The following is a 55,038-nucleotide window of genomic DNA, read 5'->3' as shown; positions in this document are numbered from 1 at the left end:
GACGGTGCGGGTCAGCCCTTCCGGATCGTGATCTGCCAGGTGGCGTCACCGGTGGTGTGGAAGTCGGTGACGTCGTGGCCGTTGTCGGCGGCCCACTGCGGGATTGTCTCGGTGCCCTGGGTGCAGTCGAAGTCGATGACCAGTTCCTCACCAGGCTCCAGGGTGGCGATGACGTCCTTGGCCTCGATGAGCGGGAAGGGGCAGACGGCCCCCATCTGGTCGAGTGCCCAGCGGCCCTCGCCGAGGGGGCGGGCCTTCTTCACGCGCGGGGCGGTCCTGAGGGTGACGGCACCGGTGGCGACGGCGAAGCCCGGGCTGAGGACCTTGTCCTCCGCGGAGACCGGGGTGATGGACTCCTCGGTGGTGTAGGTCTGCGGGGCGGCGGGGGTGGCGGCCGGCTTGAGCCACAGCTTCGCACCGACGCCGACGCCGAGGGCGATGAACAGCAGGGCGATCCAGCCCTGGTAGCTGAACAGGGCGGTCTGGACCATGCCGTTGCCGACGGTGCAGCCGCCGGCCAGGGCCGCGCCGACACCCATCATGCTGCCGCCGCCGACCGCGCGGGTGGCGGTCTTCGCGTCCGGGACGCGCAGACGGAACTCGCCGGTGGCCTTGGCGGCGGCGAAGGCGCCGATGAGCAGGCCGAGGACGAGCATGACTCCCCAGTCGACGCGCTCGAGGTCACCGGTGACGGTGAAGTTGACCAGACCACCGGTCGGGCCGGTGATGCCCAGGCCGGAGTTGCGGCCCGCGGCGGCGGACAGCGGCCAGGCGATGACGCCGATCAGGCCGATGAGCGCGCCGGCGGTGTAGAGGTGCAGGGGGCGCTTCCAGAACGGGACGTTGAGGCGGACGGGCTTCTTCTCGGTGGCCAGGAAGTGGCGGGTGGCCAGGGCGGTGCCGATGGCCAGCGGGACGGCGAAGAACCAGGCGGAGACCCCGAAGGTGGCGGGCAGGGTGGTCAGCGGGGTGTCGTAGGACTTCAGGCCGACGTTGAGCCAGTTGAGCGCACCGGTCTGCATCGCGGCGGCGGACAGAGCGTAGAAGATGAGCGCGATCCAGGAACCGATCAGCCCCTCCGCGGAGCGGAACCAGGTGCCGGAGGCGCAGCCGCCGGCGAGGATGATGCCCAGGCCGAAGAGGAAGCCGCCGCCGATGACGGCGATCGGGGCGAAGTTGCTGTACGTCGGAGAGATGATGCCGAGGCTGGTCAGGGCGGCGATGCCCACGGCGTGGACCGAGATGACGATGAACAGCGCGACGAGGCTGCGCCAGGTCTTCTGCAGGAAGATGTCGCGGAGCATGCCCGTGACGCAGAACCGTCCGCGCTGCATGACGATGCCGAGGACTGCGCCGACAGCCAGGCCGGTGAGGATCATTGATCCGCCTTTCAGGGAAGGTTCGTTGACAACCCGCACCGTACCCCATTAAATACCGTTCTGTCTAGGTTTTAAGACCGAGTGGTCTACACCTCACCGGGCGGATCCGCCACTCCGGGTCCTAGACTCAGGGGCATGACGCACTCCGAACCGTTGCCCGCCCGCCCCGGTTTCTGGGAACTGCTCACCGCCTTCCACAGCCCCGGCCGCCGCTGGCCCGGCGCGCTGCGCGCCGCCCTGGCGCTGGCAATCCCCGGCGCCATCGCCCTGCTGCTGGGCTACGACAACGAGATGCTGCTCATCGCGGCCGGTGGCTTCGCCGTCATCTACGGTGAGGGGCTGCCCTTCCGCACCCGCTGGCGGGTCATGGCCACCGCCGGCGCCCTGCTCGCCGGCAGTGCCATGGCCGGGGCCTTCGTCGGCTCGGTGGTCTTCTCCCACGAGAGCCACTGGTGGCTGCTGCTGGCTGCGCTGTTCACCACGGTCGTGGCCACCATCGGTGCCTTCGTGCAGAATGCCCTGCGTCTGCCGCCGCCGGGCTCCTTCTTCATCGTCATGGTCGCCGGCGGTTCGACGATGGTCGCCCGTCTGGGCCTCAACCCGGTGGAGGTCGGCGCCTGGGCGCTGGTGGGGGCGGCATCGGGCATCACCCTCGGGATGCTGCCGGCCCTGTGGAACCGCCACGGCCCGGAGACGTCCGCGGTGAAGACCCTGGAGAAGGCGGTGGCGGATTTCCTGCGCAGTGACCGCAGCGTGGCGAAGCTGCACCAGGCGCACAGCGCCCTGTCGAGCGCCTGGTACTCGCTTGCCGACGCCGGCGTCATCGGCGCCGGCCGCATCCTCGACGAGTCCCGCCGCGACCTGGTCGAACGCACCATGCGCGGGCACATCACCCTCGCCACCGCCGGGGACCGGGAACAGGAGGCGGAGGACCTCACCGACACCCCCGTCTACATGGACCTGTCGCGCCGGGCGATCCCGCACAGCCGCCCCTCGGCCAGCTACCGGCTCTACCGTTCCATGCACCGCTACAGTCATGCGACGCTGACGGCGGCGAAGGTGTTTCTCGCCGCCCTGTTGTGCGGTGTGGTGGGCATCCTGTTCGGTCTGGACCGTCCGGACTGGGCGATCGTCTCGGCGCTGCTGATCCTGCAGTGGGGGCCGGACCGGCTGCCGGGCACCATCCGCGGCCTGCACCGGCTGCTCGGTTCGGTCGTCGGCATCGGGCTCTTCGCCGCCTTCTACGCATTTGACCTGGGGGTGTGGGGGCTGCTCCTGGCGTTGGCGGTCTGCCAGTTCTATGCGGAGATCTTCGTGGTGCGCAACTACATCTTCACCGTCATCTTCACTACCCCGCTGGCGCTGATGATGGGCAACGCCCTGGCTCTGCCGCTCGGGGAGACGCTCGTCTCCCGGACGGCGGAGGTGCTGCTGTCGGTCATCTTCGCCGTGGCCGTGCTGTGGCTGTGGCCGCGGGACGCCAAGCCCCGCCACCACGAGCGTCTGGCTGAGCTCTGCAACAGGGCGATGGGTTCGCTGCTGGGTGCCCTGCTGACGAAGACGCCGGATGGTTCCCTCCCCGAGCGTCGCGACCTGCAGTTCGAGCTCATCAGTGAACGCCGCGCCGCCCAGTCGCTGGCCCAGGAATTCCCTGAGGTCGCCGCCGAGCGGTGGGGGCGCCACCTGGAGCTGCAGTACGCGGGCTATGAGATTCTCGACCACTGCAACGCCCACCCGGACCGGGAGCTCAGTCTCGGGGAGATCGCGGACCTGTCCGCGCGCGTGCGCGATCAGGCCTGAAACAGCTCCCGTTCCACCTCACCCTGATGGGCGGGCCGCATGCCCCAGGCCTCCTGGCCGACGTCGACCATGCCGTAGCCGGTGCGCGGCTGCGGCGAGTGGAGGTGGCCGTGGACGAGGAGGTCGACGTCGAGACGCACCTCGTCGTGACGTGATTCCATGTCGGCATGGTCCATGCCGGGGCGCGGGAAGTGGGAGAGGTAGACGCTCCTGCCCCGCCAGCGCAGCTTCTGGAAGGGCTGCACCGAGGCGAAGACCTCGAGGAAATAAGGCTGCATCCGGAAGGCGGAGCGGTGCAGCGGGTGACAGGAGTCGTGGTTGCCGGGCACGAGGTGCATCTCCAGATGCCCGCCGTGCTCTTTGAGCAGCCGCAGGGCACGCTGTTCGTCCTCGGCCGCTCCCCGGGAGAGGTCGCCGAGGATCCACAGGCGGTCGCCCGCGGGCAGTTCCCGGATGCCGCGGAGCACGCGGTCGTCGTGCTGGTCCACCTCCATCCCGCGGAGCCGGGCCACCGACTTGTGGCCGAGATGCAGGTCAGAGGTGAACCAGACGTCCATACCCTGGAAGGCTACCGCTCCCAGACGCGGTGCTGTCGCATCAGCGGGGTGAGCGCGTCGAGGGCGTCGGCGAGCTTATCGACACCCACCACCCCCGGCGCCCCCGCATCCACGGCCGGGGTGTCCACGCCGCTGCCCAACGCGATGGCCTTCTTGTGGCGGAAGGCCTCGGCCAGCAGGATGTCGGCCTCGGGCTGGTCCGACTTCTCGGCCACCACGACGGCGTCGAACTCCACGGAGCGGGCGGTGTCGTAGGTCCGCGAGATGGGCAGATCACCGAGTTTCCCGCCGTGCTCGCTGACGACGAGCGGCACCATACCCGCGCCGTCCACGGCCGTGACCAGCTCCCGCACTTCCTCGGGAGAGGTGTTCTTCGTGGTGAGGATGCCGATCTGGCGGCCGTCCAGCGGCCACTCCTCCCCCACCTGCGACAGCGCCGGGCTGGGGACCACATCCGGCAGGTCCGTGCTGGCGGTGGCGGTCAGGCCGAGCTTGGCGGCGACGGTGGCGGCCAGGCCGGCGTCGATACGCGCGAGCAGCTCCACCTGCCGGGCCTTGATGTTCTCCTCGTAGCATTTGCCCAGCTCGAAGGCGTAGGCATCCGCCGTGTGCTGCTGTTCGACGGCGCTGAGCGAAAGCCAGAACAGCCGCGCCTGCGAGAAGTGGTCCTCGAAGCTGACGGGCTGCTCCCGACCGATGGTGGTGGCGGGGACGGGCACGGGGACGTCGATGCGCGCGCCCTCGGTGGTGGGCGTCGGGTTTCCGCCGTCCAGCGAGTTCGGGTGGTACGGGGCCACGCCCACGTGGTTGCCCTGCTGGTGGAAACCGTCGCGGAACATGTCGTTGACCGGCGCGTGCGGGCGGTTGATGGGGATCTGGTTGAAGTTCGGCCCCGCCAGACGCGTCAGCTGCGTGTCCAGGTAGGAGAACAGCCGGCCCTGCAGCAGCGGGTCGGCGGTGACGTCGATGCCCGGCGGCAGGTGCCCCGGGTGGAAGGCCACCTGCTCGGTCTGCTCGAAGAAGTTGGTCGGGTTGCCGTTGAGCGTCATCGTGCCGATGATGCGCACGGGTGCCAGCTCCTCGGGGACGATCTTCGTCGGGTCGAGCAGGTCGATGCCCTCGAACATCTCCTCCTCGGTGTCGGGGAAGACCTGCACGCCGAGGTCCCACTGGGGGTGGGCGCCGGCCTCGATGGCATCAGCCAGGTCGCGGCGGTGGAAATCCGGGTCCACACCTGAGGTGATCTGCGCCTCCTCCCAGACCAGGGAGTGCACGCCCAGGCGCGGCTTCCAGTGGAACTTCACCAGGGTGGTCTCACCGGCGTCGTTGGTGAGACGGAAGGTGTGGATGCCGAAGCCCTCCATCATCCGGTAGGAACGCGGGATGGCGCGGTCGGACATCTGCCAGATGACGTGGTGCTGGGCCTCGGTGTGCAGGGAGACGAAGTCCCAGAACGTGTCGTGCGCGCTCTGGGCCTGCGGGATCTCCCGGTCCGGGTGCGGCTTGGCGGCATGGACCACGTCGGGGAACTTGATGCCGTCCTGGATGAAGAAGACGGGGATGTTGTTGCCCACCAGATCCCAGGTGCCCTCGTCGGTGTAGAACTTCGTGGCGAAGCCGCGGGTGTCGCGCACGGTGTCTGCGGAGCCGCGGGAACCGACCACGGTGGAGAAACGCACGAAGACGTCCGTCTCCTTGCCTTCCTGGAATACCCCGGCGCTGCTGATCTCACTGGCGGCGCCGTTGGCGACGAACACCCCGTGCGCGCCGGCGCCGCGAGCGTGGACGACACGCTCCGGGATGCGCTCATGGTCGAAGTGCATGATCTTCTCGCGCAGGTGGTGGTCCTGCAGCAGCACCGGACCACGGGGGCCTGCCTTGAGCGATTTATCCGTCTCCGGCACCCGCGTGCCGGTCGACGTGGTCAGGTACTCCCCCTGCTGGGCACGCGGATCGGGATGGTCCGGTGCGCCCGGCATGAACGGGCAGCCGGTGGCCGTGACCCGTGCGATGGGTTCCTGGTCCGCCTTCGGCGGCAGGGGTTCCACCGGCGTGCTCGGTTCCTCCAGGCTCGGCGGCTGGGAGGCCGGGGCGCCGGGGATCACCGGTTGGGAATCATCAGACGGGCGGTCTTCAGGCTTCATGGGATGGTCCTTGTCAGTCGTGCGGTCAGCGTGAGCGGATGGCCCCACGCGTACCGGCTCACTGCCGGTGGCACCACGCTACGCAGCAGGACATAACTACACAGTTATACCAGCTGGCAGGGCTCTTTTAAGCCGCAAGGACCGGAGAGCATGTCGCCGGAAAGGTGTCGCCGGTCACTCCCCCGCGGCGATCTGCTCCAGTGCCCGGGCGAAGACCTCCACCGGCTGCGCACCGGAGACCGCCAGCTTCCCGTCGAAGACGAAGAAGGGCACACCCTGCACGCCGATCTGGCGGGCCAGGGCGATGTCGGCCGTGACCTCCTGGGAGTAGGCCGATTCGTCGGCGAGGGCGGAGTCGACGTCCGCGCGGCGCAGGCCGACCTGCTCGGCGAAGGCGCGGAGCTGGTCGTGGTCGGCGATGTTCTTCCCCTCCGTGAAGTAGCCGCGCTTGACCAGCTCATCCCATTCCACACCCTTGTCGTCCAGGCGGGCGAGCTGGCCGATCCGGTGGGCGTCCATGGTGTTGACCATGTGGGATTCTCGCCAGTTGAACTCCAGACCGACCTCAGCGGCGCGGGCGGCGAGCCCGTCGTTCATGGCGACGACCTGCTCCTCACCCATACCCTTGATGCGCACGAGGTAGTCCAGGGCGGTGCCGGTCGACTCCTTCGGGAGCTCCGGGTCAAGCTGGAAGCTGCGCCAGACGACCTCCACGTCATCCTTCCCCTCGAAATTGTCAAGGGCTAGGTTGAGGTGGCGCTCACCGACGGTGCAGAAGGGGCAGATGTAGTCGGACCAGATATCGATTCTCATGACTGGTGCAACCAACCCCGGAACCGCTCTGTTCCCCGGATCACCCACCCGCACCCCCTGCAGGTATCAATGCTGCAACATTCTTTAACGTGGAACATATCATGGATAAACTGTGATCCACACCACTGTTTCGACGGTGAAAGGAAGGAGCAGTCGTGGATCTCAAACAAGGTGCCCGTACCCAACAGTTCACGGTCGAACTCGTCCGTGCCATGCCGCATCTCCCGGTTCCGCAGGCGGTGTCGGCGGCGATGCAGCTCGCCCACTCGATGGAGCTGCCCCGATTCGAGGATTTCGGGTCGATGATCAACCTGGTCAACAGTCTCCAGCTCCGCCCCGCCGACGAGTGGGCGGCCTTCGGCTACGAACCGACGGACAAGGCCGTCCCCGTCCGCCTGGAGGTGCCCCACGAGCCGGCAGTGCCGGCGAAGGGCAAAGAACATCTCCCGGAGCGGGGCTGGGACGGTCGCATCCGCTTCGAGGATCATTTCCTCTCCGTCCACACCCGGCGCGTCCATTCCTCCTCGACGCATCTGATCAACTACCGGGATGCCGTCGGTGCCTGGCGCAAGCGTCTGGGCTATGCCACCGACCCTTCGCTGGCCTACGCGGAGTTCACTTCGGCGGCCGTCGGGCGGCAGATCCCGATGCGCCGGGTGGAGATGCTGGGCAACCTGTGGAAGATCGGCGCCGTGGCCACCTGGGAGACCGACTGGGAGGGGGAGACCTCCTGGTGCTACGTCGACCAGCGTCCGCTGCCCGGGGAGAGCCCCGACCCGATGGTCAACGAGACTGACGCGTGGTACCGGATCCGGATTCACCCGGATGTCGGCCGTGATGTCATCGTCGAGATCGCCCGCTGCCTGGCGGAGATCTACCTGGGCTATGTGGAGAAGCTCTGGGGCCCGGAGGTCGAGGGCGGCGCGCAGCGCGGGCCGGAATCGGAGGCCGCAGCCTATATCGCGCTGGAGCGCCTGTGGATCCCGCAGCGCAGCCGCCGCACGAACTGGTACCACCGCTACGTGGCGGGCGAGCCGATGCCTGCCGAGTTCCGCTGGGACGCGGTACTCCGTGCGGCAGAGTCCGTGGAGGATCTGTTGCGGGGTGATACTGCACCCGTGACCGCGTGAGACACCCTAAACTGGAGGTTGACCAGACCGTAACAACCAGTTTTAGGAGCGGTGTCCTAAGTTGCAGAGTCACACCGCCGGTGAACAGAATCTGGCGGTGAGCTTCGCCTTCATCGCGGGCTTCGTCGATTCCATCGGCTTCCTCTTCCTCGGGGGTGTGTTCCTGTCCTTCATGTCAGGAAACACCACCCGTATCGCCACGGCCGTCGTCGACGGCAACGGCGAGCTCGCGCTGCTGGCGGGTTCCGCCGTGCTGTTCTTCCTTCTCGGGGTGATGGAGGGGGCTGTGGTACGCCGCGTGGCCAAGCGCCGCCTGCGGCCGGACCGGGTCCGCGAGGCGGTAATGGTCAACATGTGCATCCTCTTCACCGTCGCCGCGCTGCTCGTGCTTCTCGACGCCCCCCGTATCGCAATCATCGCCGCCTCCCTGGGCATCGGCGCCATGAACTCCATCTTCGAACGTGAGGGTGAGGTCGCCATCCCACTGACGTACATGACGGGCACCCTGGTGAAGATGGGGCAGCGCTTCGTCGACTCCTTCTTCGGCGGTTCCCACGCCGCCTGGCTGGGACATCTGCGGATGTGGGCGGGGCTGACCTTCGGGGCTTTCGCCGGCGCGCTCGTCTACCGCTTCCTGGGCATGCACTCCCTGATCCCCGTGACGCTGCTGACCTGGGCGGTCACGGGCATCGCGCTGCTGGCACGCATATACGGCCGCCGCCATGGTTCGGCGGTCAAGGTCCGCGTGGACCCGAACTGAGCCTGAGGTAAATTTCTCCTGCGCGAAACCCACATACCTCCGCACCTTCGCCACCATCATCACAGCACGGCCGGGGTCGTCGACAAACAGATCGACGAACACAACCCGCGCCTGGAGCGGTGGACGGTGGCCTCCCCCGCCATGCAGCGCCACGTCTCCATCCGGATCATGCGCAGCGCCGACCCGAACGGGCTGGCGGACATGGTCGTCTATGCATCCGCAGCAGACGGTCAGATCACCGGGGCCGACCGCGAGTTCTACGGCGATGATCTGGCCGCGCTAACCGCCGGGATGGAGCACCAGGTGGTCAACTACAAGAGTGCCGGTATCCACGCACGGAACAATTTCCGTGAGGAACTCGCCCCCGCCTGGAAGACAGTCCGCCCCAACCTGTCCTGACCCGGCCTAAAATCGGCGGCATGAGACCCCTGATCATTCTCACCGCCCTGCTGCTGGCCGGATGCGCCGGGGAGGACCTACCACCGGAGCAGACCACCGTGACGGTGACCACCACACCGCCTGCAGCGCCACCGCCGACGAGCACGACGGTGACGGCGGAGGCGGAGGCATGCGGGGTAAGTACGCAGGCCGCGGCCATCCACGAGAACATCAGACAGGTCCCGGCCCCGACGGCAGCCGGCGAGTGGTGGGAGTACTACGGACAGTCGAACTACAACCCGTGTGCGGACCTGTCCTATGCCCTGGTGTGGGTCACGGGTTCCGACCGTCCGCTCAAGCAGAGCCAGCTCATGCTCTTCCACCGGGGCAGCTACATCGGGGTCGGGGCGTTGGCACCGCAGCACCTGTCCGTGGTGGATGCCGATGACACCTCGGTGCACACCCGCATGCTCGATTTCGAGGCGAAGGAACGCGACCAGGCCCCGGATGTCGTCGCCGAGCGGTATCAGGTGGACGTGACCTTCTGGTGGAACGGTGAGCGGGTGGAACCGATCGGGGAGATTCCCAATCAATCGCTGGCTGTACCTCTGCCTCATTGAGGCTGCCTTGGATTATGTCGCGTATTTCCAAACTGTCACTTTCCATAACAGCTGCCACGGCCATCAGTCTCGGTCCCACCTCCCCTGCCGCTGCCCAGTAACTGACCGGCAGCGCCCTGGAGGAGGCCGTGATCAGTTCGAACGCCGATCCCCAGTCTCCGGCAACGCCATCAACAACACCCTCTCCCTGCTCGAGAGTTTCGGCTCCTCCGAGGTCCCCGTCAGCAACGTCCCGGGCAGCAGCCACGGCGGTGTCAACCTGCCGCTCGACCACTCCATAACCCAGGTCCGGGTCGTCAGCAGGCAGGTCGAGGACGCCGGACGCCGTCAGGAACGCTGGACCATCGCCTCCCCGGCCATGAAACGCAACGTCGAGGTGCAGATCGTGCGCCCGGCCGACGCGGGCGCCCGCGCCCCCATGCTCTACCTCCTCGACGGTGTCGGTGCCCCGCGCGACAACTGGTGGCTCGGCACCGGAGACGCCCACACCATCTTCGACGACGAGAACGTCACCCTCGTCCTGCCCACCCAGGCCCAGGCCTCCATGTACGCCGACTGGCTGCAGGACGACCCGGCCCTGGGCCGCCACCAGTGGGAGACCTTCATCACGAAGGAACTCGCGCCTCTGCTCCAAGCCGACCGCAGCCTCAACCACAACGGCCGCAGTGGCATCGGCGGGCTGTCCATGGGTGCCTCCGGCGCGGTGCACCTGGCCAAGGGCCCTTCGGCGCTGTCTTCGCCCTCTCCGGCGGCTACTCCCCCATGGACCCCATCGGCCGCCAGAGCGCTGGCACTACCACGACACCGTCGGCGACCCCGAGGGCCTGCGCGACCAGCGCGTCTACCTCTCCGCCGCCTCCGGCGCCTTCGGCCCCGAGGACATCACCAACTACGCCAACAACAACTGGTTCGACATGTCCTCCGGCGCGGTCCTCAAGCGCAGCTCCCTGGAGTGCACCAGACTTCTCGACGACGCCATGACCTCCCGCGGCTTCACCGGCCACAAGGTCGACTACGCCGAGACCGGCACCCACGACTGGCACACCTTCCGCGAGCAGCTGCCCGCCGCCTGGGCTCACATCAAGCCCGCACTGTCCTAACTCCCCGACAGGCGACAGAGAGAAATCAGGCCACCAGCCCGCACCGGGCTGGTGGCCTGATTTCTGCGGGGCCGGGAACTTATCCCTCGTCCGTGGACAGCGCCGCGACGAATGCCTCCTGGGGCACCTCGACGGAACCGATGTTCTTCATGCGCTTCTTACCGGCCTTCTGCTTCTCCAGCAGTTTGCGCTTACGGGAGATGTCGCCGCCGTAGCACTTGGCCAGCACGTCCTTGCGCAGGGCGCGGATGTTCTCGCGGGCGATGATCTTCGCGCCGATGGCCGCCTGGATGGGCACCTCGAACTGCTGACGGGGGATGAGCTCCTTGAGCTTGACCGTCATCTTGTTGCCGTACCACTGGGCGTTGTCCCTGTGCACGATGGCGGAGAACGCGTCCACCGGCTCACCCTGCAGCAGGATGTCGACCTTGACCAGGTCGGCCTCCTGCTCACCGGACTCCTCGTAGTTCATGGAGGCGTAGCCCTTGGTGCGGGACTTGAGCATGTCGAAGAAGTCGAAGATGATCTCGCCGAGCGGGATGCTGTAGCGCAGCTCCACCCGGTCCTCGGAGAGGTAGTCCATGTTCTTCATCACGCCGCGCTTGGTCTGGCACAGCTCCATCGTCGGGCCGACGAACTCGCTGGGCACGATGAGGGTGAGGTTGACCACCGGCTCGTAGATCTCCCGCAGCTTGCCGCCCGGCCAGTCGGAGGGGTTGTGCACGCGGTGCTCGGAACCGTCCTCGGCGACGACGCGGTAGTCCACAGACGGGGCCGTGGAGATCAGGTCGAGGTCGAATTCGCGCTCCAGGCGGTCGCGGGTGATCTCCATGTGCAGCAGGCCGAGGAAGCCGCAGCGGAAACCGAAGCCCAGGGCGACGGAGGTCTCCGGCTCATAGGACAGGGAGGCGTCGTTGAGCTGGAGCTTCTCCAGGGCCTCCCGCAGGGCCGGGAAATCGGCCTGGGAGACGGGGAACAGGCCGGAGTAGACCATGGGCTTGGGCTCTGCGTAACCCTTGAGGGGCTGCTCCGCCCCACCCTGGGCCCAGGTGACGGTGTCGCCGACCTTGGACTGGCGCACATCCTTGACGCCGGTGATGAGGTAGCCCACCTCACCGGGGCCCAGGCCGTCGCACTTCTTCGGCGTCGGCGAGACGATGCCTATCTCCAGGAGCTCGTGGTTGGTCCCGGTGGACATCATCTTCAGGCGTTGGCGCGGGGTCAGCCTGCCGTCCATCACGCGGATGTAGGTGACCACGCCGCGGTAGGTGTCGTAGACGGAGTCGAAGATCATGGCGCGGGCGGGGGCGTCCGCACCGTATTCGGAGGTCGGCGCCGGGATGAGCTCGGCGACCTTGTCCAGCAGCGCCGGCACCCCCTCGCCGGTCTTGCCGGAGACCCGCAGGACGTCCTCCGGCTCGCAGCCGATGATGTTGGCGATCTCCAGGGAGTACTTCTCCGGATCAGCGGCCGGCAGGTCGATCTTGTTCAGGACCGGGATGATCTCCAGGTCGTTCTCCATCGCGAGATAGAGGTTGGCCAGGGTCTGGGCCTCGATGCCCTGCGCGGCGTCGACAAGCAGGATCGCACCCTCGCAGGCCTCGAGGGCGCGGGAGACCTCATAGGTGAAGTCGACGTGGCCCGGCGTGTCGATCATCTGCATGACGATCTCCTCACCCGTGTGCGGTCCCGACTGGGGCACCCACGGCAACCGGACGTTCTGCGCCTTGATGGTGATGCCGCGCTCACGCTCGATATCCATGTTGTCCAGGTACTGGTCACGCATGTCCCGCGCCTCAACGACATTCGACAGCTGCAGGATACGGTCGGCGAGCGTCGATTTACCGTGGTCGATGTGCGCAATGATGCAGAAGTTCCGGATCCTGGACGGATCGGTGAACGTCTTCTCCGCAAAATTCTTCGGCATGGTGTGGTGGCAGTTCCCTTCGTATATGACCTCCCCACCCTACCGGAGTCCAGCCCGATACTTAAGTGACCTAGCAGAGTCCCGCATTCCTCTACTACACTGGAACAATACAGTTGAGGCGCATGAGGAGGCGGGGAACACCGATGAGTAGCCACGGCAGCGGCCCCAGGGGGATACACCGCCCTGCGCTGCCCGCCCAGGAGCGGCCGGCACTCGGGGAGATCATCCGCGCCTTCTTCGGCACCAACGGCTCCCCACTGGACCAGGGACTTGCGCGCATCAACCAGCGCCTCGGACTGCACAACGACCCGAAGCCGGAGATCGCCCGCGCCGCAGCCGCCCACATCCGCGTTGAGGCCACCGAGCGGATGAGCCGCAACATCTACTACGCGCCCGACATGGACGGCCAGGCCGAACCCGGTGAGGTCGTGTGGATCTGGGCCCCCTCCGACGGACCCGAGGCACCACCCCGGGAACGCGCCATGCTGGTCATCGGCCGCGACCGCCACACCATCCTCGGCCTGCTCATCTCCCCCAACCCGAAGCATGCCGGCGCGGAGAGCTGGCTCGACATCGGCGCCGGTGAATGGGATGCCGCCGGCCGCCAGTGCTGGATCCGACTCGACCGGGTGCTGGAGGTCTCTGAGCAGGGTGTACGCCGCCAGGGTGCATTGTTCCCGCCGCGCCGTTTCGACCGCATCGCCACCCGCCTGCGCAACAACTACCACTGGGGCTGACACCGGCTTTTTGGGTTCCCGCTGGTCGGACTGCTAGAATTTCTTCGTTATTCACTTCCGGGCGCGCCGGCCGGGGCGGACAGGACCTTGGGTCCGCTCATTGAACACCGGTGCCGCGTGGCCGCAGGGCCGCAGGACATGTCCGCTGGTGGGTTACCGACACCGAATCCTTACAACTCCAAGAGGTACCTTCATGGCAAACATCAAGTCCCAGATCAAGCGCAACCTCACCAACGAGAAGGCGCGCGTCCGCAACCAGATCGTCCGCTCCTCCGTCCGCACCGAGCTGCGCAAGTTCCGCGCCGCCGTCGACGCCGGCGACAAGGGTGCCGCTGAGACCCAGCTGCGCATCGCCTCCCGCGCGCTGGACAAGGCCGTGACCAAGGGCGTGTTCCACCGCAACAACGCCGCCAACAAGAAGTCCGCCATGGCCCTGGCCTTCAACAAGCTCGGCTAAGCCGCTTCTTCCAGCCGGAAAACCCGGCCTCCTGTTTCAGGAGGCCGGGTTTTCTGTGTCCTGCTTATCGACACCGCGCCCAGCTGCGGGCGTCGATAAGCACTAGCTGAACAGGTCGGCCAGGCCGTTGTAGGCCAGCACCGCGCCCGCCACGAGGAAGAAAACCCCGGAGACGATATCGATCCACGGGCCCGCGCGCAGGAAACGGCGGCGCATTCCCGGCGTGGAGACCATCATCGCGATGCCCAGCTGCAGGATCACCGAGGAGACCGAGAGCATCACCACCACGCCCACCGCCAGCAGCACCGACGGGGAGGCCGGCAGCAGCGGGGCGATGAGCGCGGAGAGGAAGAGCACGATCTTCGGGTTGGACAGGTTCGTGGCCAGACCCAGCCGGAAGGAGTGCCGCAGCCGCCCGAGACGGGAGGCCGCCTCCCTGATGTCCAGGGGCGGGTCCTTCCGTTCGCGCAGCCCGGCGCGCAGCATGTTGCGGCCCATCCACACCAGCCAGGCACCGCCGGTGAGCTGGAGGAAACCCAGCAGGGCGGGGAAGGCGTTGAGCAGGGCCGCGAAACCCAGGACCGTGAGGGTGCACCAGAACAGCACGCCGACCTGGATGCCCAGCACGGTGGCCAGCGCATGGCGGCGCGAGCGGATCGCCGTGCGGGTGATCAGCAGGATGTCAGGCCCGGGGGAGGCTGCCCCGGCGATGTTGAGGAGGAGCAGCGTGGTCCACTGGGCGAGGCTCATTCCTCCACGCCGAGCCGTTCGAGCATGTCGGTGATCTGGAAGTAGCGGGCGGTCTCCAGGGCGGAGGGGGCGCCGGCGTTGACATCGGCACCCGCGGCGACGAGCCTGTCGACGACCTCGGGGTACTTCTTGAACACCGCGCCGGCCAGCGGCGTCTGCCGGCGCCCGTTCTCCTTGTCGACGTCCGCCCCACGCTCGATCAGTGCGCCCACCAGGGCGTCGTGCCCGGCGTAGGCGGCGAGCATGAGCAGGGAATTGCCGTCGGCGTTGCTCAGGTCGGGGCTGATGCCGTGGTCGATGTACTGGACGAGGGTCTCGTCGCCGTTGCGGGCCATGTCGAACAGGCGGGAGGCCAGTTCGCGTACGTCGTCAGGAATCTCGGTCATGCGGGAGAGTCTATCCCGCCAGCTGCGAGATCCGTCGCACGGCATTCTCGATGGCATAGGCCGGGTCGCCGCCCTGTCCCTTGACCTCGGCGTCGAGTTCCGCCATGAGGATCACCGCCTTGGAGACCGCCTCCCCCGACCAGCGGCGGGCGACCTTGGCGTTCTTCTCCGCCAGCCAGGGCGGCATGCCGACGCTGCCGGCCACCGCGTTCCAGTTGGTGGTGCGCGTCGAGTACAACCGCGCGATGCCGGCGACCTTCATGCTCAGGGCCGTGGCCAGGGCGACGGGGTGCATGCCCAGTTGCAGGGCCCGGCGCGTGCTGGCCACGGCCCGGGCCGTCTGCCCGGAGACCGCGAGGTCGGCGATGTCGAAGCCGGAGACCTCCGCCACGCCCTCGTGGTAGGCGCGTACCGCCGCCACCGTGACATCCCCGTCGGTGTCGGCGACCAGCTGCGAGACCGCCGAGGCCAGCTCCCGCAGATCAGAGCCGACGCCCTCGAGCAGTGCGTGGACGACGTCCGGGGTCGGGCGCACGCCGTGGGTACGGAATTCGTTGGTCACCCAGCCCGCCCGGTCGCGGGGTTTGAGCGGGTCCGCCGCGTGGAACTCGGCGCACTTCTTGAACTTGCCCAGCAGGTTCTTCTGCCGGCCGCCCCCGGTGTGCTGGATGATGATGTGGATGCCCGGCGCGACGGTTTTACACGTCTGCAGCAGCAGTTCCACCGGTTCCTTGCCGGCCAGTTCGGTGTGGGTGACCACGACGACGCGGTCCTCGCCGAACAGGGAGGGGCTGGTGGCGTCGATCAGCTCGGGTCCGTCGAGTTCCGAGGCCCGCAGGGTGGTGGTCTCCAGCTCGGTGCCTTCGTCGAGCTCGGCGCGGATGGCGTCGAGAAGCGAGCGCCGGGTGCGTTCGGCGATGAACTCGTCCTCGCCGACGATGAGGTGTACAGGTGCCACAGGCATGTTGACCATCCTAGGAGACCGCCTGTCTGCGGGCCGCGGGAGGCATCGGGGCACGCGAATTGGTCGCGGCGGTGTTTCTGGAGGTTCAGGTCGGATTTCGCCCTGCACGCATTCGGCAGGGGTGTGAACGACACTTATCCCATGTCTCAAACCTGCTGATCAGGGAGGTTTCTGCGGGGTGGAAAAGGAGTCCATTCCGAATCGGAAACTTTATCCGGTGCCGCCGTGAAAATAGCCTGTCGCTGATAATGTCTAGGCCATCAACCAATCACTGCCGTAACACCTCTTCATTCCCCTCCCCTTGAATCGTGAAGGACTTCAGTGATGACCACCACGGCCACCGCCCCCTCATCCTCCCCGGACACGCCCGCAACCCCCATGACCCCCGAATCAGTGAAGGGTGCCCGGCTTGCCTTGCTGATCAGCGGCATGGCGGCGGTCGGCTTCGGCGTCGCAGTTCTCGTCTGGCCCACCAAGACGGCCGTTGCCCTGACGGCGGTGATCGGGGCCTACGCCCTCATCGCCGGTGTCGCCTACGTGGTCCTCGGGATCCCGGCGAAAGACCTCGGTGCGGGCGGGCGCATCGGGCATGTTCTGCTCGGTGTCCTCTATGTCATCGCGGGGGTGTACGCGTTCAGCTCCCTGCAGCAGACCGCGGTCTTCCTCGCCCTCTTCCTCACGGCCATGGTCGGTTTCATGTGGATCGTGGAGGGTTTCACCGCACTGTTCACCCTGGCGCGGGCAAAGTCGAAGACCCTCACGATCCTATTCGCTATCGTCTCCGTGCTGGCGGGCTTCACCCTGCTCAGCAGTCTGGTGTGGGGTGCGGTGTTCCTGTGGTGGTTCCTGGGTATCTCACTGGTGGTGCTCGGTGCGCTCAACGTGGTCCGGGCCGTCGTCGGGCCGCGGGACTGAAACCCACCGGTCAGAGCAGGCGGCGGAGGGTTTCCGCCACCGAATCGATGACCTCGTCGGTCGCGGCGTGCACCTCCTCCGGCGACCACGGGAAGGAGTAGGAGTGGTCCGCGATGGCGTGCATGGGCAGGTCGTTCCAGGAATCGCCGAAGGTGTGGATCTCCACCTCCGAACGGTCCACGCCCAGGTGGTTGCCCAGCCAGGCCAGTCCCGTGCCCTTGGTGGTGCCGACGGGGATGATGTCGATGAAGCTCTGGTTGGACACGCAACCGACGTTGAAGTTCTCGGTGATCCAGGTCTGGATCCGCTGCTGCAGCGCCGGGTTGCCGGGCACCCAGACAGGCACGCCGATGAACTCGTGCCCGGCGATGTCCGCGGGGTCCAGTTCCTGGTGGTCCCGCAGGATATTTGTCTGCGCGTCCCCGGTGATCGTGGAGCTGAAGCGGACGTCCCGACCGTGGAGCATCGTCCCGTAGACGGCGATGTTCTCCACCGTGGCCAGGTGACCTACCACCCGGCGGACCACGTCGGTGTCCAGGGCGGCCGAGTGCAGCACACGGCTCTGCCGGTCGGCGACGACGGCCCCGGTGAACAGCACCGAGTAATCGAAGCTGACGTCGAAGCCGTCGAGGGCGTGCTGCGCAGCCGAGAGTGATTTGCCGGTGGCGGCCACTGCCAGGTGGCCCGCCTCCTGCCAGGCTCGGATGGCTTCAGCGGTGGACTGTGCGATGCCGTCCGGGAAGAGGATGGTTCCGTCGAAGTCGAAGGCGGCCAGTTTCATGAGGCCAGCTTATCGACACCCCGCCCCTTCTGCCCCGTGCTCATCCACCCCGAGCACCGAGCCCGTCCCCCAGTCCCGTGCGTCGTAGCCAGGTCACTCCCGGGGATCAGGGGATGCCCGGCCGGCACCAACGACAGTTCCGGCTCCATCTCGAACAGGCGCCCATAACAGGCCTCGAGCATCTCCACCAACCTTCAGGTGCCTTCCCTGCGCACCTGTCCGATCAGCTGCTCGCGGTCAGCAGAAGAGCGGTAGAGCGGCGGGCACCCGATCGCGAGGCGGCGGGCGGTGGCACCCTTGAGGATCTTCTCCGCATTCCCGGTCACGGTTGATCCCTTCCACCCCGGAACGCCAATGTCCCAGAATGGTACAGCGGTTTACCATGGAGGAACACGCTGCTTCCAAAGAAGGGCATATTTCCGCAATGGGAAAGAAAATCTTCTTCCGCACCGTCCTGGTTGCCCTCGGCCTCATCGTCGCGCTCGTCGCGGCATTCCTCATCTGGTACGAGACGACCAGCTACCGCCCCGGGGACACTGACCCCTCCCCCATCCTCCTCAGCGGCGCTACGGTACTCACGGGTCCGGAGCTCACCCCGACCCGGAACATCGACATCCTGGTCGAGGACGGGCGCATCACCGGCGTCGGCCCTGACCTCGTCGGTGATGCACCCGCAGACGTCGAGATCCGCGACCTCTCAGGCATGACCCTGCTGCCGGGGCTGATCGACCTGCACGTCCACCTCGGCCGAGAAATAGAAAGCGGCGCGGACCCGTTCGGTGCACTGGACATGCCGGGACTGATCGCCCACTACTCCCGCTACCTGCCCGAGGCACGCCGTGACCTGCTTGCCGCCGGGGTCACCACCGTTCGCGATCTGGGTAACGAGACGCCCTTCATCTTCGAGCTGCGCGACGGCATTGCCGACGGCTCGCTTGAGGGGCCGCGGGTGTTCGCCGCCGGAACGCTGTTCACCACCGCCGGCGGCCACCCCGTCCAGACCATCTTCGGCGGTGACCTCGAGGCCTCGCCGTCCCTGACGCCGGACACTCCAGAACAGGCGCGTCAGGAGGTGCGCCGCCTGGTCGAGGACGGTGCAGACCTGATCAAGGTCATCCAGGAACGCGGTATCGAGAATCAGCCCCTCGACCCGATCCCGGTGGACGTCCTGACCGCCATCGTCGAAGAAACGCATGCCCTGGGGCTGCCCGTCGTCGCGCACTGGGGCCGCCTGGACGATCTCAGTGAGGTCCGCGCCGCAGGCGTCGATGAGCTGGTGCACCTGGAGTCCCGCGACCTGATGGACGGCTGGCCACCGGAACTGCTGGCGGAGGTGGTCGACAGTGGCATCCCGGTGACCCCGTCGATGATCGTCGCGGCGGAGAATGGTCCGCCCGAACTCAGGGGGCAGATGATCCGGCAGTCCACGGAGTTCCATGATGCCGGCGGGACGCTCCTGGCCGGCAGCGACGCAGGGATGCCCGGCGTCGGCTTCGGCACCGGGCTGCAGCGTGAGCTGGCCCTGCTGGTTGAGGCCGGGCTCAGCCCCACCGAGGCGCTCCAGGTCGCAACCTCCGCGGCGGCCCGCCAGCTGGGGAGGCCTGAGCTCGGCGAGATTCGCGAAGGTGCGATCGCCGATCTGGTGGCCGTCGAGGGCAGCCCGCACGAGGAAATCACCGAGATCGCGGAGGTCCGGCTGGTGCTTCGCGACGGCCGCGTGGTCTTCACCGGGTGACATCCCACCCAGCCTTCCTCGTGGCCGCCGTTGCCGGACTCCTCCACGGTGCTGCCAGCATCTACTGGGGCCTGGGCGGGACGTGGCTGCTGGAGACCGTCGGCGAGCAGGTCACCGATCAATTCGAGGGTCTGGGATGTCTGGGATGGGCCATAGTCACCGTCGGTGCAGTCAGGATAGCCTTCGCGTTGAGTCCTCTGCTCTTCGACGACCGCTGGTGGCGGATCCTCCACTGGCTCGGGGCGACGGCACTGATGCTCTGGGGTGGGGCGAATACGCTGGTGATCAACCTGGTCCTGGCCGGTGTCCTGCCCCACGGCGATGATTACGACCACGCGGCAATGACCGGCCACGGCTGGTTGTGGGACCCGTTGTTCCTGCTGTGGGGAGTGGCACTGGCCGTGGGACTGTCAGCGACCCGCCGTGGACGGAATCCTCACCGGTTGTAGTCGAGAAACTTCCCGTCCAGAGTGATCACGGGGCCACGCACCTGGCAGCCGACAAGCTCGACCTGGTGTCGGCGACGCCTCCAGAACCCACCGGTCAGAGCAGGCGGCGGAGGGTTTCCGCCACCGAATCGATGACCTCGTCGGTCGCAGCGTACACCTCCTCCGGCGACCACGGGAAGGAGTAGGAGCGATCCGCGATGGCGTGCATGGGCAGGTCGTTCCAGGAATCGCCGAAGGTGTGAATCTCCACCTCCGAACGGTCCACACCCAGGTGCCCCGCCCCCTGCCAGGCCCGGATGGCCTCAGCGGTGAACTGTGCGATGCCGTCCGGGAAGAGGATGGTTCCGTCGAAGGCGGCCAGTCTCACGGGATCAGCTTATCGACGTCAAGCACAGAGCCCGTCACCTGCAGTCCGGTGCGTTGGAACCAGTCAACGAACTGCTCCCAGGGAGGTTTGGGTCTCTCCGCTGACGGTTCGGGGGTCGGGTCAAGGAGGCTGCGGCAGCGGGCTGCCGCGCTGAAACGGTGGGTGGTTCCGGCAATGACCCGGGCCCGGCCTGCGGGGAGTTCGGTCGTCCGGACGAGGATGTCCACGGTGTTGCCTGCCGGGTCAAGGACCGCGCCGTCGCTGGCGGTGTGTCCCTCGGCCGCCAGGTGGGCCAGGATCTGCTCGCGGGTCCCGATATCGGGGACGGTGAGGCTGATGCGGACGGAGCTGCCGCGGGTGGGGTCCGGGGTGGCTGCGAAGGCGAGGTGCCCGCCCGAGGGGAAACGCAGGACGGTGACCTCCGGGGCTGCGCCACCCTGCGGTTCAGCGGCGAAGAAAAGCCGGTAGAACTGGGTCATCTTCTCGGTGTCGGGCACCTGCAGCACGGTCAGCCCCACTGCGGTGGCCCCGGTCCTGGCGGTCATCATCGCCGCATCCTACTTATTGTCCCTGGTTGATGCCCCGCAGTGTAGAAGATCATTCGATCACATGAAATGATCATTTGGATCAGGAAAAGAACCTCCCCAAAGATCTGGGCTTTTCCGTTCCGAGCAGGCCGAATTCCCAGTTCATCCCGGTCAGCAGACTCTTGACAGGCTCCCGGAAATGACTGATCCTGTCCACATGGAACGCGAGCAACGCCACAAAGTGATCATGCGGACCGTCGACCGTCCCGGCATCACCCGGATCGACGCCCTCACCGAACTGACCGGCGTCTCCGCGGTGACCATCCGCCGCGACCTCGCCGAGCTGGAACAGGCCGGCTTCCTGGTCCGTACCCACGGCGGGGCCCGGCGGGTGATGAAGCGGGGCACACCCCAACCCTTCGCCGTGCGCCGGGCGGAGGACCGGGCGGCGAAACAGGCGCTCGCCGTCGCAGCCGCCGAACTGGTCGCCGACGACGAGTCCGTGATCATCGACAACGGCACCACCTGCCAGGCGGTGGCCGCCCGGCTGGCCGGACGCCCCATCACCGCGATGTGCCTGTCCCTGCATTCCGCGATGGAACTCGGTGGCCGGGCCGGCGCCACCGTCCTCATCCCCGGCGGCCCCGTGGAGACCGACACCCTCGCGCTGACGGGTTCCGGGGTGGTCTCCGCGCTGCGCGACATCGCCGTGGATGCCGTGATCCTGGGTTCCTGCTCCATCTCCCTGACCCACGGGCTGGCGACCACCACCTGGGAGGACGCCGAGAATAAACGAGCCGCCATCACCGCTGCCACCCGCCGGATCCTCGTGGCCACCCCCCGCAAGCTCAACCACGTGTCCACCTTCCGGTTCGCGGACATCGGGGATCTCCACCAGCTGGTCACCACCTCGGATGCACCCCGGGAGATCCTCACCGCCGTCCGCGACATGGGCGTCCAGGTCATCACCGTCCCCGCCCCCGCAGGCAAGGGCTAGAACCTGCCGTCGCGGGCGTGCTGGGTGCCGTCCACATGCAGGGTCACCTCCCCGTCGCGGTACGGGAACAGCACCGGCACGCCCTCGCGGGTGACGGTCGGCCGGTTGGCGGGGCGCCCGGTCGGATCCTGCACGATGACCACCTGGGTGCCGGGTGGGGCACGGTCCACCTGCCCCGCCTCCTCCACCACATGCACCTGCAGGCTGTCCACCGGCACCTCCTCCGGCGGGAGACCGACACCGTCGCGCACGCTGAACACCCACCACCCGAGCACCAGCAGCAGGGTTTTCCAGGTATGTCCGCCCACCAGGCCGGCGATGATCCAGCCGTAGGCGATGAGCACCCACACCGGTTCGGCGGGCACCGTGGCCAACGGCAGCCCGGCACACCAGGCGGCCACCGTGTGGATCCACCACGTGCACGGCTCGAGCAGCTTCAGCGGCAGCCAGGCCAGCGGACCAGGCAGCAGCGAGAGCCCGGCGGCGATGAGCCCCAGCACCGTCACCGGCGCGACCGCGGGGGCGACCAGCACGTTGGCCAGCACAGAGACCACCGAGACCTCCCCGGCCATGAGCGCGATGATCGGCATGGTGACAATATCCGCGCTGACGGCCACCGCCAGGGCACGGACGAGGATGTCGGGCAGTCGGGTACGCGCCAGGGGCCGGTAGAGCAGCGGATGCAGGGTGATGATCCCGGCGGTCGCCGCCACGGACAACGCGAACCCGTAGGCCACCGCCAAGTCCGGCTCCCACAGGATCAACCCTGCCACCGCCAGGCACAGGCCATGCACCGGTTCCATCCGCGTTGAGCCCAGCACCGCGAGCAGACCCACCAACCCCGTCACTGACGCCCGCAGCACGGAGGGCTCCGTGCCCACCAGCCCGACGAAGCCGAGCAGCGCCCCGGTCGCCGCCGCCACCTGCACCCGCGGGCCGAGGGTGAGCAGACGGCAGACGAGCACCGCCGCCGTGGTCACAATTGCCACATTCGCCCCGCTGACCGCGGACAGGTGCGACAGCCCGGTGTCGAGGTAGAACTGCCGCTCCACCGCGGTTTGGGCGGAGACGTCACCGAGCACCATGCCCGGCACCAGACCACGGGAGGACTCTCCCACCGCCTGTTCCACCGCCGCGCCCAGGGACCGCCGGACGATGGCTGCCACCAGGTCCATGCCCTGCGGCCCGCGGAGCTCGTGGACCTGCCCGGTGCCCACCAGCATGCCGAGCCCGGGTCTGCCCGCCGGGGACCAGTCGCCCTCCACGAGGACCTGCGTCCCGGCGGGGAACGCGGCCTCCTCCTGGTCGGTGAAGACGGGCAGGGGTGTGGGGTGGCCGGGAGCGTCGACACGCACGAGGTGGCCGCCCGAGTCCAGCCGCACCGGGGCAGCGGAGACGGTGCCCGTCAGCTGGGCCGGGGGATCCCATGCTGCGGCGAGCCGCTGGCGCCACAAGGTCAACGCTCCGGCCACCACACCCAGTACGCCGGTGAGCAGGACCTGGCCCGCCTGCCGGAACCATGCGAGCAGCAGGCAGCCGGCCGCGAGCACGAGCCCAGCCAACACCACAGGTCCCTCCAGCAGCAGGATGAGCGTCACCGCCCACACCGCCACGGCGCCGGGGACCAGGCGCAGCTCACTCACGGCCGCGCCCTCACAGAGTCACCGATTCACGCAGGGACTCGAATTTGGCGGGACCGATGCCCTTGACCTCGAGAAGCTGCTCGACGCTGCCGAAACCACCGGTGGCCTCCCGGTGGGCGACGATCGCCGCCGCGGTGGCCGGCCCCACCCCGGGCAGGGCGGTCAGCTCCGTCACCGAGGCCGAATTGAGCGAGACCCCGCCCCCACCACCCGAGGTCCCCTCCGGTACAGCCCCCGCTTCCCCGACCGCCGGCACCACCAGCTGCTGGCCGTCACTGAGGCGCTGGGCCAGATTCAGGGCGAGCAGATCAGCCTCGGGCAGAGGTTGGGCGTGGTGGAGGGCGTCGTCGACGCGCGCACCGGGGGCAAGGGTGGTCAACCCGGGCTGCGCCACCGCCCCGACCACGGAGATGACCAGCTCCCCGCCGTCCTCCTCCGCCGCAGCCGGGACCGCGGCACCCACAACAGGAAATTCCGTCTCCGCGCTCCCGGCGGACTCTGCTCCCCCGGAGTTGAGCACCATGATGCCCGCGGCGAGCAGCATCACCGCCAGGGCCGCGAATGCGGCGTGCCGGAGGGTGAGGTGGAGGCGCGGGGTGGGGTAGGTGACGTCGAGAAGCTCCTCCTCGCCGGTGGGGCGGGTGAGGTCCTGCAGGCGGTTCAGCGGGCTCATGGCCCTCAAGCTAGAGGCCCGCCGCAGCCCCCGGAAGCCTCAGCGGCCGAACCTGTGGACAAATTTGTCCACGTGTCACTGAACTGGGGACAGATCCTCCGGATGCGACATGAACACCGCCGACACCCCCACGGCGCCGGCCCCGGTGTGCACCGCGAGGGTGGTCTCCATCGGTAGGGCCATGATGCTCGACCCCTCGGCGAGGACCTCCCCCAGCATGTCCTCCAGGTGGGCGGCAGCCTCGGCGGCGTCGTTGTGCTGGATCGCCACGAACACTGGTCGTCCCCCGGCGCGTTCGATGACCAGCTCCACCAGGCGGGTGAAGGCCTTCGCCTGGGTGCGGGTCTTACCCACCAGCTCCAGACGGCCCTCCTTCACCTGCATGATCGGCTTCGTGGCCAGCAACGTCGCCGACAGTGCCGTCGTGGTGGAGATGCGTCCTGACCTCCGGATGTCCTCGATGCCGTGGAGGTAGACCCAGGTGGCGGAACGGCTGAGGGTGTCCTCGGCGATCTCCTGGCAGGTGTCCAGATCAGCCCCCTCGGAGGCGAGTTTCGCGGCCGTCATCGCGGCGGCCCCCACCGCCATACCCACCGAACCGGTCTCCACGACCCGGACCATCTCGTCCGGGAACACGGCCGCCGCCTGGACCGCCGCCGACCACGTCGAGGACAGCTCCTTGGCAAGGTGCAGCGCCAGCACCCCCTCGTCCCCGCCGCGCTCCAGCTGGCGGGCGTAGGCCGCGACCAGTTCCAGGGAGGACAGGCCCGCCGTGGAGGAGTCGTCGTGGCCGTCCTCGGACATGAGGTGCAGGTCGATGACGGTGATGCCGAGCTCCTCGACCACCTCGGGCGGCAGACCGGCGGAGGAATCAGTGACGATGCGTACCGGCATTTATCCCATGTTCCATCCGTCGAGGTACCACTGGGCATCCCTGATCGTTGCCGGAGTGAAATCCGGGGCGCTGGTGGGCGCGGCACCGCCGTTTCCTGATTCGACCCCGTGGGAGACGTCGTCAAGCGCATCCCCGCTGCCCGGCACATAGCGCGGGCGGGCGGTGAGCTGGGAGCGGCGCGTGTTCTTCAGGCCCGAGAGCATCGGGTACATCCCGACATCCAGGCCCAGCAGGCTGGAGGTCAGCGCAGAGATGGTGCCGCCGTGGGCGACGATGAGCACCGAGTTGCCCTCCCAGGCATCGTAGGTGGCCATCAGTTCCTCAACCACGGGGCGGGCCCGGCGCGCCACATCCACCCGGGATTCCCCGCCCGGCGGGGCCCAGGTGGCGTCATGGCGCCACGCGGCGCGCGCACCGGGCAGTTCCGCATCCACGTCCATCGCCGTCTTCGACTGCCACTCCCCCAGGTGGGTCTCCCGCAACCGCGGATCGGTGTCCACGCCGAGGCCGAGGACCTCCGCGATGATCGTCGCGGTGTCGTGGGCGCGCGTGAGATCCGAGGAGATGATGCGGGTGATGCCCTCGTCGAGCAGCTGCTGGCCGGCAGCGGCCGCCTGTTCCCGGCCCACGGCGGACAGCTGGGTATCCAGCTGCCCCTGCATGCGGCGGGTCGCGTTGTAATCGGTCTGACCGTGGCGGATCAGGATCAGGCGGCGGGTCATGATGTCAGTACTCCTCGTCCATCTCCCGCGGCTCCTCCGCGGCGAGAGGGATCTCGTCGATGGAGGCCACCTGGCGGGTGTCCACATCATCCTCGGTCCAGGTGCCGGGACGCTCGGGCGGGTCGATGCCCTCGACCTCGATGAGCGGGCAGTCCCGGTAGAGACGGTCCAGGCCGTAGAACTCGCGCTCCACGTCACGCTGGATGTGGACGACCACCCCGCCGTAGTCCAGCAGTACCCAGCGGTTCTCCCGGATGCCCTCACGGCGGATGGGCTCGGCGCCGGCGGCGGTGAGCTCGTCCTCGACCTCCTGGACGATGGCCGCGACCTGTCGCTCGTTGTCCGCGGAGGCCAGGACGAAGGCGTCGCTGATGGCCAGCACGTCGGAGACGTCGATCACCGCGATGTTGCGTCCCAGCTTCTCGTCGGCGGCCAGGGCTGCGATGGTGGCCAGGCGGCGGGATTCGTCAGAAACAGTCACACGGGGTCCTTTATTGTTCAGGTAGGGCAGGTAGGGCTTGAAAACTCCCTCGAGTTTCCCACGGCGGACGGGGTTTCTCCTACTCGCGCACCGTGTGTCGCCCTGAGTCTACGCGGGGTCCTGCCTGTAGAGGTCGTTCTTGGCGATGTACTGGACCACGCCCTCCGGCACCAGGTACCAGACCGGACGCCCTGCCGCGGCGCGCGCCCGGCAGTCGGTCGAGGAGATCGCCATCGCCGGCACATCGATGAGGTGGACGCGCTCCTGGTGCAGCTCCGGCAGCATCTCCTCGGTGAGTTCATAGCCGGGGCGGGTCACGCCGACGAACTCCGCGAGGTCGAACATCTGGTCCCAGTCCCGCCATGTGACGATCGAGGCCAGCGCGTCCGCACCCGTGATGAAGAAGAACTCCGCGCCCGGGTGCTGCGCCCGCAGGTCCGTGAGGGTGTCCACGGTGTAGGTGTCCCCACCCCGGTCGATGTCGACGCGGCTGACCCGGAACCGCGGGTTCGCGGCCGTGGCGATCACCGTCATGAGGTAGCGGTCCTCCGCTGGCGCGACCTTCCGCGCCGCCTTCTGCCACGGCTGCCCGGTGGGCACGAAGATCACCGTGTCCAGGTCGAAACGGTCCGCCACCTCACTCGCCGCGACGAGGTGCCCGTGGTGGATCGGATCGAAGGTGCCACCCATGACACCGATGCGCTCAGTCATGCCTGCGGATTGTATCCGGTGATCCAGCCCGCGAACCGGTCCGCCACCTCCCCGTCGCCCTCGCGCTGCTGCCCGTCGACCGCACCGAAGTACTCGTCGTGCACCCCGCCGCCGTTTGCCAGCGCCGTCTGCCCCGTGCTGGAGTTCAGGTTACAGGCGAAGTCACCGTCGATGCAGTAACTGAGGCTGTCGCTTCTCGACGGCCCCGCGCCCACCACCGGATGCAGGGGGTTACCGAGGTAGAGTGAGGCGATCAGCTGGCCGCGCTCCTTCAGCCACGGCTCCTGCGGGATGAGCACCACCGCCCCCTGGGAGAAGCCGATGAGGATGTAACCCGGGCTGCAGCCGGTGCGTGTCTCCCAGGCGTCGACGTAACCCATCGTGCCGGTGATGCCGGATTCCAGGCCGCCGAGCAGCCCGCCGACCGCATCCTGCGCGATCACGTGCGCCGGGGTCTGCCGCAGGATCTCCCCCACCCGGCTGCCGGCCTGACTCATGTCCAGGTTCTCCCCGCGCTCCGCGAGAGCAGGCACGGGCAGGCGCGCCGGGTAAACGCTGTCATCCAGGCCGATGACCTGCACGTCCGCCAGCAGCGAGGTACCGGCCTGCTCCCTGTGGCGGGCCTCCGCATAGTGCAGGAAAGCGCGGATGTTCTCCGCCTCGTAGCCGTTGGACACCCAGGGCGAATCCGGACTATAGGAGGTCGGCTCGAGGTGGTCGTTCTGCTCGCTGCCACGGGCCGCAAGGACCACGATCTCCGGGCAGACCTGTGCTGTACCGGGTTGCCCCGGCTGTGCGGTACCGGCAGTGGCCGGCACCGTGGACAATCCCAGCACCACTACCGTGGCCGCGACGAGGCCACCCCTGAGCTTCTTCATTTTCCGCCTCTCATCACCTGTTCAGGCAATGATAAGCCGGAGGCGGGCCCAACGCAGTGTTCCTACGGGCGAGTCTGGCCGGTACCCTGCAGGATCCACTTGGTGGAGGTCAGCTCGGGCAGTGCCATGGGGCCGCGGGCGTGGAGCTTCTGGGTGGAGATGCCGATCTCCGCGCCCATGCCGTACTGCTCGCCGTCGGTGAAGGCGGTGGAGGCGTTGACCATCACGGCGGCGGCGTCGACCTCATCAGCGAAGCGCTGCGCGGTGACGATGTTGTTGCTGGCGATGCCCTCGGTGTGGCCGGAGGACCAGCGGGTGATGTGGGCGATGGCCCCACCCACACCGTCGACGACCCTGGCGGCGATGTCCATGGTCAGGTACTCCTCGCCCCAGTCGGTGTCGTCGGCCTGGACGATGTCGGCGGCGCCGAAGGCCTCGAGCTCCGCCACGTCACCGTGGACGGTGACCCCGGCCTCCTGCAGCCCGCGGACGACGGCGAGTTTGTCGGCGTCCGGGAGGCCGGCATCAATGAGCGCGGTCTCGGTGGCGTTACACACCGAACAGCGGCGGACCTTGCCGTTGATGAGCATGGCGATGCCCTGCTCCAGGTCGGCGTCACGGTCGATGTAGAAGTGGCAGTTGCCGGAGCCGGTCTCGATGGCCGGGACGGTCGCGTTGGTCACCACCGTCTCGATCAGGCGGGCGCCGCCGCGCGGGATGACCACGTCGACCAGTCCGCGGGCGGTGATGAGGTCCTGGACCGAATCATGGGACTCGCAGGGCAGGAGCTGGACGATCTCGCGGGGCAGGTCGAAATTAGCGAGCACGCCCTGCAGAATCTCCACCAGTTTCGCGTTGGAGTTGCGGGCGGTGCGCGAGCCGCGCAGCAGCGGCACGTTGCCGGATTTCAGGGCCAGTCCGAAGGCATCGACGGTGACGTTGGGACGCGCCTCATAGACCATGCCCATCACGCCGAGGGGGACGCGCACCTTACGCATCTGGATGCCGTTGGGCATCACGCCGCCGGTGAGCACCTCGCCCACCGGATCCTTGAGGCCGGCAACCTGACGCAGGCCACCGGCGATGCCCTCGATGCGGGTGGCGTCGAGGCTGAGACGGTCGATGAGGGCCTCGGTCAGACCTTCCGCGCGACCGGAGTCGATGTCCTGCTGGTTGGCGGCGATGATGTCGTCGGTTTTTGCGATGAGCTCGGCGGCGGCGGCGAGCAGGATCTCATTCTTCCGCGAGGTCGGCAGCTGGGCCAGAACCGGGGCGACGGCCTTGGCTGCGCGGGCCTTGGTCAGTACTTCTTCACGTTCAGTGGCACGGCTATCAGTCATGCCACCCCATCTTACATAGCTTCCCGACACCGACCCCGCCCTTAGCAAGCATGTTCGCCGAAAGTCTTGACGGTGCTGCAGGGTGCGGTTAATGTAGAACATGTGAACGAGGGGGTGTCATGATGGTGAAGCAACAGGTCGAACAGGCCGTCGCGCAGATCGAGGCCGGTCTGGCCACACTCTCCCAGGTGATGGCTGATCCCGCGGTCATCCCCTTCGACGAGGTCGCCGACTCCTTCGGGAAGCTGGAGTCCGCCGTCAACAGCAAGGCCCACCTGGACGCGGCCTTCGCCTGGCTGGCGGAACGTGCCGGGGCCGGACGCCTGGTCGGCTCCGTCAGCGCGCTGGAGTACCTGACCCGCACCCTGGGATTGTCCCGTCGCGAGGCGATCGCCCGGTTGAAGACCGGCCACAACCTGTTCAGCCCGCCTCCCCCGCCGCCTGAACCCGAACCCGGTGAGTCCGAAGAGGAGCGCCACGTACGGGAGGAAGCGAACCGAGCCCGCGCCGAGCGCGAACGCCGGGTGCAGGAGGAGGCCCGCCGCAAGGCCGAGGAGCAGTCCGCCGAGATGCTCCGCATCATCGACCGGGAGCTCGCCGACCTCGACGAGCAGGCGAAACCCGGCCGGACAGAACTCTACAACCGGGCACTGTCGGAGGCCGCCCGCCGTACACCGGAGGACCTGCGCACCTGGCTGCGCCGCCAGGTGAAGCTGGCCAACGCCGCCGGGGCACCTGATCCGCTCGCCGGCTACCGCCGCCGCTTTCTCCTGATCGGGGAACCCGATGCTGACGGCAGCTGCACTATCCGGGGCAGACTGCCTGCCGCGGATGCCGCCATGCTCAAGGCGGCGCTGGCGCCCGGGGAACGTCCCGGTGCCAACCTCCCCGGTGAGGACGCCGAGGACACCCGCACGCGTGCCCAGCGGCGCGTGGACCAGCTGGCGGTCATCCTGAAGCGGCACCTGGCCTCGCAGCAGGCCGCCTCCCGCTACGGGGTGGGCTCCATCCTGCTGTCCTTCACCGCCCAGGACCTCGCGGACCTCTCTCCCGCCTCAGAGTTCAGCACCAACACCGGCGACCGACTCAACATGGTCGATCTTCTCCGGCTGGGGGCCGCGAAATTCGACGTCATGGCGCTGCACGACACTGACGGGCAGCCCCTGGCCCTGGGCCGGGCCAACCGCCTGGCCAGCTTCTTCCAGCGCATCGCCCTCTACGCCGCTCAGGGGGTGTGCGGCTGCCCGGACTGCAGCAGCGCCGCAATCCACAACGACGCCCACCACATCCGGTCCTGGGACACCGGCGGGACCACCGACCTGCACAACCTGACGCTGGTCTGCCCGCTGCACCACGCCGACAACGATGATTCCCGCAGCGGCCACGGCAACCGGAGCTACCTCGACCGCTGTCCCGTCACCGGGCGGGTGGGCAGGCGGGCAGGCCCCCGCCAGCCGCTGCGCTTCAATGACACCCAGGCGGAGGCTGACTCCGCCGGGGCCCGCATCCGGGGGCGTGACCGCCCACCCCCTGAGAAGGATGTCGCCTGATGCCTGATGTCACCTGCGAGTCAGTAGCCCGTCCCCAGGTTGACCTCGTTCGGCATGCGTCCGCCTGCCTCGAAGGCCGTGGCGTTGGCCACCACCAGCCGTCCCATCCTCTCCTGGATGATGCTGAACGTGTTGGCGGTGTGCGGTGTGATGATGCAGTTGGGCATGTCCCACAGGGGATGGCCGTCGGGCAGGGGCTCCGGGTCGGTGACATCCAGTGCGGCGCCTGCGATCTGGCCGGAGCGCAGGGCCTCGACCAGGTCGTCGGTGTGCACCAGGGGGCCGCGGGCGACGTTGACCACGACGGCGGAGGGTTTCATCTGTGCGAAGACATCCCGGTTGACCAGGTGGCGGGTGTCGTCGGTGAGCGGGGCGAGGACGACGAAGATGTCGGCCTTCCCCCACACCTGTGCTGCATCGGCCATGGCGTAGGACTCGTCCGCGCCCACGACCTCGCGGCCGGAGCGGGTGACGGCGATGATGCGGACCCCGAAGACGGAGAGCATGTCGATCAGCTTGGTGGCGATCCTCCCGGCGCCGATGATGGCGACGGTCTTGTTGTCGAAGAGCCACTGCTTCTTATCGTCGATCTCGCGGCGCACGGAGAAGGACTTCGCCAGGGTGACGGTCTTGTGCATGTGCATCTGGGCCAGTAGAAGCCCAATGGTCGATTCCGCGACAGTGTCGTCGTAGAGCCCGGAGGCGCAGGCCCACCGCACACCACCGGGGTGGATGAGGCCGGCGGAGTGGAGGGCGTCAACGCCGGCGAAGGCGGCCTGCACGTAGCGGATATTGTCGGGCAGCGGATCGGGGAATTTGTCCGGCCCGCCGTTGAAGACGAGGAAGTCCGCCTCGTGGACGTCCTCGACCAGTTCATGTCCGGCTGCCTCGATCTCGGCGATGGCGTCCGGCCACTGCTGGGGTTGGAAGGCGAACTTCACGGCGGTCTCCTTGTGATGGCTGCATGGAAGGTGCCACCACGCTACCGGACCCGCCTGCTGTCAGTAGCCCAGTTCAATGTCCACTTCGGTGGGCATCCGTTCGCCTGCCTGGAAAGCGGCGGCGTTGGCCACGATCTGTGGTGCGATCATGCGCTGCGCGATCCGGCCGGTGGCGGCGATGTGCGGGGTGATGGTGCAGTTGGGCAGGCGCCACAGCGGGTGTCCGTCGGGCAGCGGCTCGGGGTCGGTGACGTCCAGCGCCGCCCCCGCGATCTCGCCGGCCTGCAGGGCGTCGACGAGGTCGTCGGTGACGATCAGCTCGCCGCGCCCCACATTGACCACGACCGCGGAACTCTTCATCTGCGCGAACTTCGACGCGTCCACCAGGCCGGCGGTCTCATCGGTCAGAGGCATGGCCAGAATGAAGGCGTCGGCCTGCGACCACACGTGCCCGGCCTCGGATATCGCGTAGGTCTCGTCCGCGCCGCCGACCACCCGGCCGGAACGGTTCACGGCGATGATCTTCACGCCGAAGGGCCGGAGCATGGGGATCAGGGCGTCGGCGATGCCGCCGGCGCCGATGATGGCGACGGTGGCGGCGTCGAAGAGCCAGCCCTGGGCGGCGTCGATGGGGCCGCGGGCGCGGAAGGATCCCGCGAGGGAGGCGGCCTTGACGTGGTGGAGCTGGGCAAGCAGCAACGTCATGGCGATCTCGGCGACGGGTTTGCCGTAGACCCCGGCGGCGTTGGCCCACCGGACCTCACCGGGGCGCATGACGCCGGCGTCGATGAGCCGGTCGACGCCGGAGAACACGAACTGCACGAAGCCGATGTTGGCGGGCAGCGGGTGCGGTAGGCGGCCGCCGGCGTAGATGAGGAACTCTGCCTCGTTCAGGTCGGTGGTGAATTCATGGCCGGCGGCCTCCACCTCGGCGACGACGGTGTCCCAGACACCGGGGTACATGGTGAACTTCAACGGTGATGCGCTCCTGGCTACGCGAGGGTCCTCACAGACGTGAGGCGAAATTGGACAGGTAGTCCGCGTGTACGACGGGGCGGCGCTGACCTTCGGGAAGGTCTTCGGTGTGTTTGCCCAGCATGCTGACGAGGACGTCGGAGTCGTAGGCTACTTCACCGCGGCCGACGACCTGGCCGTCGGGGCCGATGATGTCGACGATCTCCCCCGCCTGGAACTCACCCTCGACGGCGGTGATGCCGACGGCGAGGAGGGAGGTGCCACCGGCGGTGACGGCCTCGACCGCACCGGCATCGAGGCGCAGGGTGCCGCCGATGTCGGCGGCGTAAAGGGCCCAGAACTTCCATGCGGAGAGGCGGTTCTCCTTGGGGTGGAAGACGGTGCCGACGGTGGCGTCGTCAAGTGCAGTTCCGATGTTGTCGGCTGAGGTGAGCAGGACGGGTACGCCGCCGCGGGAGGCGAGTCGGGCGGCGGCAACCTTGGAGGCCATGCCGCCGGTGCCGACGAGCCCGCCGTCACCGGCGATGACGCCCTTGAGGTCGTGGCCGCTGCGTACCTCGGAGATGAAGCGCGCGTCGGGTTCGGCGGGGTTGCGGTCGTAGAGGCCGTCAACGTCGGAGAGCAGCACGAGCGCGTCGGCGCTGATGAGATGGGCGACGATGGCGGAGAGTCGGTCGTTGTCGCCGAAGTGGAATTCTGAGGTGGCGACGGTGTCGTTCTCATTGACGATGGGTACGACGCGCAGCTGGCGGAGGCGGTCGATGGTGCGTTGGGCGTTGTTCGCCCGGTCGCGGCGGCCGGCGTCGGAGGCGGTGAGCAGCACCTGGCCGATGGTGCGGTGGTAGCGGGCGAAGGAGCGGCCCCACTGGTGGGCGAGGTGGACCTGGCCGACGGCGGCGGCGGCCTGCTTGGTGGCCAGGTCTGTGGGGCGCTGGGCGAGGCCGAGGGGGCCCATTCCGGCGGCGACGGCACCGGAGGAGACCACGATGATGTCCGAGTTGTACATCCGGGCCTGGAGTGCGTCGACGATGTGGTTGATCTTGTTGGGGTCGACCGTGAAGTCCTCGTTGGTCAGGGATGAGGAGCCGATTTTGACCACGACTCTCTTGGCGTGGGAGATCCGCTCACGCATCTCTGACTCGTGACCGAAGGCCGGGTTTCCGCCCGGCTCGACGACCGGGGCGGGAAAGTCCACTCCGACGGCTTCGTCGGCGTGGTTCCCGTACGGGGACAGGGGCAGTCCTTGAGGGCGTGTCGTCATGTCTGCCCAGTCTACAGACACTCCCCCGACCGGGGTCAGCCCTCCCAGCGCTCCCGGGAGGCGGTCTCGTCGTCGCCGTAGTCGTATTCGTCGATGAGTCCGCGTCGGGCCTGGGAGGCGCGCTTGCGTTCCGTGGCGGAGAGCCGCTCGTTGGACAGCAGGCGGGCGTCCTGGCCGCGGCCGGCCACGGTCGGGTCGACGCCGGCACCGGTGAGCGGCTCCCAGTCGAAGGAGACGTCGCCGATGGTGACGTGCGCCCCTTCACGGGCACCTGCCCTGTGCAGGGCGTCCTCGACGCCCATGGCGGCGAGGCGGTCGGCGAGGTAACCGATGGCTTCCTCGTTCTCGAAGTCGGTCTGGGTGATCCAGCGTTCGATCTTCTCGCCGGTGACGATGAAGCCACCCTCGATCTCCGGGTCTGGGGTGACCACGAATTCGGGCGCGCGGCGCTTGCGGGCGTCGACGGCCTTGGGACGGATGATGGTGTGCTCGGTGTCCACCGCCGCGCGGGGGCGGCGGCGGCGATCCTCCTTGACGATCTCCAGGAGCTTGTACTTCAGCGGTTCCAGGCCCTTGTGTGCGACGGCGGAGATGATGAAGATCGGCCAGCCGAATTTCTCCTCCAGGTCCTCGCGGACGAACTCGGCGAGCTCCTCGGCCTCGGGCACGTCGGCCTTGTTGAGGACGATGACGCGCGGCCGGTCGCTCAGGTCCCCGAGTCCCACGTCGCCTTCGAGCACGGACTCGTAGGCGGCGAGTTCGGCTTCGAGGGCCTCGATGTCGCTGACCGGGTCGCGGCCGGGTTCCATGGTGGCGGTGTCGACCACGTGCACCAGCACGGAGGTGCGTTCGATGTGGCGGAGGAAGTCCAGGCCGAGGCCCTTGCCTTCGGAGGCCCCGGGGATCAGGCCGGGGACGTCGGCCATGGTGAAGGACTCGTGTCCGACGTTGACCACGCCCAGGTTGGGGGCCAGCGTGGTGAAGGGGTAGTCGGCGATCTTGGGTTTCGCGGCGGAGAGCACCGAGATGAGCGAGGACTTGCCGGCGGAGGGGAAGCCGACGAGGCCGACATCGGCCATGGTCTTCAGTTCCAGGATGAGGTCGTGCTGCTCACCAGGTTCGCCCTTGAGCGCAAAGCCGGGTGCCTTGCGCTTGTGGGAGGCCAGTGCGGAGTTGCCCAGGCCACCGAAGCCACCGGCGGCGGCAATGAAGCGGGTGCCGGGCACGGTGAGGTCGGCCAGGACCTCGCCACCTTCAGACATGACGACGGTGCCCACCGGCACCTCGAGGATGAGGTCCTCACCGCGGGCGCCGTTGCGGTTGGAGCCGGCGCCGTTGGCGCCGCGGTCGGCCTTGATGTGGGGGCGGAAGTGGAAGTCCATGAGGGTGTGCACCTGGGGGGAGACCTCCAGGATGATGTCACCGCCGTGGCCGCCGTTGCCTCCGTCGGGTCCGCCGAGTGGTTTGAACTTCTCCCGGTGGACGGACACGCAGCCGTGGCCGCCGTCTCCGGCGGCGAGGTGCAGGACCACGCGGTCTACGAAGCGGGACATGTGGGTCTTCCTCCTGTTGTGGGGCAGGTAGTGCTCAAGAATACCTGCAGAAATGGCCGAAACCCGCCGCTCCCCCGGAAGGGATGCGACGGGCTCCAGACAGTGGTCGTTATGACCTAGGCGTCGACGGTCTCGTTCTCAACGATGTTGACCATGCGACGGTTGCGCTTGATGCCGAACTCGACGGCACCGGCCTTGAGGGCGAAGAGAGTGTCGTCGCCACCGCGACCGACGTTCTCGCCCGGGTGGAACTTGGTTCCGCGCTGACGGACCAGGATCTCACCGGCCTTGACCTGCTGGCCACCGAAACGCTTCACGCCGAGGCGCTTGGCCTCGGAGTCGCGGCCGTTGCTGGAGCTGGATGCACCCTTCTTAGTTGCCATTGGTTACCCTCCTTGGCTTATTTGATACCGGTGACCTTGAGCACCGTCAGCGGCTGACGGTGACCCTGGCGCTTCTTGTAGCCGGTCTTGTTCTTGTACTTCATGATGTGGATCTTCGGGCCCTTGGTGTGCTCGACGATCTCTGCGGCGACGCTCACGCTGGCGAGGTCGTCGGCCTTGGACTTGACGTTGGAACCGTCGACGAGCAGAACGGGGGTCAGAGCCACGGACGCACCCGGCTCACCCTCGAGCTTCTCGACCTTGACGAGGTCACCTTCGGCAACCTTGTACTGCTTGCCGCCGGTCTTGACGATCGCGTACATAGGAGGGTTACCCCTTATCTAAACTCGGCTCAGGTTCGCGGACGCGGACCTGAATGGACGTATTTCACTTGCGTTCCAGGGCCTGCAGGCACACCGGAGCCCCAGGGGGCAGGGCGGCGCAATATCCCTAAAACAGCGACTGTCAAAGACTACCCCGCCAGCTCATCAAAAGACAAACTGCTGGTGTGAGCCATTAACGTCCGCTGCTCCGCCTGCTCACGCGCCTGCGGCCGCGACCCGCGCGCTTCTCGACGCCACCTTCCACCACGTCCCGTTTCTCCTCACGCCGGGGCGCCTGCTCCGGCTGTGCGGGTGTGGTCTCCTGCGTCGTGACGGTGGTGCGGCGCACGGCGCGCCGGCGTCCGCGTGCCCTGGTGGGCGCGCCGGAGGAGACCTCCGAGGGGCGGTTGCCGCGCAGCTGCTCCTCCGCCGGCCTCTCGGCCGGCTGCGCCTGCGGCTGCTCCGTCACCCGGCTCTCCTCGCGGGGGCTGGTGGAGCGGCTGACCCGGCGGCGTCCGCGGCCACGCGGGCTGCTCTCCTCCCGGACCTCCCGAACCTCGGGCACCTTGATCATGGTCTCCTCAGCCCTGGCCACCGGGCCGGAGGGCGCCGAACCGGGGAAATCCTCCGGCTTCGGGCGGTGGTCCGAGCGGGAGTTGCCCCGGGTGCGGCGGCGACGGCGCGGGGAGGCATCGAAATCGGCGACCGCCTGCTGGAAGGTCTTCTCCCCACCCGCAATGGCTGGCACATAGTCGGCACCCGAGGGCTCCTCGGGGTCGATCTCATCGGCCCGGTCGACGGCGGCGTCGACGATGGCTTCGATGTCGCTGCTGCCGGACTCCTCCACCACCTCCGGGACCTCAGCAGCCTCAGGGGCGCGGCCCCGGCTGGTGCCGCGGCGGCCGCGTCGGGATCGGCGGCGTCGGGAAGCGGTGTCGGGTTCGTCGTCGGTGACCACGACTGCGGCTGCGAGTTCCTCGATGCCCGGGACCTGTGCATCCTCGGCCACCTCAGCAGTCTCAGCGACCTCAATGACCTCAGCCTCCGCCGGCTCCTCCTGGCGCAGGGCGACGGCCGCCGGGTGGCGGGTCGGGCCCTGGGAGCCACGGCCGCGCTGACCGCGGGGCCGCTCCTCGACCTCGGGGCGCTCCTCAACCGGGTCCTCATGCAGGATGAGGCCGCGACCTGCGCAGTGTTCGCATTCGGTGGAGAAGGTGTCCAGCAGGCCGGTGCCCAGGCGCTTGCGGGTCATCTGCACCAGGCCGAGGGAGGTGACCTCAGAGACCTGGTGGCGGGTGCGGTCGCGGCCGAGGGCCTCCTTGAGGCGGCGCAGCACCAGTTCCTGGTTCTCGGGCAGGACCATGTCGATGAAATCGACGACGATCATGCCGCCGAGGTCGCGCAGCCGCATCTGGCGGACGATCTCCTCGGCCGCCTCAAGGTTGTTGCGGGTGACGGTCTCCTCGAGGTTGCCGCCGGAGCCGGTGAATTTTCCGGTGTTGACGTCGACGACGACCATCGCCTCAGTCCGGTCGATGACCAGGGAGCCGCCGGAGGGCAGCCAGACCTTGCGGTTGAGGGCCTTCTGCAGCTGCTCGTCGACACGGAACTGCTCGAAGGCGTCCCTGCCGTCGCGTTCGTCACGGTTGTAGCGCTGCACACGGTCGAGGAGGTCGGGGGCGACGGACTTCACGTAGGCGTGGACAGTGTTCCAGGCACGGTCGCCGTCGACGATCAGCGAGGTGAAGTCCTCGTTGAACAGGTCCCGGACGACCTTGACCAGCATGTCCGGTTCCTCGTACATGGTGACGGGGCGGGCACCGCGGGAGCTCATCTCCTTACCGGCGCGTTCCTGGATGTCCTCCCAGAGGCGGTGCAGACGGTCCACGTCCGCGGCGATGGCCTCCTCCGGCACATTCTCGGCGGCGGTGCGGATGATCGCCCCGCCCTGGCCCGGCACCACGCGGGCGAGGATCTCCTTGAGGCGTCTGCGCTCGGGGCCGGGCAGCTTGCGGGAGATGCCTGCGCTGCGGCCGCCGGGCACGTAGACCAGGTAGCGGCCGGCGAGGGAGATCTGTGTGGTCAGGCGCGCCCCCTTGTGGCCGAGGGGATCCTTGCTCACCTGGACGAGGACCTGGTCGCCGGATTTCAGGGCCTGCTCGATGCGTCGGCCGCGGCCGCCGAGGCCTGCGGACTTCCAGTCGACCTCACCGGCGTAGAGGACACCGTTGCGGCCCTGGCCGATGTCAATGAACGCCGCCTCCATGCTGGGCAGCACATTCTGCACACGGCCGAGGTAGATGTTGCCGATCATGGAGGCCTGCGCCTCGCTGGTGACGAAGTGCTCGACAAGCAGTTCGTCCTCAAGCACGCCGACCTGGGTGACCACGCCCGGGTGGTCGTGGCGCTGGCGTTCGCGCACCACCATGGTGCGTTCGACGGATTCGCGGCGGGCCAGGAACTCCGCCTGGGAGACGATGTGCTTCTTGCGACGGCCCTCCTCGCGCATCTCGGTGCGGCGGCGGCGCTGTGCCTCCAGTCGGGTGGAGCCCTTGAGGGCGACGGGCTCCTCGGGCAGGTCCTCTTCCGGCTTATCGACGTCCTCTTCCTCGACGGTCTCCGCTACCTCGGGGGTCTCCTGTTCCTCGGTGCCCCGGCCACGGCCGGCGCCACGGCGGCCGCGTCGGCGGCGTCGTGAAGCAGTGGTCTCATCCTCGTCCTCGTCCTCACCCTCAGGCTCCACCGCGGCGGCTTCCGTGCCGGGGGCCATGAACAGCGGCACGAACTGCTCGACGACGGACTCCTCCGCCGGCTTCGGGGTGATCTCCGGGGTGACGTCCTCCAGGAGGTCCTCGGTCGGCTCCTCCTGCAGGAGGACAGCGAGGTCGGCCTCGACCTTCTCCTCGATCTGGGAGATCTCGTTGGCGACGTTCTTGCGGACCCGGCTGCGGATCAGCTCCGCGTCCTGCGGGGCGTCCTCCGGTTCAGTCTCAGCCTGAGGCGCGAGCGCGTCGAGGACCTGGCGGGTCTCCTCGGGGGCGAGTGCGGACTGGGCGACCTTCTTCAGACCCAGGCCTGCGGCCACCTCGATGATCTCCCTCGAGGTCTTCCCCAGGGCCTTGGCCAGGACATGGACGCGGACCTTCTTCTCCAGCAGCTCCGGGTCAAGCTGCGGCTGCGCAGCCTCAGTCTGCACCTGTTCTGCCTGGGGTGCAGCGGTCTTCCGGGTCGCCTTGCGTGTGGAGCGGCGTTTCCTCGGTGCCGCCTTCTCCCAGCTGTCAGTGTTGTTTCGGTCGGTGGGTTCAGTGGATTCAGCCACGGGTTCTCCTGTTGTTCCTCAGGGCGGCTCACTCCCCGGGCGCTGGCGAGGGGTCCTCGCCGCCGCCGCACAGGGGTCGCCTGCAAAGTTTCGTCGTTGTCTGCGGTATTGAGTTGTGCAACTTCTGGGGTGCCGCCTCGAGCACCCCGCATCAGGACGGGGGCGATGACAGCACGATCCAGCCGCCATTGTCGCACACCAGGGGATGGCCGTGCCGAAGCGCGTAGGGTCGGAGGCTGTGTCGGATGAGTTGTCGCGCTACCGCGAGCGCACTGCGCTGCCCCTCGGGCGGGCGCTGATCCCCTCCGCCGGGGTCGGCGCCACGTTCACGTTCATCATGACCGGCCTGCCAGTCCCCGCCCTGGTGGCCGCCGCAGTGACGGCCCTGACCGCCTGGCTGGTGGTACCCCGCAGTTTCTGGTCCGGCGGGTTGGACATGCCCACCCTCTCCCCGGTGGATTTCTCCCGCTGGGACCGGGTGCGCCCCTTCCTGCCCGGTGCACTGGCATTCGGGGCGGGGCTGCTGCCCGGCGACGGGGTGATCGGCGAGGTACCCGTCTGGCCGTTCTATTTCGCGGGCACCACCGCGGCGATTCTGTGGACGGCGCGCGCGGCCGGGCGCCGCAGCGAGGTCGTGGGCCGGCGCCGGGCCCGGGCGGCCCTGGAGACCACCCCGCTGGAGGAGGCCACCGCCACCCGCCTGCGGGCGGCCGCCGAACACCGGGAGGTACTGCTCGGCCTGACTGCACTCGGGGCCATCGACGGCATCCGTGCCCGGGTGTGGAAGCTCGCCGAGGTCCTCAACCGGGAGGAGTCGGAGGTGCACGGAGAGGTCATCGCGCTGCACCGGCAGGGCGTGGTGGGGGTGTCCACGATCGACTCCGGGGCGGACACCTCCCGCCACCTGGTGGAGATCACCCCGGTGGGTGTGCGGGTGCTGGAGGAGCTGCACCGGAGATGAGCGGAGATGACAAAGGCCCCCGCACGTGGCGGGGGCCCTGAGTTCCGGGACCTACAGGTTCGGGAACCAGATGGAGATCTCGCGCTCGGCGGACTCCGGGGAGTCGGAGCCGTGGACGACGTTCTCGCCGACGGTCAGGGCGAAGTCACCGCGGATGGTGCCCGGGGTGGCCTTGGAGACCGGATCGGTGCCGCCGGCCAGCTGACGCCATGCCTCGATGGCACGCTCACCCTCGACGATGCCGGCGATCAGCGGTGCGGAGGTGATGAACTCGACGAGCTCGCCGAAGAAGGGCTTGTCGGAGTGCTCGGCGTAGTGCTGCTCAGCGGTGGCGCGGTCGGCGACACGCAGGTCCAGAGCGGTGAGCCTGAGGCCCTTGCGCTCGATGCGGGCGATGATCTCGCCGACGTGGCCGTTGGTGACACCGTCCGGCTTGATGAGGATGAGAGTGCGTTCAGTCATGGCGAGGATCCTACCCGAGCAGGTGTCGCTCAGCGCGCTGAGGTCCCCGGCGCGGCTCCCCACGTCTCGTGGCTGACACCGGTCTCCAGGACGGCCCGCAGCCGGTCCGGGTCGACCTCCTCGTCGGGGGCGGTGCAGGCCCGCATCCCCTGGGCGCGGTCCTGCCCGAACTGCAGCCGCAGGCACACGAAGTCGTCACTGCGCCCGCTCGTCCCCTCGAGTTGGGCGCGGGTGAGTTCCGGGTATGCGGGGAGCACGTCGGCGGCCACGGTCAGGCGGCACCGGGCGTCCGCGCAGTCCGGCATCCGGAGGGTGACCATCCGGCCGGTGCGGTCGAAGGCGACCCCCGCCACCGCGGTGCCGGGGCCGGTGAAGGCGGCGGTGGCGTCGAAGACGGCGGCCCGGGTGTGTTCCGCCCCGGAGTGGTTGACCCCGTCGAGCCGGAAGAAGCTGGACTGCTTGCGGACGTCAACGCCACCGGAGCCGTTCTGGTCCTGGAGCAGGCCGATGAGCCGGGAGACCTCCGCCCGGTCGAGGCCCGCGAAATCGGGGCGGACGATGACCTCGCCGACTCCCTTATAACCGACCCCGCCCTGGTAGCTGACATGTTCGGACAGCCCGGCCTCCTCCGCCTGCCGCTCGAACATGGCGGCCAGCTGCCGGGCCTGCATGCCGTTGAGGGGGCCGCAGGCCACGAAGTAGAAGCCCCCGATGAGCAGGACCAGCCCCACGAGGAGGCCGGCCAGCACCCGGAGGAGGATCTTTGCCACGGCTCAGCGCAGTTCGAGGACTGTCCGGCGGGCCTGCTCCGGGGAGGCGTCGCGGAACCAGAGCTGGACCTGGCGGATGGCGGCCCCCTCGTCGCCGCGGTCGAGCATCCCGCGCAGGGTGGCGCGCTTCTCCTCGTCGAGGACGATCTCGCCTGGCTGGCGTTCCTGGGCGACGACTTTGAGCCCCAGGACGAGGAAGACTCCGGCGGCAAGGAGGGCGATGACGGCGGCGAGGTTGGAGACGTCGAAAAGCTTGAGGACGAGGGCCACCACGCTGAGCGCGGCGGCGAGTCCGAGGTAGAGGGCGCGCATGTCATCCAGCATAACCCGCTCCCACGCCACCCTTTTGAGTATGTGTCAACAACATCTGTTGTAGAGTGGTGCCATGTCCGTCACAGACCGCTTCCCCGTCGAGCAGGTCCTCACCCCTGCTCCCCCGCACTGCACCGATGGCGCCCGAGTCGAGATCATCACCTCCCGCGAGGTCCCGCTCGGCGGCCCACGTGCCATGACCGTCCACCGCACCCTCCCCCAGCGCCAGCGCAGCCTCATCGGCGCCTGGTGTTTCGTCGACCACTACGGCCCCGACGACGTCTCCGTCTCCGGCGGCATGGACGTCGCCCCGCACCCGCACACCGGCCTGCAGACGGTGTCGTGGCTCTTCGAGGGCTCCATCACCCACCACGACTCCGGCGATCAGCACGCCGTGGTCCTGCCCGGGGAGGTCAACCTCATGACCGCCGGCGCCGGCATCTGTCACTCGGAGGTCTCCACGCAGGACACCACCCTCCTCCACGGCGTGCAGCTGTGGACCGTGCTGCCCGACGCCGACCGCAACGGCCCCCGCCGCTTCGACCACCACGCCCCCGAACCCGTCCACTTCGAGGGCGGCAGCGCGCTCGTCTTCCTCGGCTCCCTGCTCGGCTACGACTCCCCCGTCCACACCTTCAGCCCCCTGCTCGGCGCGGAGCTCCGCCTCGAGCCCGGGGCGCTGCTCACCCTCGACGTCGACCCCGCCTTCGAGCACGGCCTGCTTGTCGACGCCGGCCAGATCGACCTCGAGGGCGTCGTCGTCGAACCCACCGAACTCGCCTACACCGGCGTCGGTGAGCGGCAGCTGCGCATCCGCAACCACGGCGAGGCCCCCGCCCGGATGGTGCTCATCGGAGGCGAGCCCTTCGACGAGGAGATCGTCATGTGGTGGAACTTCGTGGGCCGCGACCACGCCGAGATCGAGAAGTTCCGTCAGGAGTGGCAGGACCAGAGCGACCGTTTCGGCCTCACCCGCGGTTATATCGGCAAGGATCCCGCCGGCCCTACGTGGCTGCCCGCCCCCGCGCTGCCGCACGCCGCCATCCGGCCGCGGCGCAACCCCGACCCCATCGCCCGCCCCGAGGAGAGGATCTGAGGCCATGATCACCGTGAGAGCCGACCGCTTCGAGATCGTCGTCGACGACCGCACCGCAGGACACACCGCCTACCTGGACCGCGGTGCGGAACGCATCTTCCACCACACTGAGATCGACGAGGAATTCAGCGGCCGCGGTCTGGCCGGGCAGGTCGTCGAGGCCGCCCTGGGGCAGACCGCCGAGGCCGGGAAGACAGTGGTCGCCGTGTGCCCTTATGTGCGAAAATGGCTGGAGAAGAACAACCCGGCCGACATCACGTGGCGCAAGCCCACCATGGAAGAACTCACCTGGCTGAAGAAGGAACTGTCATGACACGCAAACCGCCGTACCTGGACAAGTTCTACCCCGACGTCTACAAGGCGCTGGGCCAGGTCTCCCGCCAGCTGCGGGTCCTCTACCCCGACGTCGACCTGCCGCTGAGCCTCATCGAGCTGATCAACGTGCGCGTCAGCCAGATCAACGGCTGCGGCACCTGCCTGTCCGTCCACGTGCCCGCGGCACGCAAGGCCGGGGTGCCGGAGTACAAGCTCGACGCGGTGGCCGCCTGGCGGATGACCGATGAGTTCACCGAGCAGGAACGCGCCGCGCTGGAGCTGGCGGAGACCCTGACGGTGCTGCCTGACGGCCGGGACAACTCGCGGGCCGGCGCCATCGCCTGCGATGTCTTCGCGGAGGAACAGGTGGCTGCTCTGGAGTGGGCCATCATCATGATCAATGCCTTCAACCGGGTGTCCATCGCCTCCGGCCACCCGCTGATCACCCCCCGCTAGAGCGCTAAATGTGCTGGGTGGTCAGCCAGCCGCGCTTCATCCGTTCGATGAGGGTGGAGCGCAGGTGCAGCAGGTACCACCACACGATGATGAAGATGACCGCGATGATGGCCACCGAGTAGTGGACGAAGAAACCACCCACCAGGAGCACCACCTGGAGGGTCATGCTCACGGGCAGCGCCCACTGGAAACGCTGCAGGAAGGCCATGACCACATGTGCCAGGCCGACGGCGGTGATGAAGACCCAGTTGCCGGTGGTCCAGTGGGATCCTTCATCGACCTTGAGGATCACGGTCAGCGAGAGCAGGATCGTGATCGCCTCGAGGATCAGGGTGCCGGACATGACTCCCCGGATACCCTTGAGCGGGTCCTTCTCGGGGGCGTGGCCGGGGCCGAGGGGGCTGTACTCGGGTTGGTCTGCGGGGGTGGGGCTCATCAGGCGGGGTCCTTTCCGAACAGGGTGCGGGCCTCGCCCGCCGTGACCACCGAGCCGGTGATCACGACGCCGGCGCCGGACTGGATGTCGGCGTCCTCGGCGAGTTCAACGGCCAGCTCGTAGGCGGAGGAGAGGTTCTCGTCCACATGGACGCGTTCCTCACCGAAGATGTCACGGGCGTACTCGGCCAGATCGTAGGCGTCGAGGGCCCGGGGGCTGGTGTTCTGGGTGATGACGACCTCGGAGAGGTAGGGCTCCAGCGCGATGAGGATGCCGCGGGCGTCCTTGTCGTCGAGGACACCGACCACACCGATGAGGCGGCTGAAGTTGAAGTCGCGCTCCAGGGCCTGGCCCAGAGCGGTCGCGCCGTGGGGGTTGTGCGCGGCGTCGATGAAGGTGGTCGGGGTGGAGCGCACGCGCTCCAGGCGACCCGGGGAGGCGACCTTGGCGAAGCCCTCACGGACGGTGTCCAGGTCCAGGGGGCGGCCGGCGCCGGCACCGAAGAAGGCCTCCACGGCGGCCAGGGCGACCGCTGCATTGCGGGCCTGGTGCTCACCCGACAAGGGCAGGAAGAGGTCATCGTATTCGCCGCCCAGACCACGCAGGACCAGCTGCTGGCCGCCGACGGCGACGGTCGCGGAGACCACGCCGAATTCGGAGCCGGCGCGGGCGACGGCGGCGTCGACATCCACGGCGCGCTGCAGGATGACGTTCATGGCCGCCGGGTCCTGCTCCGCGACGACGGCGATGTTCTCCGGCGGGCTGAGCAGGTCATCGGTGTCCCAGCGGGATTTGATGATGCCGGCCTTCTCCGCCGCGATCTCCTCGATCGTCTCACCCAGGTAGTCGGTGTGGTCGAGGCCGACGGGCATGATCACGGCGACATCCGACTGGATGACGTTGGTGGCGTCCCAGGTTCCACCCATGCCGACCTCGACGACGGCCACGTCGACGGGGGCGTCGGCGAAGGCGGCGTAGGCCAGGGCGGTGAGGACCTCGAATTTGGACATGCGGACGTCGGAGCGGGCGTCGACAAGCTCGACATAGGGCTGGATCTCCCGCCAGATGCGCACGTAGTCGCGCGGGTGGATGGGCTCACCGTCGATGCTGATGCGCTCGGTGACCAGCTGCAGGTGCGGGCTGGTGGTACGTCCGGTGCGGCGGTGGAAGGCGCGCAGCAGCGACTCGATCATCCGCACGGTCGAGGTCTTGCCGTTGGTGCCGGCGACGTGGATCGCCGGGAAGGAGTTCTGCGGGGAACCCAGCAGGTCCATGAGCAGTTCGATCCGCTCGAGGGAGGGGTCGATCTTCGTCTCCGGCCAGCGGGTGTCCAGCTCCGCCTCGACCGCGGCGAGTTCGGCGATGTCCTCCGGGGTGATCTCCACGGAAGCGGGCTTCTCGACGTCCTTCTCACCCAGGTCGATGTTGAGCTTCAGGCCCTGCTCCGTGATCTCCACGGCCTCGTTGAGGTCGGCGAGCTCCCGGGCGTCGTCGAGGTCCTCGAGGTCCTCGTCATCGGCGGCGTTGTCGAGGATCTCGTCCTCGCGGCTCACTGGAGGGCCTCCAGACGGGCGGTGATGCGCTCGACCTCTTCCTGCGCGAACTGCTGGCGGGTACGGATCTTCTCGACGACCGCGTCCGGCGCCTTCGACAGGAAGGCCTCGTTGCCGAGCTTCTTGGCGGTGCCCTCCAGTTCCTTGTGGGCGGCGGCGAGGTCCTTCTCCAGGCGCTTGCGCTCGGCGGCGACATCCACGGTGCCGGAGGTGTCCAGCGCGACCGCGATGGTGGCCTGCGAGAGGCGCAGCTCGATGGAGGCGGATTCGGTGAAGCCCTCCTCCGGGACGGTGACGCGTGCCAGGGAACGGACCAGCTCCTCCTGGCCCTGCAGGTCGGCCGCGGCGAAGTCGATCGCGGCGGGGACCTTCTGGGAGGGTTTGACGCCCTGGTCGGAACGGAAGCGGCGGATCTCGGTGATCAGCTTCTCGGCGTCGTCGATGCGGCGGACGGCGACCTCGTCGGTGGCCACGCCACCATTGGTGTCTGCAGCGGTCGGCCAGGCGGCGGTGACGATGGTCTCCTGCTCCGTCAGGGCCTTCCACAGCACCTCGGTGACGAACGGCATCGCCGGGTGCAGCAGACGCAGGACGACGTCGAGGACGCGGCCGAGGACCAGCTGGGTGTTGCGGCCGCGCTGGTCGATGTCCTCGCGCGGAATCTGGGTCTTGGCGATCTCCAGGTACCAGTCGCAGACCTCGTCCCACGCGAAGTGGTAGAGCTCCTCATTGGCCTTGGCGAACTGGTAGTCGTCGAGGAAGGCGTCGACATCGGCGCGGACCTGCTCGAGGCGGTCGAGGATCCAGCGGTCGGCGTCGGTGAGTTCCTCACGGTCCGGCAGCTCACCGATCCGTGCCCCGTTGAGCAGGGCGAATTTGGTGGCGTTGAACAGCTTGGTGGCGAAGTTGCGGGAGGACTGGGCGGCATCCGCACCCACCGGCAGATCCACGCCCGGGTTCGCGCCGCGGGCCAGGGTGAAGCGCAGGGCGTCGGCGCCGTAGTCGGCGACCCAGTCCATCGGGTCGATGCCGTTGCCCAGGGACTTCGACATCTTGCGGCCGTGCTCGTCACGGACCAGTCCGTGGAGGAAGAGGTCGGTGAAGGGGACCTGCGGGCGGCCGCCGGCGCCCTCGCCGAGGAGCTCCGGGGTGATCTTCGCGGCGAAGGTGCCGAACATCATCATCCGCGCCACCCAGAAGAAGAGGATGTCGTAGGCAGTGACCAGGACGGAGGTCGGGTAGAACTTCGCCAGCTCCGGGGTCTGCTCCGGCCAGCCCATCGTGGAGAAGGGCCACAGGGCGGAGGAGAACCAGGTGTCCAGGACGTCCGGGTCCTGGGTGTAGCCCTCCGGGGCCTGCGCATCGGGTCCGACGCAGACGATCTCACCCTCCGGTCCGTACCAGATCGGGATGCGGTGACCCCACCACAGCTGGCGGGAGATGGTCCAGTCGTGCATGTCATCGACCCACTCGAAGTAGCGGGGCTCCATGCTCTTCGGGTGGATGGTCGTGTCGCCCTCGCGGATGGCGTCGCCGGCCATCTGCGCCAGCTCCTCGACCTTGACGAACCACTGCAGCGACAGGCGTGGCTCGATGGCCTCGCCGGAACGCTCGGAGTGGCCGACCGAGTGCAGGTAGGGGCGGACCTCCTTGACGATGCGCCCCTGCTCCGCCAGTGCCTCGCGCACGGCGACACGCGCCTCCTCGCGGGTCATGCCGTCGAAACGGGTGCCGGTGTCACTGATACGCCCGGTCTCATCCATGATCGTGGGCATGTCGAGGTTGTGGCGCAGGCCCAGGGCGTAGTCATTGGGGTCGTGCGCCGGGGTGATCTTCACGGCACCGGAGCCGAACTCGGGGTCGACGTAGTCGTCGGCGACGACGATCATCGACAGGTCATCGCGGAAGGGGTGCGGCAGGGTGGTGCCCACCAGATCCCTGTAGCGCTCGTCCTCGGGGTGGACGGCGATGGCGACGTCACCGAGCATGGTCTCCACGCGGGTGGTGGCGACGACGACGTGGGGCTCATCGTCGTTGAGCGAGCCGTAGCGGAAGGAGACGAGTTCGCCCTCGACGTCCTTGTGGATGACCTCGATGTCGGAGACGGCGGTCTCGAGCACGGGCGACCAGTTGACCAGGCGGTTGGCCCGGTAGATCAGGCCGCGGTCGTAGAGCTCCTTGAAGATGGTCTGCACGGCACGCGAGAGCCCCTCATCCAGGGTGAAGCGCTCGCGGGACCAGTCGACGGAGTCACCGATGGCGCGCATCTGGGACTGGATGCTGCCGCCGTACTCCTCCTTCCACTCCCAGACCTTCGCGATGAATTCCTCGCGGCCGTAGTCGTAGCGGTCCTTGCCCTCGGTCTCCTGGAGCATCTGCTCGACCCGGGACTGCGTGGCGATGCCCGCGTGGTCCATGCCCGGCAGCCACAGCACCTCGTAGCCCTGCATGCGCTTGCGGCGCACCAGTGCATCCATGAGGGTGTGGTCCAGGGCGTGGCCCATGTGGAGCTGGCCGGTCACGTTCGGCGGGGGCAGGACCACCGAGTAGGCCGGCTTGTCGCTGGTCGGGTCGGCGGTGAAGTAGCCCGCGTCGACCCAGCCCTGGTACAGCTCAGCCTCCACAGACTGGGGATCCCAGGACTTGGGGAGGGCATCGGCACGGTTCATCTGGTTCTGCTCAGTCACGCGGACCATCATAGCGCCCCTGGCTGCGGGCTTGACCCTGACGTGACGTCAGGCTTCATGATGTGGGCATGAGAATCTCCGAGGTCGCCCGCGCCGCCGGCTGCTCCGTGCGCGCCGTCCGTCACTACCACGCCTCCGGGGCGCTGCCCGAGCCACCGCGCACCGCGGCGGGCTACCGCGACTACCGGATGAGCGATCTCGCGGCGCTGTTGCGGGTGCGGATCCTGGTCGAGGCCGGTGTGAGCCTCGCCGACATCCGCACCGGTGTCCCCTCGCTTCTCGACACCGCCCTGGACCGCCTCGACACCCAGCTCGCCGAGCTGCGCGCCCGCCGGGAGCGGTTGCTGGCCCTGCAGGCCGGGGAACTGGGGCTGCCCGCGGACATCCGGTCCCGGATCCTCGATGTCCTCGGTGCCACGGACCACGCCCGCCGTGAGATCGACGCCCTCGACTTCATGGGGTTGAGCGGGGTGGCCACACCCGAGACCTGGTCTGTGATCCGGGGCAATCTCACCGACCCCGCCCGGCGCGCGGAGATGCGGCAGGCGCAGGAACACTGGGATGCCCTCGCCGGGCTCAGCCCGCACTCCCCTGAGGCTGACCAGATCATCCGCGAGCTGCACTCGGGTGTCGGCGGCGGTCTCATGCACGGAAGCGCGGGGACCCTCATCCCCGGGGAGACGGGGCTGAGCCTGCAGGACCTGGATGTGCACGGCGCCCAGCTCCGCGCGATCGCGGAACTGTCGGGATCCCCGGAGCTGGCATGAGGTTCCTCTTCCCCGGACTCGGGCTGCTGGTCATCGCTCTGGACACCTGGTTGTTTCTCAGCGGCCGGGTCTCCGGTGCAGGCGCGGTGGTCTTCTTCCTGACGGTGGAGGTGGTGCTCTTCGTCGGCTACCTGCTGTGGTGCCGTCGGCGGGGTATTCACCCCTTGGCGGCGTTGCCCCTGCTGCGCTATGTGCGCGTGGAAGTGCACGCCTGGGTGGATCTGTTCCGGCTCCTGCGGGGCCGGGTGGTGGTGCCCGAGGGGGCGGTGGCCCTGCACGCACGGCAGGGGTGGTGGCAGTTGCCGGCGGCCTTCACTGCGGCGATCTGCATCGAGATCATCGCCGTCGAGCTCCTCGTGCCCTGGCTGTGGCTGCGGCTGGTGCTGCTGTTCACGTCGTTGTACTCGATCGTGCTGCTGTGGGGTGTGCTGGCGGGCCGTGTGGTCCATCCCCACCACCTGGGCGGGGAGCTGGTGCTGCGTCAGGGGCGGGAGGAGATTCTCCGGGTCCCGGCTGACGAGATCGCCGCTGTGCGTGCGGTGCGTGGTTTTGAGGCGGAGCCCCGTGCGCTCCGGGACGGCCGGCTGGTGCTCGGCGGCCCGGAGGGCACCAACGTGGAGGTCGTCTTCAGCACGCCGCGGGACGGGGTGCGCTCCTGTGTGCTGTGGCTGGACGACCCCGCCGTGCTGACGGGTGCTACTGCCGCACCTTCACGGGCTGGCCGACGTTGACGGTGGCGGTGACCTCGAAATCGTCCTCCGGGCACTGGATGCTGATGGCGGCGATGCCGTTGCCGTCGACGGTGACCGTCTCGATGACCTCCGGGCCGTGCTCGCAGCGCTCGACCGGCACGGCGGCGAGCTCGACAGGGCTGAGATCGCGCAGCGCCGGGTCGAAGGGCACGAGCACCTCGGTCAACAGGGTGAGGTCGCCCGGGTGGTCGGTGGCGGCGTCGAGGGCGGAGTACTCGACGTAGCGGAACCAGCCGACGTTGTGGGCTGCCCGGTAGCGGCGGGTGATGGTGATCCCGTCACCGGCGCCGGCCTCAGCGTCGGGGCCGACGAGGGCGTCAAAGCTGACGGCCGCGCCGGCGTCACGCTCACGGAACACGCCGATACCGCGGGAGAGGCGGTCGCGCAGGTGGTAGTCAGAATCCGGGTCCGCGGCGATGGCCAGGCCCACGGCGGTGGAGGCGGTGGGCAGCGGCGAACGGTGGACGCGGCGGCCGAAACGCTCACGCAGCATCCGCGGGACCAGCGGCAGGGCGCTGGCGCCGCCGACGAGGTAGATGCCGGCGATCTCGGTCTCCGTGAGGGACTCGGAGGCGCCGATCAGCGGCTGCATGACCTCCAGGGTCTGCTCGACCAGCGGGGTGACCTCCCCGTAGAACTCGGGGACCGGGACGATGACGTCATCGTCGCCGAGCTCCAGGATCATGCGGCGCGACTGCGGCTTGAGCTGCTCCTTGGCGGTACGGGCCTCGTCGACGATCTTCTGGCGGGCACGCCTGCCGAAGACATCGTCGGCGCGGCCTGCGGTGGCCAGGGCAAGGTCGGCGAGGACCTCGTCGAAGTCGTCGCCGCCGAGGCGGCTGATGCCGAGGGAGGTCTCGACGACATGCTCGGGGCCGTCGATACGCATGAGGGTGACATCGAAGGTGCCGCCGCCGAGGTCGTAGACGATGACGTTGGAGCGCCGCGAGCTCAGGGTGCGGGCGTGGAGATGGGTGTACTCGAAGGCTGCGGCGCTGGGCTCGTTGACCATGCCCAGCACGGTGGCGCCGGCGCGGGTGAAGGCGTCGAGGGTGAGCAGACGCTGCGCGGAGCGTGCGTTGGCGGGTACGCCGAGGACGATCTCGACGTCCTCGTCGCCGGCGTACTCACGCAGCTGACCCACCACGACCTCCGCGAAGGCCACCAGCACCTCCCCCAGGGTGCGTTCCTGCTTGCCCAGGCGGACGGGGGTCTCCGCGGTGGTGTCCCCGTCGCTGAGCAGCCGCTTGAAGGAACGGACGAGCGTGGGACTGTCCAGGGCCAGTGCCTCCCATCCGCCCACGAGGCGGTCGCCGTCGAGGGCGACCACCGACGGGATGTACCCGCAGGGGTCGCCCTCGAGGTCGGTGACGGGGAGCACGGGGTAGTTCCCGCGGTCGACCGCCGCCACGACGGTACGTGTGGTGCCGAAATCAATCCCGAAGCGCATGCCGACGAGACTAGCGGAATTATGCGCGGATGCTACTTGAACAGAGCTTCCACGGCGTGGCGCTCCGCCTTGAGCTCCTCGACATTCTTCGCTATCAGCTCCCGCTGGAAGTCACCCAGCTCCAGGCCGGAAACAATTTCCCAGGCCCCACCACGGGAGGTCACGGGGAAGCCTGCGACCAGTCCCTCGTCGATGCCGTAGGACCCGTCGGAGGGCAGGGCCGTGGACACCCACTTCTCCGTGCCCTGGACCCAGTCCCGCATGTGGTCCACCGCAGCGGAGGCGGCGGAGGCCGCGGAGGATTTACCGCGCACCTCGATGATCTCCGCACCCCGCTTGGCCACCCGCGGGATGAACTCGCCCACATACCAGTCGTGGTCGATCTTCTCCATGACCGATTCACCGTTGACGGTGGCGAAGCTGAGATCCGGGAACTGGGTGGCGGAGTGGTTGCCCCACACGACGACATCCTCGAAATCGGTGGTGAGGACCCCGAGTTTCTCCGCCAGCTGCGACAGCGCACGGTTGTGGTCCAGGCGCATGAGCGCGGTGAAACGCTCCGCTGGCACGTCCGGGGCGGACTGCTGCGCGATCAGCGCGTTGGTGTTGGCCGGGTTGCCCACGACCACGACGCGGATGTCGGCGGCGGCATGGTCGTTGATCGCCCTGCCCTGCGGGCCGAAGATGCCACCGTTGTTCTTCAGCAGATCCGCCCGCTCCTCGCCCTTGCCCCGCGGCTTCGCACCGACGAGGAAGGCGGCGTTGGCGCCCTCGAAGGCGGTCTCCGCCCGGTCCGTGACGGTGATGTTGCGCAGCAGCGGCAGGGCGGAATCGTTGAGCTCCATGGCCACCCCCTCGGCCGCACCGGTGGCGGTGGGGATCTCCAGCAGGCTCAGCTCGACGGGGACGTCCGGACCGTAGGCCTCACCTGCGGCGATACGCCACAGCAGGGAGTAGGCGATGTTTCCGGCGGCGCCGGTGACGGCGATCTTCACGGGGTTCGGGCTCACGGGGGATTCCTTTCGGGCGGGGTTATGCGCCAGGGGTGCTGCAACGGGCTACCAACGCGTTCCAGCCTAGCTGGATCAGGGCCGTCGGGAGGTCACCCCCGGATGGGTTCGACCATCAGCAGGAGCCGCAGTTCCTGCCGGCTGCCCACCCCCGTATCGGGTGGGTTCCGGCTCTTTTAGGGTCATGGCATAACAGAGCGACCGCAATTCGTGCACGATAGGTGAAAGTAAAGACCAGACTCCCACTCCCCTGACCTTCTCCGGAGGACCACCGCAGCAATGTATGACGTCGACCCCACCGGCCTCGACGACACCAGCACGGTCGACGGTGTCATCGAGGTCGCCATCGAACAGTTCTCCGAGCACGGTTTCCCGGAGACCAGGCTCGACAACATCGCCAGGATCTCCGGCATGTCCAAGCGGATGATCCACTACCACTTCGGTGACAAGAAAGGCCTCTACCACCGGTGCCTCGTGGAGGCCGTCGAGAAGATCACCCCGGTCGGGGATGAGATGACGGCTGACACCACCGTCCCGGTGGAGGGGGTGACCAAACTCGTCGAGGCTGTGTACTCCCGTCTCCTCCGGCATCCGGACTGTGTCCGGCTGCTGGCGATGGAGAGCCTGCACAAGGTGATGAACCTCCGGGAGCTGGCGCACCTGCACAACCAGTCGGAGATCGCCCTCCACCTGGACCGGCTGCTCATGATCGGCCAGGACGCGGGGGCCTTCCGCCCGGGGATCGCGGCGGAGGACCTATTCTACCTGATCGGCTCGCTGGCCTTCTACCGGGTGACCAACCAGGACCTGATGATCAACCTCTTCGACCTGGACCCCGCCAGCGCAGAGAACACCGATGGTGTGCGCCGCATGATCATCGATGCGGTGCTGTCCTTCCTCACCGCCAACATCCGCGACAGCGGGCACGACAGCTACCTGGTCGCCGACATGGCCGGCGACCATGAGCCACAGTCGGCCCTGGGCATCTATGACGCGGAGGACATCGGGTAATCCCTCCCCCTCCCGTTACTTTGATGGTGTCCCCATAATGGGGATAGTCGCTGGGCCCGGTATGGCTTATTGCCCCTGTAGTTCACATGATCCGGGGGGTGTTGCCGCCGGGCTACCAGGACACCCGTTGACTGCTGATAGGGACACGGACGAACCAATCAGGTTCAGTTCTCTTTGTAACGTGGGTGCCAGCATCGGATGTCGAGACACCAGCGACGAAAGCAGTACCTGTCACTGTTGCTCCGACATCACAAGGAGGCCGGCCATGACCACCGGCACCATCGACGTCATCATCGGATTAGACGTCGGGAAAACCGCCCACCACGCCTGCGCGATGACATCTGCAGGCGAGATCATCTACGACAAACCCCTACCCCAGGACGAGGATCAGCTTCGCAAGGTCTTCACTGATCTACAAGAACACGGCACCGTCCTGATGGTCGTTGACCAGCCCAACACCATCGGCGCCCTACCGATCGCCGTAGCCCGGGATGCCGGCTGTGTGGTCGGGTATCTCCCCGGCCTGGCCATGCGCAAAGCCGCGGACTTGTACCCGGGCCGGTCGAAGACCGACCGACGGGACGCGTTCATCATCGCCGACACGGCCCGGACGATGCCGCACACCCTGCGGGCCGTGGACCGGGACAACGAGGTCCTCTCAGCGCTGAAGATGCTCTCCGGCTTCGATGACGACATTGCCAAGGACGCCACACGGACTGTCAACCGGCTGCGCAGTGTCCTGACCCAGATCTACCCGAGTCTGGAACGCGCCCTACCGGGCAGTATCATCACCCGGCCGCTGGTGCTGGAGATGCTGATCCACTACGGCGGGCCCACGAAGCTGAAGAAAGCCGGTTACCACCGGGTGCTGGCCTGGATGAGCAAACGAGCCAAGAAGGACCCCACGACGTTGGTGGACGCGATCTTTGAGGGACTCAAAGCCCAGACCGTCACGGTGCCCGGCACCGCGGCCGCTGAGATCGTCATCCCGCAATTGGCCGCCAACATCAAGGCCCTGCTGGAACAGCGGAGAACCATCGCTGAGCAGGTCGAGGAACTGTTGGAGGACTTCCCTCTTTCCGAGGTCTTGATGTCCATGCCAGGAGTTGGCATCAAGACGGCCGCGAACATACTCCTGGCTGTGGGTGACTGTTCTGATTTCCGGTCTGCCGGTCACCTGGCCGCCTATGCCGGGATTGCCCCGGTGACACGAAGATCCGGCACGTCCATCCGTGGGGAGTTTCCCGCCAGGGCTGGCAACAAGCGATTGAAGAATGCCTTGTTCTACTCGGCATTCGCATCCATCCGGTTCCACGAACCATCCAAGTCCTACTACGAGAAGAAGCGAGCCGAGGGCAAACAGCATAACGCCGCGGTAATGTGTCTGGCCAGACGCCGGTGCAACGTCATCTTCGCGATGCTGACCCGTGGTGAGTTTTTCCGGGAGGTTCCCGCCCGAACCGCCGCGTAGTCAGGCACGAGACGATCAGCTGGTCAACAATGAACACGCTGACCAGCCGATCAACCACGCCCAGCATCAAGATCGGTAGTTACCCCCGAAACTCTTCGACGAGTACACCGCCTACCCCTTGACAAAAACATAGGGACACCCCCCCTCATGAACCCTGGTTTCCTGTGTTGACTCATGTCTTCTTTGACAGTGAGTCTCACAGGTTCTG

The 55,038-nt window shown here is 67.9% G+C and carries 57 protein-coding genes and 1 pseudogene (1 of these 58 only partly in view); 23 read left to right on the top strand and 35 right to left on the bottom strand.

The window, feature by feature from the left end; translation table 11 throughout:
- Positions 1-31, top strand: the 3' portion of a protein-coding gene (locus EAH68_RS09560) for an aldose epimerase family protein (RefSeq protein WP_126121107.1). The gene continues 731 nt to the left of window position 1, outside the view; 31 of the gene's 762 nt are visible here — the last part of the coding sequence; its start codon lies beyond the left edge, outside the window; the stop codon is at positions 29-31.
- On the opposite strand, the gene EAH68_RS09555 is transcribed toward EAH68_RS09560, so the two are convergent.
- Positions 12-1,379 carry a YeeE/YedE thiosulfate transporter family protein gene (locus tag EAH68_RS09555; RefSeq protein ID WP_126121106.1) on the bottom strand — a complete coding sequence of 456 codons (1,368 nt, stop codon included), beginning with the start codon at positions 1,377-1,379 and terminating at the stop codon, positions 12-14. The two genes, EAH68_RS09560 and EAH68_RS09555, sit on opposite strands and share 20 nt — an antisense overlap.
- Positions 1,380-1,514: 135 nt before the next feature.
- Between EAH68_RS09555 and EAH68_RS09550 the strand changes: the two genes are divergently transcribed.
- Positions 1,515-3,179 carry an FUSC family protein gene (locus EAH68_RS09550; RefSeq protein ID WP_126121105.1) on the top strand — a complete coding sequence of 555 codons (1,665 nt, stop codon included), beginning with the start codon at positions 1,515-1,517 and terminating at the stop codon, positions 3,177-3,179.
- Here the strand turns inward: EAH68_RS09550 and EAH68_RS09545 are convergent.
- The 3 genes from EAH68_RS09545 to EAH68_RS09535 form a co-directional block, all read right to left on the bottom strand.
- Entirely contained in the window at positions 3,170-3,736 is a 567-nt protein-coding gene (locus EAH68_RS09545; RefSeq protein WP_126121104.1) for a metallophosphoesterase, read from the bottom strand. The two genes, EAH68_RS09550 and EAH68_RS09545, sit on opposite strands and share 10 nt — an antisense overlap.
- Before the next feature lie 11 nt (positions 3,737-3,747).
- Positions 3,748-5,880 carry a catalase gene (locus EAH68_RS09540; protein ID WP_126121103.1) on the bottom strand — a complete coding sequence of 711 codons (2,133 nt, stop codon included), beginning with the start codon at positions 5,878-5,880 and terminating at the stop codon, positions 3,748-3,750.
- A gap of 174 nt (positions 5,881-6,054) precedes the next feature.
- Positions 6,055-6,693 carry a DsbA family oxidoreductase gene (locus tag EAH68_RS09535; RefSeq protein WP_126121102.1) on the bottom strand — a complete coding sequence of 213 codons (639 nt, stop codon included), beginning with the start codon at positions 6,691-6,693 and terminating at the stop codon, positions 6,055-6,057.
- 155 nt (positions 6,694-6,848) lie between these two features.
- On the opposite strand from EAH68_RS09535, the gene EAH68_RS09530 reads away from it, so the two are divergent.
- The 6 genes and pseudogenes from EAH68_RS09530 (at position 6,849) to EAH68_RS14980 (ending at position 10,681) form a co-directional block, all read left to right on the top strand.
- On the top strand, positions 6,849-7,823 hold the full coding sequence (locus EAH68_RS09530; protein WP_126121101.1) for a hypothetical protein: 975 nt from the start codon (positions 6,849-6,851) through the stop codon (positions 7,821-7,823).
- A gap of 61 nt (positions 7,824-7,884) precedes the next feature.
- Complete coding sequence (locus EAH68_RS09525; protein ID WP_126121100.1) at positions 7,885-8,583, top strand: YoaK family protein; 699 nt, start codon at positions 7,885-7,887, stop codon at positions 8,581-8,583.
- Between the two features lie 141 nt (positions 8,584-8,724).
- Entirely contained in the window at positions 8,725-8,982 is a 258-nt protein-coding gene (locus EAH68_RS09520) for a hypothetical protein (protein WP_126121099.1), read from the top strand.
- A gap of 20 nt (positions 8,983-9,002) precedes the next feature.
- Complete coding sequence (locus EAH68_RS09515) at positions 9,003-9,581, top strand: LppP/LprE family lipoprotein (protein WP_126121098.1); 579 nt, start codon at positions 9,003-9,005, stop codon at positions 9,579-9,581.
- Positions 9,582-9,939: 358 nt separating this feature from the next.
- Positions 9,940-10,236, top strand: a pseudogene (locus EAH68_RS14985) (alpha/beta hydrolase-fold protein); the annotation flags it as partial.
- Positions 10,237-10,270: 34 nt separating this feature from the next.
- Positions 10,271-10,681 (top strand): hypothetical protein, encoded by a 411-nt coding sequence (locus EAH68_RS14980; RefSeq protein WP_241228403.1) that lies wholly within the window; start codon positions 10,271-10,273, stop codon positions 10,679-10,681.
- A gap of 79 nt (positions 10,682-10,760) precedes the next feature.
- Here EAH68_RS14980 and lepA read toward each other — a convergent pair whose 3' ends face one another.
- Positions 10,761-12,608 carry a translation elongation factor 4 gene (lepA, locus tag EAH68_RS09505; protein ID WP_126121097.1) on the bottom strand — a complete coding sequence of 616 codons (1,848 nt, stop codon included), beginning with the start codon at positions 12,606-12,608 and terminating at the stop codon, positions 10,761-10,763.
- 143 nt (positions 12,609-12,751) lie between these two features.
- On the opposite strand from lepA, the gene EAH68_RS09500 reads away from it, so the two are divergent.
- Both EAH68_RS09500 and rpsT read left to right on the top strand, forming a co-directional pair.
- On the top strand, positions 12,752-13,345 hold the full coding sequence (locus EAH68_RS09500; RefSeq protein ID WP_126121096.1) for a type II toxin-antitoxin system PemK/MazF family toxin: 594 nt from the start codon (positions 12,752-12,754) through the stop codon (positions 13,343-13,345).
- 193 nt (positions 13,346-13,538) lie between these two features.
- A complete protein-coding gene (rpsT, locus tag EAH68_RS09495; protein ID WP_126121095.1) occupies positions 13,539-13,802 on the top strand; it encodes a 30S ribosomal protein S20 in 264 nt (87 codons plus the stop codon).
- 102 nt (positions 13,803-13,904) lie between these two features.
- Here rpsT and EAH68_RS09490 read toward each other — a convergent pair whose 3' ends face one another.
- The 3 genes from EAH68_RS09490 to holA are packed head-to-tail and all read right to left on the bottom strand — an operon-like array spanning position 13,905 to position 15,911.
- A complete protein-coding gene (locus EAH68_RS09490) occupies positions 13,905-14,552 on the bottom strand; it encodes a LysE family translocator (RefSeq protein ID WP_126121094.1) in 648 nt (215 codons plus the stop codon).
- Positions 14,549-14,938 carry an ankyrin repeat domain-containing protein gene (locus EAH68_RS09485; protein ID WP_126121093.1) on the bottom strand — a complete coding sequence of 130 codons (390 nt, stop codon included), beginning with the start codon at positions 14,936-14,938 and terminating at the stop codon, positions 14,549-14,551. The genes EAH68_RS09490 and EAH68_RS09485 overlap by 4 nt, the downstream gene beginning before the upstream one ends.
- 10 nt (positions 14,939-14,948) lie before the next feature.
- Positions 14,949-15,911, bottom strand: a complete 963-nt coding sequence (gene holA / locus EAH68_RS09480; protein ID WP_126121092.1) for a DNA polymerase III subunit delta — start codon at positions 15,909-15,911, stop codon at positions 14,949-14,951.
- Between the two features lie 315 nt (positions 15,912-16,226).
- Here holA and EAH68_RS09475 point away from each other — a divergent pair, with 315 nt between their 5' ends.
- Complete coding sequence (locus tag EAH68_RS09475) at positions 16,227-16,817, top strand: HdeD family acid-resistance protein (protein ID WP_241228398.1); 591 nt, start codon at positions 16,227-16,229, stop codon at positions 16,815-16,817.
- Between the two features lie 10 nt (positions 16,818-16,827).
- On the opposite strand, the gene EAH68_RS09470 is transcribed toward EAH68_RS09475, so the two are convergent.
- The gene (locus EAH68_RS09470) at positions 16,828-17,598 is read right to left on the bottom strand and encodes an HAD family hydrolase (RefSeq protein ID WP_126121091.1); all 771 of its coding nucleotides are present in this window, start codon (positions 17,596-17,598) and stop codon (positions 16,828-16,830) included.
- Between the two features lie 194 nt (positions 17,599-17,792).
- Positions 17,793-17,924, bottom strand: coding sequence for a hypothetical protein (locus tag EAH68_RS15080; RefSeq protein WP_277600471.1), 132 nt, complete (start codon positions 17,922-17,924; stop codon positions 17,793-17,795).
- Between the two features lie 98 nt (positions 17,925-18,022).
- Here EAH68_RS15080 and EAH68_RS09465 point away from each other — a divergent pair, with 98 nt between their 5' ends.
- Both EAH68_RS09465 and EAH68_RS09460 read left to right on the top strand, forming a co-directional pair.
- Positions 18,023-19,333: an amidohydrolase family protein gene (locus EAH68_RS09465; protein WP_164546460.1), complete on the top strand. Its 1,311-nt coding sequence runs from the start codon at positions 18,023-18,025 to the stop codon at positions 19,331-19,333.
- The gene (locus EAH68_RS09460; RefSeq protein ID WP_126121089.1) at positions 19,330-19,782 is read left to right on the top strand and encodes a DUF3995 domain-containing protein; all 453 of its coding nucleotides are present in this window, start codon (positions 19,330-19,332) and stop codon (positions 19,780-19,782) included. The genes EAH68_RS09465 and EAH68_RS09460 overlap by 4 nt, the downstream gene beginning before the upstream one ends.
- 94 nt (positions 19,783-19,876) lie before the next feature.
- Here the strand turns inward: EAH68_RS09460 and EAH68_RS09455 are convergent, their stop codons facing one another.
- Positions 19,877-20,149: an HAD family hydrolase gene (locus tag EAH68_RS09455; RefSeq protein ID WP_241228397.1), complete on the bottom strand. Its 273-nt coding sequence runs from the start codon at positions 20,147-20,149 to the stop codon at positions 19,877-19,879.
- Complete coding sequence (locus EAH68_RS09450; RefSeq protein ID WP_126121088.1) at positions 20,146-20,697, bottom strand: VOC family protein; 552 nt, start codon at positions 20,695-20,697, stop codon at positions 20,146-20,148. The genes EAH68_RS09455 and EAH68_RS09450 overlap by 4 nt, the downstream gene beginning before the upstream one ends.
- 178 nt (positions 20,698-20,875) lie before the next feature.
- Between EAH68_RS09450 and EAH68_RS09445 the strand changes: the two genes are divergently transcribed.
- The gene (locus EAH68_RS09445; RefSeq protein ID WP_164546459.1) at positions 20,876-21,673 is read left to right on the top strand and encodes a DeoR/GlpR family DNA-binding transcription regulator; all 798 of its coding nucleotides are present in this window, start codon (positions 20,876-20,878) and stop codon (positions 21,671-21,673) included.
- On the opposite strand, the gene EAH68_RS09440 is transcribed toward EAH68_RS09445, so the two are convergent.
- The 8 genes from EAH68_RS09440 to EAH68_RS09405 all read right to left on the bottom strand — a co-directional run bounded on the left by EAH68_RS09440 (position 21,670) and on the right by EAH68_RS09405 (position 29,016).
- Entirely contained in the window at positions 21,670-23,316 is a 1,647-nt protein-coding gene (locus EAH68_RS09440) for a ComEC/Rec2 family competence protein (RefSeq protein ID WP_126121087.1), read from the bottom strand. The two genes, EAH68_RS09445 and EAH68_RS09440, sit on opposite strands and share 4 nt — an antisense overlap.
- Positions 23,317-23,326: 10 nt before the next feature.
- Entirely contained in the window at positions 23,327-23,989 is a 663-nt protein-coding gene (locus EAH68_RS09435) for a helix-hairpin-helix domain-containing protein (protein ID WP_126121086.1), read from the bottom strand.
- 75 nt (positions 23,990-24,064) lie between these two features.
- Positions 24,065-24,883, bottom strand: coding sequence for a DegV family protein (locus tag EAH68_RS09430; protein ID WP_126121085.1), 819 nt, complete (start codon positions 24,881-24,883; stop codon positions 24,065-24,067).
- Positions 24,884-25,606 carry a histidine phosphatase family protein gene (locus tag EAH68_RS09425; RefSeq protein WP_126121084.1) on the bottom strand — a complete coding sequence of 241 codons (723 nt, stop codon included), beginning with the start codon at positions 25,604-25,606 and terminating at the stop codon, positions 24,884-24,886.
- Between the two features lie 4 nt (positions 25,607-25,610).
- Positions 25,611-26,087: a ribosome silencing factor gene (gene rsfS / locus EAH68_RS09420; protein ID WP_126121083.1), complete on the bottom strand. Its 477-nt coding sequence runs from the start codon at positions 26,085-26,087 to the stop codon at positions 25,611-25,613.
- Between the two features lie 108 nt (positions 26,088-26,195).
- Positions 26,196-26,798, bottom strand: a complete 603-nt coding sequence (gene nadD, locus EAH68_RS09415; RefSeq protein ID WP_126121082.1) for a nicotinate-nucleotide adenylyltransferase — start codon at positions 26,796-26,798, stop codon at positions 26,196-26,198.
- Positions 26,795-27,676, bottom strand: a complete 882-nt coding sequence (locus EAH68_RS09410; RefSeq protein ID WP_126121081.1) for a hypothetical protein — start codon at positions 27,674-27,676, stop codon at positions 26,795-26,797. The genes nadD and EAH68_RS09410 overlap by 4 nt, the downstream gene beginning before the upstream one ends.
- 62 nt (positions 27,677-27,738) lie before the next feature.
- Positions 27,739-29,016 carry a glutamate-5-semialdehyde dehydrogenase gene (locus EAH68_RS09405; protein ID WP_126121080.1) on the bottom strand — a complete coding sequence of 426 codons (1,278 nt, stop codon included), beginning with the start codon at positions 29,014-29,016 and terminating at the stop codon, positions 27,739-27,741.
- 119 nt (positions 29,017-29,135) lie between these two features.
- Here EAH68_RS09405 and EAH68_RS09400 point away from each other — a divergent pair, with 119 nt between their 5' ends.
- Positions 29,136-30,566, top strand: coding sequence for an HNH endonuclease signature motif containing protein (locus EAH68_RS09400; protein ID WP_126121079.1), 1,431 nt, complete (start codon positions 29,136-29,138; stop codon positions 30,564-30,566).
- Positions 30,567-30,586: 20 nt separating this feature from the next.
- Here the strand turns inward: EAH68_RS09400 and EAH68_RS09395 are convergent, their stop codons facing one another.
- The 7 genes from EAH68_RS09395 to EAH68_RS09365 all read right to left on the bottom strand — a co-directional run bounded on the left by EAH68_RS09395 (position 30,587) and on the right by EAH68_RS09365 (position 39,321).
- Positions 30,587-31,507, bottom strand: coding sequence for a D-isomer specific 2-hydroxyacid dehydrogenase family protein (locus EAH68_RS09395; RefSeq protein WP_126121078.1), 921 nt, complete (start codon positions 31,505-31,507; stop codon positions 30,587-30,589).
- Between the two features lie 60 nt (positions 31,508-31,567).
- Positions 31,568-32,482: a D-isomer specific 2-hydroxyacid dehydrogenase family protein gene (locus EAH68_RS09390; protein WP_126121077.1), complete on the bottom strand. Its 915-nt coding sequence runs from the start codon at positions 32,480-32,482 to the stop codon at positions 31,568-31,570.
- Positions 32,483-32,513: 31 nt separating this feature from the next.
- Complete coding sequence (gene proB / locus EAH68_RS09385; protein ID WP_126121167.1) at positions 32,514-33,614, bottom strand: glutamate 5-kinase; 1,101 nt, start codon at positions 33,612-33,614, stop codon at positions 32,514-32,516.
- Positions 33,615-33,778: 164 nt separating this feature from the next.
- Positions 33,779-35,296, bottom strand: coding sequence for a GTPase ObgE (gene obgE / locus EAH68_RS09380; protein WP_126121076.1), 1,518 nt, complete (start codon positions 35,294-35,296; stop codon positions 33,779-33,781).
- A gap of 116 nt (positions 35,297-35,412) precedes the next feature.
- The gene (rpmA, locus tag EAH68_RS09375; RefSeq protein ID WP_126121075.1) at positions 35,413-35,679 is read right to left on the bottom strand and encodes a 50S ribosomal protein L27; all 267 of its coding nucleotides are present in this window, start codon (positions 35,677-35,679) and stop codon (positions 35,413-35,415) included.
- 17 nt (positions 35,680-35,696) lie between these two features.
- A complete protein-coding gene (gene rplU, locus EAH68_RS09370; RefSeq protein WP_126121074.1) occupies positions 35,697-36,002 on the bottom strand; it encodes a 50S ribosomal protein L21 in 306 nt (101 codons plus the stop codon).
- Between the two features lie 193 nt (positions 36,003-36,195).
- The gene (locus EAH68_RS09365; RefSeq protein WP_126121073.1) at positions 36,196-39,321 is read right to left on the bottom strand and encodes a translation initiation factor IF-2 N-terminal domain-containing protein; all 3,126 of its coding nucleotides are present in this window, start codon (positions 39,319-39,321) and stop codon (positions 36,196-36,198) included.
- Positions 39,322-39,532: 211 nt separating this feature from the next.
- Here EAH68_RS09365 and EAH68_RS09360 point away from each other — a divergent pair, with 211 nt between their 5' ends.
- A complete protein-coding gene (locus EAH68_RS09360) occupies positions 39,533-40,282 on the top strand; it encodes a hypothetical protein (RefSeq protein WP_126121072.1) in 750 nt (249 codons plus the stop codon).
- Between the two features lie 51 nt (positions 40,283-40,333).
- On the opposite strand, the gene ndk is transcribed toward EAH68_RS09360, so the two are convergent.
- Genes ndk through EAH68_RS09345 form a run of 3 tightly spaced genes read right to left on the bottom strand, consistent with a single transcriptional unit; the run spans position 40,334 to position 41,826 of the window.
- Positions 40,334-40,744 (bottom strand): nucleoside-diphosphate kinase, encoded by a 411-nt coding sequence (gene ndk / locus EAH68_RS09355; RefSeq protein WP_126121071.1) that lies wholly within the window; start codon positions 40,742-40,744, stop codon positions 40,334-40,336.
- Positions 40,745-40,773: 29 nt separating this feature from the next.
- Entirely contained in the window at positions 40,774-41,514 is a 741-nt protein-coding gene (locus tag EAH68_RS09350) for a hypothetical protein (RefSeq protein ID WP_126121070.1), read from the bottom strand.
- A 3-nt stretch (positions 41,515-41,517) separates the two neighbouring features.
- The gene (locus EAH68_RS09345; protein WP_126121069.1) at positions 41,518-41,826 is read right to left on the bottom strand and encodes a hypothetical protein; all 309 of its coding nucleotides are present in this window, start codon (positions 41,824-41,826) and stop codon (positions 41,518-41,520) included.
- 73 nt (positions 41,827-41,899) lie between these two features.
- Between EAH68_RS09345 and EAH68_RS09340 the strand changes: the two genes are divergently transcribed.
- The 3 genes from EAH68_RS09340 to EAH68_RS09330 are packed head-to-tail and all read left to right on the top strand — an operon-like array spanning position 41,900 to position 43,693.
- The gene (locus tag EAH68_RS09340) at positions 41,900-42,922 is read left to right on the top strand and encodes a pirin family protein (protein ID WP_126121068.1); all 1,023 of its coding nucleotides are present in this window, start codon (positions 41,900-41,902) and stop codon (positions 42,920-42,922) included.
- 4 nt (positions 42,923-42,926) lie between these two features.
- Positions 42,927-43,235, top strand: coding sequence for a GNAT family N-acetyltransferase (locus tag EAH68_RS09335; RefSeq protein ID WP_126121067.1), 309 nt, complete (start codon positions 42,927-42,929; stop codon positions 43,233-43,235).
- Positions 43,232-43,693: a carboxymuconolactone decarboxylase family protein gene (locus EAH68_RS09330; RefSeq protein WP_126121066.1), complete on the top strand. Its 462-nt coding sequence runs from the start codon at positions 43,232-43,234 to the stop codon at positions 43,691-43,693. Before EAH68_RS09335 ends, EAH68_RS09330 begins: the two co-directional genes overlap by 4 nt.
- Before the next feature lie 4 nt (positions 43,694-43,697).
- On the opposite strand, the gene EAH68_RS09325 is transcribed toward EAH68_RS09330, so the two are convergent.
- The 3 genes from EAH68_RS09325 to EAH68_RS09315 all read right to left on the bottom strand — a co-directional run bounded on the left by EAH68_RS09325 (position 43,698) and on the right by EAH68_RS09315 (position 48,378).
- A complete protein-coding gene (locus EAH68_RS09325) occupies positions 43,698-44,129 on the bottom strand; it encodes a DUF4233 domain-containing protein (protein WP_126121065.1) in 432 nt (143 codons plus the stop codon).
- Positions 44,129-45,586 (bottom strand): bifunctional tetrahydrofolate synthase/dihydrofolate synthase, encoded by a 1,458-nt coding sequence (gene folC / locus EAH68_RS09320; protein ID WP_277600472.1) that lies wholly within the window; start codon positions 45,584-45,586, stop codon positions 44,129-44,131. Before folC ends, EAH68_RS09325 begins: the two co-directional genes overlap by 1 nt.
- Positions 45,587-45,678: 92 nt before the next feature.
- Complete coding sequence (locus EAH68_RS09315) at positions 45,679-48,378, bottom strand: valine--tRNA ligase (protein WP_126121064.1); 2,700 nt, start codon at positions 48,376-48,378, stop codon at positions 45,679-45,681.
- 59 nt (positions 48,379-48,437) lie between these two features.
- Here EAH68_RS09315 and EAH68_RS09310 point away from each other — a divergent pair, with 59 nt between their 5' ends.
- Together EAH68_RS09310 and EAH68_RS09305 are read left to right on the top strand one after the other, a co-directional pair.
- Positions 48,438-49,136, top strand: a complete 699-nt coding sequence (locus tag EAH68_RS09310; RefSeq protein WP_126121063.1) for a MerR family transcriptional regulator — start codon at positions 48,438-48,440, stop codon at positions 49,134-49,136.
- Positions 49,133-49,867 (top strand): hypothetical protein, encoded by a 735-nt coding sequence (locus tag EAH68_RS09305; protein WP_126121062.1) that lies wholly within the window; start codon positions 49,133-49,135, stop codon positions 49,865-49,867. The genes EAH68_RS09310 and EAH68_RS09305 overlap by 4 nt, the downstream gene beginning before the upstream one ends.
- Here the strand turns inward: EAH68_RS09305 and EAH68_RS09300 are convergent.
- Both EAH68_RS09300 and EAH68_RS09295 read right to left on the bottom strand, forming a co-directional pair.
- Positions 49,833-51,338, bottom strand: coding sequence for an Hsp70 family protein (locus tag EAH68_RS09300; protein WP_126121061.1), 1,506 nt, complete (start codon positions 51,336-51,338; stop codon positions 49,833-49,835). The two genes, EAH68_RS09305 and EAH68_RS09300, sit on opposite strands and share 35 nt — an antisense overlap.
- 32 nt (positions 51,339-51,370) lie before the next feature.
- On the bottom strand, positions 51,371-52,348 hold the full coding sequence (locus EAH68_RS09295; RefSeq protein ID WP_126121060.1) for a malate dehydrogenase: 978 nt from the start codon (positions 52,346-52,348) through the stop codon (positions 51,371-51,373).
- A 279-nt stretch (positions 52,349-52,627) separates the two neighbouring features.
- Here EAH68_RS09295 and EAH68_RS09290 point away from each other — a divergent pair, with 279 nt between their 5' ends.
- Together EAH68_RS09290 and EAH68_RS09285 are read left to right on the top strand one after the other, a co-directional pair.
- Positions 52,628-53,359 carry a TetR/AcrR family transcriptional regulator gene (locus EAH68_RS09290; protein ID WP_126121059.1) on the top strand — a complete coding sequence of 244 codons (732 nt, stop codon included), beginning with the start codon at positions 52,628-52,630 and terminating at the stop codon, positions 53,357-53,359.
- A gap of 265 nt (positions 53,360-53,624) precedes the next feature.
- The gene (locus tag EAH68_RS09285; RefSeq protein WP_126121058.1) at positions 53,625-54,830 is read left to right on the top strand and encodes an IS110 family RNA-guided transposase; all 1,206 of its coding nucleotides are present in this window, start codon (positions 53,625-53,627) and stop codon (positions 54,828-54,830) included.
- The last annotated feature ends 208 nt before the right edge of the window (positions 54,831-55,038 follow it).

Origin of the sequence: Corynebacterium hylobatis, assembly GCF_003955685.1 — a bacterium.
In the GTDB taxonomy this organism is placed as follows: Bacteria; Actinomycetota; Actinomycetes; order Mycobacteriales; family Mycobacteriaceae; genus Corynebacterium; species Corynebacterium hylobatis.
The sequence above is the reverse complement of the archived record's forward strand: the minus strand, read 5'-3'. Positions and strand labels throughout refer to the sequence as shown.

What these genes read in the sequence shown, in the direction of transcription:
- EAH68_RS09405 (WP_126121080.1), bottom strand. Translation starts at nt 29,016, where the DNA reads ATGACTGATAGCCGTGCCACTGAACGTGAAGAAGTACTGACCAAGGCC.
- EAH68_RS09305 (WP_126121062.1), top strand. Translation starts at nt 49,133, where the DNA reads ATGAGGTTCCTCTTCCCCGGACTCGGGCTGCTGGTCATCGCTCTGGAC.
- EAH68_RS09545 (WP_126121104.1), bottom strand. Translation starts at nt 3,736, where the DNA reads ATGGACGTCTGGTTCACCTCTGACCTGCATCTCGGCCACAAGTCGGTG.
- proB (WP_126121167.1), bottom strand. Translation starts at nt 33,614, where the DNA reads ATGCGTGAGCGGATCTCCCACGCCAAGAGAGTCGTGGTCAAAATCGGC.
- EAH68_RS09430 (WP_126121085.1), bottom strand. Translation starts at nt 24,883, where the DNA reads ATGCCGGTACGCATCGTCACTGATTCCTCCGCCGGTCTGCCGCCCGAG.
- obgE (WP_126121076.1), bottom strand. Translation starts at nt 35,296, where the DNA reads ATGTCCCGCTTCGTAGACCGCGTGGTCCTGCACCTCGCCGCCGGAGAC.
- EAH68_RS09300 (WP_126121061.1), bottom strand. Translation starts at nt 51,338, where the DNA reads ATGCGCTTCGGGATTGATTTCGGCACCACACGTACCGTCGTGGCGGCG.
- EAH68_RS09315 (WP_126121064.1), bottom strand. Translation starts at nt 48,378, where the DNA reads ATGGTCCGCGTGACTGAGCAGAACCAGATGAACCGTGCCGATGCCCTC.
- holA (WP_126121092.1), bottom strand. Translation starts at nt 15,911, where the DNA reads ATGGTCAACATGCCTGTGGCACCTGTACACCTCATCGTCGGCGAGGAC.
- EAH68_RS09540 (WP_126121103.1), bottom strand. Translation starts at nt 5,880, where the DNA reads ATGAAGCCTGAAGACCGCCCGTCTGATGATTCCCAACCGGTGATCCCC.
- rpmA (WP_126121075.1), bottom strand. Translation starts at nt 35,679, where the DNA reads ATGGCAACTAAGAAGGGTGCATCCAGCTCCAGCAACGGCCGCGACTCC.
- EAH68_RS09340 (WP_126121068.1), top strand. Translation starts at nt 41,900, where the DNA reads ATGTCCGTCACAGACCGCTTCCCCGTCGAGCAGGTCCTCACCCCTGCT.
- EAH68_RS09515 (WP_126121098.1), top strand. Translation starts at nt 9,003, where the DNA reads ATGAGACCCCTGATCATTCTCACCGCCCTGCTGCTGGCCGGATGCGCC.
- EAH68_RS09550 (WP_126121105.1), top strand. Translation starts at nt 1,515, where the DNA reads ATGACGCACTCCGAACCGTTGCCCGCCCGCCCCGGTTTCTGGGAACTG.
- EAH68_RS09310 (WP_126121063.1), top strand. Translation starts at nt 48,438, where the DNA reads ATGAGAATCTCCGAGGTCGCCCGCGCCGCCGGCTGCTCCGTGCGCGCC.
- EAH68_RS09555 (WP_126121106.1), bottom strand. Translation starts at nt 1,379, where the DNA reads ATGATCCTCACCGGCCTGGCTGTCGGCGCAGTCCTCGGCATCGTCATG.
- EAH68_RS09335 (WP_126121067.1), top strand. Translation starts at nt 42,927, where the DNA reads ATGATCACCGTGAGAGCCGACCGCTTCGAGATCGTCGTCGACGACCGC.
- EAH68_RS09520 (WP_126121099.1), top strand. Translation starts at nt 8,725, where the DNA reads ATGCAGCGCCACGTCTCCATCCGGATCATGCGCAGCGCCGACCCGAAC.
- lepA (WP_126121097.1), bottom strand. Translation starts at nt 12,608, where the DNA reads ATGCCGAAGAATTTTGCGGAGAAGACGTTCACCGATCCGTCCAGGATC.
- EAH68_RS09330 (WP_126121066.1), top strand. Translation starts at nt 43,232, where the DNA reads ATGACACGCAAACCGCCGTACCTGGACAAGTTCTACCCCGACGTCTAC.
- EAH68_RS09400 (WP_126121079.1), top strand. Translation starts at nt 29,136, where the DNA reads ATGATGGTGAAGCAACAGGTCGAACAGGCCGTCGCGCAGATCGAGGCC.
- EAH68_RS09290 (WP_126121059.1), top strand. Translation starts at nt 52,628, where the DNA reads ATGTATGACGTCGACCCCACCGGCCTCGACGACACCAGCACGGTCGAC.
- EAH68_RS09470 (WP_126121091.1), bottom strand. Translation starts at nt 17,598, where the DNA reads ATGAAACTGGCCGCCTTCGACTTCGACGGAACCATCCTCTTCCCGGAC.
- rplU (WP_126121074.1), bottom strand. Translation starts at nt 36,002, where the DNA reads ATGTACGCGATCGTCAAGACCGGCGGCAAGCAGTACAAGGTTGCCGAA.
- nadD (WP_126121082.1), bottom strand. Translation starts at nt 26,798, where the DNA reads ATGACTGAGCGCATCGGTGTCATGGGTGGCACCTTCGATCCGATCCAC.
- EAH68_RS09490 (WP_126121094.1), bottom strand. Translation starts at nt 14,552, where the DNA reads ATGAGCCTCGCCCAGTGGACCACGCTGCTCCTCCTCAACATCGCCGGG.
- EAH68_RS09435 (WP_126121086.1), bottom strand. Translation starts at nt 23,989, where the DNA reads ATGAGCCCGCTGAACCGCCTGCAGGACCTCACCCGCCCCACCGGCGAG.
- EAH68_RS09285 (WP_126121058.1), top strand. Translation starts at nt 53,625, where the DNA reads ATGACCACCGGCACCATCGACGTCATCATCGGATTAGACGTCGGGAAA.
- EAH68_RS09345 (WP_126121069.1), bottom strand. Translation starts at nt 41,826, where the DNA reads ATGCGCGCCCTCTACCTCGGACTCGCCGCCGCGCTCAGCGTGGTGGCC.
- rpsT (WP_126121095.1), top strand. Translation starts at nt 13,539, where the DNA reads ATGGCAAACATCAAGTCCCAGATCAAGCGCAACCTCACCAACGAGAAG.
- EAH68_RS09475 (WP_241228398.1), top strand. Translation starts at nt 16,227, where the DNA reads ATGACCACCACGGCCACCGCCCCCTCATCCTCCCCGGACACGCCCGCA.
- EAH68_RS09500 (WP_126121096.1), top strand. Translation starts at nt 12,752, where the DNA reads ATGAGTAGCCACGGCAGCGGCCCCAGGGGGATACACCGCCCTGCGCTG.
- EAH68_RS09450 (WP_126121088.1), bottom strand. Translation starts at nt 20,697, where the DNA reads ATGATGACCGCCAGGACCGGGGCCACCGCAGTGGGGCTGACCGTGCTG.
- EAH68_RS09485 (WP_126121093.1), bottom strand. Translation starts at nt 14,938, where the DNA reads ATGACCGAGATTCCTGACGACGTACGCGAACTGGCCTCCCGCCTGTTC.
- EAH68_RS09465 (WP_164546460.1), top strand. Translation starts at nt 18,023, where the DNA reads ATGGGAAAGAAAATCTTCTTCCGCACCGTCCTGGTTGCCCTCGGCCTC.
- ndk (WP_126121071.1), bottom strand. Translation starts at nt 40,744, where the DNA reads ATGACTGAACGCACTCTCATCCTCATCAAGCCGGACGGTGTCACCAAC.
- EAH68_RS09445 (WP_164546459.1), top strand. Translation starts at nt 20,876, where the DNA reads ATGACTGATCCTGTCCACATGGAACGCGAGCAACGCCACAAAGTGATC.
- EAH68_RS09425 (WP_126121084.1), bottom strand. Translation starts at nt 25,606, where the DNA reads ATGACCCGCCGCCTGATCCTGATCCGCCACGGTCAGACCGATTACAAC.
- EAH68_RS09325 (WP_126121065.1), bottom strand. Translation starts at nt 44,129, where the DNA reads ATGAGCCCCACCCCCGCAGACCAACCCGAGTACAGCCCCCTCGGCCCC.
- EAH68_RS09410 (WP_126121081.1), bottom strand. Translation starts at nt 27,676, where the DNA reads ATGAAGAAGCTCAGGGGTGGCCTCGTCGCGGCCACGGTAGTGGTGCTG.
- EAH68_RS09535 (WP_126121102.1), bottom strand. Translation starts at nt 6,693, where the DNA reads ATGAGAATCGATATCTGGTCCGACTACATCTGCCCCTTCTGCACCGTC.